Here is a 57,671-nt window from a genome sequence, read left to right as displayed (position 1 = left end):
TCTGCCGGAGTTCCTGGACGCCGTGCTCTCCTCGGGCGTGGACATCGTGCAGTTGCGCGACAAGGGCATGGAGGCCGGCGAGGAGCTGACCCACCTGGAGGTCTTCGCCGACGCCTGCAAGCGGCACGGCAAGCTGCTCGCGGTCAACGACCGCGCGGACGTCGCGCACGCCATCGGCTCCGACGTGCTCCACCTCGGCCAGGGCGACCTGCCGGTCCCGGCGGCCCGCGCCGTCCTCGGTGACGACGTGCTCATAGGCCGCTCCACGCACGCGGAGGCGGAGGTCGACGCCGCCCTGACCGCGCCGGGCGTGGACTACTTCTGCACGGGCCCCTGCTGGCCCACCCCCACCAAGCCCGGGCGGCACGCCCCGGGCCTGGACCTCGTGCGGTACACCGCCGCGCAGAGCCCCGCACGTCCCTGGTTCGCCATCGGCGGCATCGACGCGGACAACCTGGACGAGGTGCTGGCCGCAGGCGCCCGCCGCGTCGTGGTGGTGCGCGCGATCACCGAGGCGGCGGACCCCGGCGCCGCCGCGGCCGCGCTGGCGAAGCGGATCCGCGCGTACGACGTCTGACGCGCGACGCGCACCCGGAGTGACGGCGCACGCATACGGAGCGTCACGAAGTCCGGGGCAGTGAGCAGTGGTCTGACGTGAAGTGTCCGACTGGTGAACAGGAGCCCGGCAAACCGGGGCATTTCGCAAGGCGTGGTTGGGGGGCTGCCAGGCCGGTGGTTAACCTGCCGGTATGGCCCTAGGTACCCCTTCCACCAGGACTGACCGCGCGCGTACGGTGCGTGAACTGCTCGCATCGGGCAAGCGGTCCTATTCGTTCGAGTTCGCCGCCCCCAAGACCGAGAAGGGCGAGCGGACTCTGTGGAAGGCCATTCGCCGGATCGAGGCCGTCGCGCCGACCTTCGTGTCGGTGACGTACGGCGCCGGCGGCACCTCCCGTGAGGGCACCGTCCGCGCGACCGAGCGGATCGCCACGGACACCACCCTCACCCCGGTCGCCCACCTGACCGCGGTCAACCACTCCCTCGCCGACCTGCGGAACATCATCGGCCAGTACGCAGGCGCCGGGATCCGCAACATGCTCGCGCTGCGCGGCGACCCGCCCGGCGACCCGATGGGCGAGTGGGTGCGCCACCCCGAGGGCATCGAGTACGCCGCCGAGCTGGTCCGGCTGATCAAGGAGTCCGGCGACTTCTGCGTCGGCGTCGCGGCCTTCCCCGAGATGCACCCGCGCTCGACCGACTGGGACACCGACATCCGGCACTTCGTGGACAAGTGCCGTGCGGGCGCCGACTTCGCGATCACCCAGATGTTCTTCAACGCAGAGGACTATCTGCGCCTTCGTGACCGGGTGGCCGCCGCCGGTTGCGAAACGCCGATCATCCCGGAGATCATGCCCGTCACGAACGTCCGGCAGATCGAGCGGTTCGCCCAGCTCAGCAACGCGGCATTCCCGCCGGAGCTGGCGGATCGCATCCTTGCGGTCAAGGACGATCCGGCGGCGGTACGCTCCATTGGCATCGAGTACGCCACGGAGCTGTGCGCACGCTTGACCGCCGAGGACGTTCCCGGGTTGCACTTCATTACCCTGAACCACTCCACGGCGACGCTGGAAATCTACGAGAATCTGGGTCTGCACCAGCAGACCTGACCACGTGCCCGCAGCGGCGGAAACAGGGGCGTACATGGGCTGGACGATCCTCTACATCGCGTTCGGCATCGTGGCGCTCTGGCTGCTGAGCGAGGTACTGCTCCAGTACAAGGCCCGGCTGCGCTGGCGGCTCCTCGCCTTCACCGGCTTCCTCGGCGTCGTCATCGGTGTGGTCCTGCCGTCGATCGTGGTCATCGCGATCGGCGCCGCGGCCTTCGCTGTGGGCCAGACCTACGTCACGCTCTCCTTCCGCCGCGGCTTCACGATGGGCTGGGCGCTGGCCGCGGGGAGACCGAAGGTCGGCCGCCGCCGACGCGGCGGCTCCCCGGCCGCGGCCGGCACCGCCCCGGACGCCTCGGCGCCGCAGACCGGCCCGGACCCGGCCGACGGCTATGACGGCTACGACGGCCCGCGGGAGAACGCGGCGGGCCACGGCGACGACGCCGACGGGGTGCCGGGCGGGTACGACAGCCCCGCGGGCCACGCCCCCGACGCCGCCGGCCCGTACGCGGACGCCTACGACGCCCGCCCGGGCGGCTATGCCGATCCGTACGCCGACGCCACCGGGGTCACGCCGGTCTACGCCCCGGAGCCGATGCCCGACGAGACCGGCCAGTACGGCATATACAGCACCGACGCCCGGCCCGGCCACCCGCAGCACGACCCGTACGGCGGCTACTACGAGCCCGCCGCCGCCCACGACGGCTACGCCGACCCCTACGGCGGCTACGGCTACGGCGACGGCCACGGTGGCTACGCGGACCCGTACGCGCAGCAGGATCCCTACGGCGGCGGCGCCTACGACCCCTATGCGCAGGCCGGCCCGTACGCGCCCGCCGACCCCTACGGCGGGCACGACCCGTACGGCCACGGCGGCCAGGTCCCTCCGCAGTACGGCGGGGGCTACGAGGACCAGCACTACGGAGCGGGCCCCGACACCCCGCCCGGCGGCGTCTGGGTACCCCAGCAGCGCGCGGGCGCCGAGCAGCCCCCGCACCAGCCCGAATACCAGCCGGAGCACCAGGGCTACGGCTACCCGCCCCAGCAGGGGTACGACGGGCAGCAGTACCGCTACTGAGCACGGCGGGCAGCAGTACCGCTGCTGAGCACGGCGGCCCGGTCCGCATGGGCCCGCTGCATGCCGTCGGCTTCCCGAGGAACCCGGCCCGCCTGCCGCTTGCTGCTTCCCACTGTCCGGTTTGGCCCGGCTCGTGGCCGCTGTCACGCGGTGCTGCTGGTGAGACCGGTGCCCGCTGCCGCGCGTTGCCGCTGCTGAGACCAGTGTCGGCTGCTGTGCGCTGCCGTGCGTTGCCGATGGTGAGACCGGCGTCCGCTGCGGCGCCGCGCTGCTACTGCGAGCCGTGCCAGTCGTCGCCGTGCACGACGAGGCCCGCCACCAGCGCGCCGGACATGCCCGCATGGGCCAGGCCGCCGCCGGGGTGGGACCAGCCGCCCGCGGTGTACAGCCCCGGTATCCGCGTGCCGTTGGCGGGGACCAGGGCCCGGCCCTCCAGCCCGGCCAGCGCCGGACCCGGCACCGCGCCGCCCGCCGCGCCCGTGTCGGCGGCGGTGTCCGCCGGCGTCCGTATCCCGCGCCACAGGATCCGGTCCCGCAACCCGGGCACCGCGGCGCCGGCCGCCGCGATCACCCGGTCCGCGAACCCCTCGGCCACACCGTCCGCCGTCCAGTCCACCCCGCCGGCACCGCCCGCCGCGTGCGCGGGGACCGTCACCGTCAGCGTCACCGCCTCGTGGCCGTCATCGGGCCGCTGGGCCGGGTCGTCGGGGCGCAGCACCGTCACCGTGGGCGCCTGCGGCAGCCCGCCGCCCCCGAAGACGGCCGTCAGCTCCGCCTCCCGGTCCGCGGTGTGCACGACCGTACGGTGCGCCGCGTCCGCCGGCCGGCCGCCGCGCAGCGCCAGCAGCACGCTGAACCGCCCGCTCGGGGGCGCCGCCGGCGGCAGCACGTCGCCGGTCCCGCGGACCCGCCCGGCGGCGCCGGGGGAGTCGCCGGTCAGCCGCGCCAGCGTCCACGGGTCGACGCCCGCGACCACCACATCGGCGTCCTCGACGCTCCCGTCGGCCAGCTCCAGCCCGGCCGCCCGGCCGTCCTTGCACACCAGCCGCCGCACCTCGGCCCCGAAGGCGAACTCCACCTTGCGGGCCAGGCAGCGCTCGTACAGCGCGGTGGCCAGCGCGCGCATGCCGCCGCCGACGTACCACGTGCCGAAGGTCTGCTCCATGTACGGCAGGACCGTGGCGCTCGCGGGGGCTTCGCGCGGATCGAAGCCGTACGCCAGCGCGTGGCTCTCCAGCAGCGCGACCAGCCGCGGGTCCTTGAGCTCCAGGGCCGCGACCTCGGCGAGGGTGCGCGCCGGGCGCCGCTTGAGCAGGCCCTTGCGGCCGACGGCGGGATACGGCTCGCGCCCCAGCACCTGCCAGTCGGACCACAGCGGCTCCTCCAGCAGCGGCCGCCGGGTCCGGTCCCAGGCCTCCCGCGCGCGGCCGAGCAGCTCGCTCCAGCGCTCGCCGCCGCCCGCGCCCAGCGCGTGGTCCAGGGCTTCGGTGACCCCGGCCCGTGAGGCGTTCGGCAGGGCGACGTCCGTGCCGTCCGGGAAGACGTGGCGGCTCGCCGGGTCGACCTGCACCAGGTCGACTACGTCTTCCAGCGGTTCCTTGCCGGTCTTGACGAAGAGATCGCGCTGCACGGCGGGGAGGTGCAGCAGACCGGGGCCGGTGTCGAAGCCAAAACCGGCGCGCTCGAACCGCCGCAGCGAGCCCCCGTAGGTCTCGCCGCGCTCCCACACCGCCACCCGGTGGCCCGCGACGGCCAGCCGGGCGGCGGCCGCCATCGCGCCCGTCCCGGCGCCGATCACCGCAATCCGTGCCATGTCCGTGACTTTATCGGCGACCACTGACAACGCCGCCGGGCGGCCTCCCGCGCCGGGGCCCGGACACGAGAACCGGGTCACGAAAACCCGGATGCAACACCGGGGCACGAAAAAGCGCGCTGCCCTGGCACGGATCGTTCCCCCTTCGATCCGACCAGGACAGCGCGTCCCCCGTGCTTCCCCCGTTCCTCCGGGTTTCCCCGGAGCCCCCGTGCTTCCCCCGTACTCCCCGGGATTTCCCGGGGCCCCCGTGCTTCCCCCGTGCTCCCCCGTGGAGCGTGGAGCCCCGTTCCCCCGTGCCCCCCGTGGAGCCCCGTTTCCCCCGTGGCTCCCCCTGCCACGTCGGGGAGGCCGCACCGTTCCGCCGCCCCGTGTCGGCGGTGCCGGTGCCGGCTTCCCCTCCGTGGTCTCCACTCTCCCGTCCGCGCAGGTCGCGGCCCATCCGCGTACCTACTCATCTCCTCCACTGAGTACGGGTACTCAGGGCTGGGTGCTCATCCTCAGGACGGCCCCGGTGCGGCCACGGCACCTGCGCCGCCCTCGCCCTGATGACCGCTCACCCGCCCCTGGAGGAGGCGGGAGAGCGCCGCGTGCACGTCGTCGATCGACCGGTCGGGCTGGAAGGACTGCCAGTCCAGCGCGGCCACCAGCACCATCCCGAAGAGCGCTGACGCGGTCAGCGGGATGTCGATCTCCTCGCTCAGCTCGCCGGCCGCCACCGCCTCGCGGATGACCTCGGCGACCACGGAGACGGCCCGCTCCCGCACCATCATCAGCGTGGTGTTCCACGTCCGGTTCGTGCGCCACAGCTCGGCCACGTAGAGCTGGGTGAGCGCCGGGTACTGGGAGATGAAGTACAGCCCCGCGTGGATCATCGCGTCCAGCGCGTCGATCCGGGAGCCGCCGCGTTCGGCCACCTCGTCGGCGGCGTTCTGGAGCGAGCCGGCCAGCATCTCCACGCCGTGCCGCAGCAGCTCTTCGAAGAGCACGTTCTTGCTCGCGAAGTTGTAGTAGACCGTGCCCTTCGCCACGCCCGCCCGCTCGGCGATCTCGTCCACCGTGGTGGAGGAGAAACCCTGTTCGGCGATGAGTGTCACCGCGGCCTCGAAGAGCTTGCGCCGGGTCGCCTCACGACGCGTGTTGGAGCTGTCCATGGAGGCGATTGTGCCCGTTGCGGGCGGCACCGCGGCGCCCGCCCTCGCGGGACGCGCAGCGGAGGTGACCCGCCGGGCCCCGGACGTCGCCGCCCGGGACCCCGACGCCGCGGTGCGCGCGCTCACAGGCTGAGCTCCGGGTGCAGGTCCTTCATCCGTACGACCTGCCGGCCGCGCGCGGTCCACGTGGTGAGCGCGAGCGCGCCCACGGTGAAGAGCGCCAGCACGATGCTGCCCTGCCACACGGGTGTCAGGTCACCGCCCGTGATGAGGCGGCGCAGGCCCCCGACGATGTACGTCATCGGCAGGTACGGGTGGAGCGCGTTGAAGAACCCGGGGCTGGTCTGCACGGGGTACGTACCGCCCGCGGAGGTCAGCTGGAGCATCAGCAGCGCCAGGACCAGGATCCGGCCCGCCGCGCCGAACTGCGCGTTCAGCCACTGCACGATCGCCGAGAAGCAGGCCGTGGCCAGCACCAGGAAGCCGATCGTGCCCGCCGCGTGCATCATCTCCAGGCCCAGCCCGAAGTGCAGCACGGACATCAGGGCGGCGATCTGCAGCACCCCGATGGCGAACACCGGGAGCCAGCCGGACACCGCGGTCCGCCAGGCGCTCGCGCCGGCCGCCAGCGCACGCCGGTTCAGCGGCTGGATCAGCATGTAGGCGACCATCGCGCCGACCCAGAGGGACAGCGGGATGAAGTACGGCGCGAAGCCCGTGCCGTAGTTGGGCGCCTTGTGGGCCGAGTCCGAGGCGAGCTGCACCGGGTCGGACATCACGTTCGTCCGCGAGTCCCGCTGGTCCTTGTCGTAGTCCGGGATCTTCTTGACGCCGTCGTGCAGTCCGTCGGACAGCTTCGAGGAGCCGTCCGAGAGCTTGAACATGCCGCCGTTGAGGGTGTCGGCGCCGTTCTTGAGCTTGCCCATGCCCTCGTCGAGGTCGCCGGCGCCGGTCTGCAGCCTGCCCAGACCGCTGTCCAGGTCGCTGCCGCCCTTCTTGGCGGTGCCGGTGCCCTTGTGCAGGTCGCCCGCTCCGGTGGCCAGCTTGTCGGCTCCGGTGGCCACCGTGTGCGCGCCCTTGTTGAGCTGGTTGATCTGCTGGACGGCGGCATCCAGGTCCTTGCCCAGCGTGGGACCGTGATCGGCCAGGGTGACGGCCAGCTTGTGCAGCGTGCCGAGGTCCTTGTTCAGCTGGGCGAGGTTCTTCTCGTTCTTGACCAGCCCGCTGACCTCCTCGGCCTTGTCGGCCGCCGCGTCGGACCTGTCGCGCATGTCCTTGAGCGTGGTGCAGGACGGGTCGCGGTCGGTCAGAGACTTCTCGCAGCGCAGCTTGTAGAAGGTCGCCACTTGATTTGCCAGCGCACGGGAGGTCGTGGCGCCGTCGGACGCGGCCTTCGGGAGCTTGTCGAGGTTGTCCCGTACGGCCTGCGAACCGTCGGCCACGAGGCGCGCGGCCTCGCCGATCTCCTTGCCGTGCGCGCGCACGAAGGGGCCGTACTCCTTGTTCGCCGCGTTGACCTTGTCGGCGAGCTGCTGGGTGCCGTCGGCCACCCGGCCCGCGCCCGTCGAGAGCTTGCCGGCCCCCGTGTCGAGCCTGCCGGCCCCGGAGTCCAGATCCTTCAGGCCGTTCGCCAGGTCGTGGCTGCCCTTCTTGGCGGTGTCCACGCCGTCGGCCAGGTCGCCGCTGCCCTTCTTGGCGGTGCCCAGACCGTCCTTCAGGTCACCGGTGCCCTTCTTGGCCTTCCCGATGCCGCCCTTCAGCTCGGAGGCGCCGTCGGCCGCTTCCTTGGTCTTGTCGTGCAGGTCGGAGAAGGACACGAAGATCTTGTCGAGGAAGGTGCGCGAGGACTTCGCGGAGGCCGCAGCGCGCACCTCGGAGAAGACCGACCGCGAGATCTGCCCGACGATGTAGTTGTTCGCGTCGTTCGTACGGACCTTCAGCTCGCCGGTCACCGGGTCGTCGCCGGAGCTGGACGCGATCCGCTTGCTGAAGTCCTGGGGAACGGTCAGCGACAGGTAGTACGCGCCGGACTCCAGCCCCTTGGAGGCGTCGCCGGCGTTCACGGGGTGCCAGTCGAAGGTGTCGCTCTCCTTCAGCCCCTCGACCAGGTCGTCACCGGCGTTGACCTTCTGGCCCTCGGCCGAGGCGCCCCGGTCGGAGTTGACCAGCGCGACCGGGATCTTGTCCAGGCGCGAGTACGGGTCCCAGAAGGACCACAGGTAGAGCGCCCCGTAGAGCAGCGGCAGCAACAGCAGGGCCACCAGCGCCGCGCGCGGCAACTTCCCCCTGCCGAACCGCTTCAGCTCAAGCGCGGCCAGCTTCGGCGAGCGCATCCGCCGCCCCCTCCTCGTTCTTCATGTTCTTCTCGGTGCCCGTAGCGGCGTCCGGCTTCTCCGTGCCGCCCTCCGGGGCTTCGGACGCGTCCGGCCCGGCCGTCGAGTCCTCCGGGGCCTGCTCGGCCTGCTCGGGCCGCGGCTTCTCCGGGCGGCGCGCCGTGGAGACCACGACCGCGTCCTCGGGCGCCTGGCTGCACACCGCCAGTACCGTCGTGCCGGCCTCGGCCAGCCCGCGGAGCATCGCCCAGGCCTGCACCCGTTCCTCGTCCGACAGCTTCATGTCGGTGTCGTCGACGGCCAGCAGCCGCGGCGAGCCGATGAGCGCCAGCGCGACGGACAGCCGCAGCGCCTCCAGCCGTTCCAGGTCCCGTACGGAGGTCCGCACGCCCTTGGGCAGCGTCTCCGGGTCGAGGCCCGCGGCCTCCAGTGCGGTGTCGATCCGGCCCCGGGCCTCGGCCCGGCGCTCACGGCGCGGGCGCAGCAGCGCGCGTACGGGGCCGCCGAAGCGGCGCTCCAGCAGGGCGCGTTCGTGCAGGTGCTCGGCGACCGTGAAGGCCGGGTCGAGCTCGGAGACGCCGGGCACATGGGCCAGCGACGTGACCCCCCGTACGGCGGCCATCTTCTTCGGCAGTGACAGGCCGGCCACGCGGGCCTTGCCCGCCGCGGTCTTCATGCGTCCGGTGAGCGCGAGCAGCAGACACGTACGGCCCGAGCCGGACGGCCCCTCGATTGCGATCAGCGCGCCGGGCTCGGCCGTGATGTCGACGTCCTGGAACGCCCAGCCGCGAGGTCCTTTGACCCCGAGTCCTTGGGCCTTGACCGCCGCCCCGTGCGGGGTGCTGTCCACGTTCCCTCCCTCTTGAACTGACCAGTCAGTTCAAAAAGTATGCCGCACGGTGCCGGGGTGTGCGCAAGTCGGCCGGGGGTTTTCGTGGTGTTTCCGGGGCGTGATCTCGGCTACAGGGGGAAAGTCCAGGTCAGGCCGATTGTCAGTGGTGTGCCTCACGATGGTGTGAGCGGTTCCGAACCGTTATGCGACGACAGGAGGTTCGTCATGGCAACTCGTCCCCATGGGGCAGGTTCCGCTGCGTACGGTCCCCCGAGCGATGTCCATCCCGTTCTGCGCCGGACGGGCGCCCCGCCCGCCGCCCTGGAGCTGCTCACCAAGGCCCAGCGCGGCCTGGAAGAGGCCGCCTCCCTGGAAACCCCCAACGAGCGCTTCGCGACCGCCCATCTCGCCGCCCTGCGGGGCGCTGCCGCCGTCCTCGCCGTGCGGGGCCGGCCCGAGCCCACCCTCCGCCGCCGCCAACGCATCCGCAGCGCCTGGGAGGTGCTGCCCGAGGTCGCGCCCGAATTAGCCGAGTGGAGCGCCCTGTTCGAGGCCGGCGCCGAGCGCCGGGCCCGCGCGGAGGCCGGCATACCCGGCGCGGCCGGCCCCCGCGAGGCCGACGACCTCCTCCGCGCCACCGCCCACTTCCTCCGCCTCGTGGAACGCCTCCTCGCCCTCCAGCCCCTCCTCCCGCCACCGCGGTCCCGCGCGGGGTGACCGCCGGAGACCGGGGCAGTGGCGGCCGACCGTACGAACCCGAGGCCGCGCCCGGCGCGGGAAAGGCGGACCGGGGCCGGCTTCCGGGAGGCGGTTCCCGGTGAATGCCGGGCGCATTTCACGCCCACCGGAGCATGTCCACCGGAAGCGTCGGAGGCATCCGGAGCGTCAGGAGCGCATTCCGTGCCTGCGATTCTCAGTGTCCGCGTGCCCGCGGCCTTCTCCGTGCCTGCTGCCTTCCCGGTTGCCCTTGCCGCTCTCCGCCGACTCTCTTCCCTTTCCGTAATCCGCCGGGTTTCCCGTTGCGGGCTCTCATTCCCGGCCCGGGCGGAGGGCGGCTTCCGCACCCCGAACCGGACGGCGGCCCGCATTTCCGCGGCGGCGGCCGGAAGGAATTCGCTGCCCGGACACCCGGCGAATCCGGGGCCGGCCGGAGTGTCGCGGAGCTTTCCGGGGCGTGCAACCGGGGAGGGCGGCGGGTGCGCGCCGATACGTGCGGCCAGGAAGGCCGGGAGCGGGCTTCCGAGGGGCCTCCGGAGCGGTTCGGCCGTGCTCGGTCGTGGCGGAGGCGGTGCGACCCCATAGGGTGGGAGGCGCCTCATCAGTACATGTCCTCGCGAGGAGCCACCCGCCGTGTCTGACCCGCTGCGCCCGCGCGCATCCCTTCGTACCGCCGTGGTCTGGGAGGTCCTGAAGGACGCCCTGGAGCGCCGGGCCAAGGCCGCCGGGCGTGACGCCCTCGACGTCCTGGACACCGGCGGCGGCACCGGCAACTTCGCCGTGCCCGTCGCCCGCCTCGGCCACCGCGTCACCGTGGTCGACCCCAGCCCGAACGCCCTGTTCGCCCTGGAGCGCCGGGCGGCCGAGGAGGGCGTGGCCGAGCGGGTGCGTGCCGTCCAGGGGGACGCGCACGGCCTCTTCGAGGTCGTCGAGCGTGGCGGCTACGACGCGGTGCTCTGCCACGGCGTCCTGGAGTACGTCGACGACCCCGCCGAGGGCGTCCGCAACGCCGTCGAGGCGCTGCGCCCCGCCGGCACGCTGAGCCTGCTCGCCGCCGGCCTGGGCGGCGCGGTGCTGGCCCGCGCCCTCGCCGGCCACTTCACGGAGGCGCAGCGCGCCCTGAGCGACCCCGCGGGGCGCTGGGGCGACGGCGACCCGGTACCGCGCCGCTTCACCGCCGAGCAGCTCACCGAGCTGGTCACCCGTACCGGCCTGGAGGTCGGCGCCGTGCACGGCGTACGGGTCTTCGCCGACCTGGTCCCCGGCGTGCTCGTGGACACCGAGCCGGGTGCCATGGACGCCCTGCTCAAGCTGGAGGCGGCGGCCGCGGAGCTGCCCGCTTTCCACTCCGTAGCCACCCAGCTGCACGTACTGGCCGAGCGCGGCTGACGGGCCGCGGCACCCGCACCGGCCGGTCGCTCGCCCCGGAGCGGACACCGGTCGGCAGGTGCAGTCGGCCACAGGGCCCCCGATCAGCCGCTTCGCCCCGTATGATCGGAGGTACAACGTCCGGCATGGCGTGAGGGCGGTTGGGGAATGCAGGGTGCATCACCACCGGCCACCATGGTGGCGCGGACAGTGAATTGGCGTAGAGGGGCGGGTTTCACGGGGGCGATTCCCTGCCTATCCTGAAAGGGTCGCACCCGGTCGCCCCCCGCGACCGACGAGTAGGAGGACTCCGTGCCGCTCTCGGAGCACGAGCAGCGCATGCTCGAGCAAATGGAGCGAGCGCTGTACGCCGAAGATCCGAAGTTCGCGACAGCGCTTGAGGGAAGCGGGCTGCGTACGTACACCCGGCGACGGGTCTACCAAGCGGTCGTGGGCTTCCTGGTAGGTATCGCGCTCCTCATGGCCGGAATGGTCGCACAGCAGATCTGGATCAGCGTGGTGGGCTTCCTCGTGATGCTCGGCTGCGCGGTCCTGGCCGTCACCAGCTGGCGCAAGGCACCCAAGCCGGGTGAGCAGCAGCAGACCGGAGCGGGGGCCGCCCCAGGCGGTGGCGGGGGCGGACAGCCCCGCCGTACCTCCCGGTCGCGGCGCTCGATGATGGACCGCATCGAGGAACGCTGGCAGCGCCGCAGGGACGAACAGGGCCACTGAGCCCCTCCGACCCCGGTCGGCCGGTGGAGCACGCCTGCGTGCGCTTCCGGCCGCGTGCGGTTCCGCGACGCCTGCCGTCCGGCGGAGCGCCCGTCGTCCTCCCGGCGCCCGCTGCCGCCCGCCTTCGCGCCGCCGTACGTCCCCGTCCCGTCTCCCTCGCCGGCGCGCCTGCACACTGTCGCCGGCCCCGCTGAACGCCGGCCCCGCTGAACCGGGCAACGCCTCCGGCGCACGGGGCATCCGGCGCACGGGGTTCCGACGGGAGGCCGCAAGTTCTTCGAGAGTGTGGCCCGGCCCCAGGTAACCACCGGGGACCGGGCCACACCCTTGCCGTACGCCATGCCGAGGCCGTACGCCATGCCGAGCCGAGCCTCGCCCCCGATCACCGGGCTCCCGCGAGCCGGGTGGGCCCCGGCTCGCCCTCACTCCGTCGGCCCCCTGTGGTCCGGCGCGCCGGCGCCCCGCAGGGCCGCGCCTGCTGGGCTGTTCACCGGGCCGCCTACCGGGCCGCCGACCTCCCCGGTGCCGCCATGCGGAGGCGTCCCACGAGGGCGGAGGCGCGGGCGGAGGCGGACCACAGGAGGCGGGCCGCGGAGGGCGGGGCGAGGAGGGCGCGCAGGCGCTGGGCTCGGGAGGCGGCGGCGTGCAGGCCGGTGCGGACCTGGCGTACGTCATCGGCCAGCCCCGGCGTGGCCGCGGGACGCGGCGCGTAGAGGGCTTGCTCCACCGCGCCGGCGACCCGGTGGGCCGCTTCCGCCGCAGGGCCTGTCAGCTCGCCGACGCGTACGATCCGCTCGGCCGCCTTCCGCGGCGTCAGCGCGTCGTCCGGGACGATGCCGTAGTCCCAGCCCGAATCCACCAGCTCCCGCCAGGGGCCGAGCACGGCCGGGCGGGGGTCGGCGCCTCCGGGCCGGGAACCGGCGCCGGCCGACCCGGTGGTGGCCGCACCTGTCAGCGGCTCGGAGCCGCCTGCGCGGGAATCGCCAGGCAGGGACGGCCGGGACGACCGGGGGAAGCCCGCGGCGCTGTGCCCGGAGGCCGCGGGAGCGGCGCGGTTCTCGGCGAGGCGGCGGGCGCGGCTGCGGATGCGCCAGAGGAGTGGTACCGCCGGCAGCATCAGCACCAGCAGTGCGGCGAGCGCGCCGGCCGCCACGGCCCCCGGCGCCGGCCCGTCGTCGGCCGGGCCGCCGCCGGACGCCTGGGGCAGCGCCCCGCACTCGGCCACCCGGCGCTGGTCCGGCGGGCAGGTCCCGCCGTCCGTGGACGGCGCGGGCTCCGGCGCGGCGGTCCGGCCCGGCAGTGGCTCGGCGCGGCCCGGGTCCGCCTCGTCCGGGGCGTCCGCGGTGACCGTGTAGTCCGGCACGCTGCCCCGGCTGGGCGTCGGCTCGAAGCGCGTCCAGCCGACACCCTCGAAGTACACCTCGGGCCAGGCGTGCGCGTCCTTCAGGCCGACCGAGTACGAGCCGTCGGCCCGCTTGCCGCCCGGGGTGAAGCCGACCGCGACCCGCGCGGGGATGCCCAGCGTGCGGGCCATCGCCGCCATCGAGAAGGCGAAGTGGACGCAGAAGCCCTGCTTCTGTTCCAGGAAGCGCTCGATGGCCCGGGTGCCGCTGCCCGCCCGGACATCGGTGTTGTACGTGAAGCCGCCCCGCAGCGCGAACCAGTCCTGCAACCGGACCGCCTTGGCGTAGTCCGAGCGGGCGCCCCGCGTCACCTGTCGCGCCGTCCGCTCGACCACCGGGGGCAGCGAGTCGGGCACCCGTGTGTACTCGCGCCGCAGGGCGGGCCGCGGCCGCGGGGCGTCGGCCAGCTGCCGGGCCGTCGGGCGCACGATCAGGCTCTCCACCTGGTACCGGGCCCCGCGGGTGTTCTGGCCGCGGTCGCCGACCAGGGTGCGGCCCTCCGGCTCGAAGCGCCAGCGGCCGGGTATGTCGACCCGGGAGGCGGGATAGGGCATCGGGAGCCAGTTCTGCGCGTACCACCGGGCGGCGGACACCGAGGTGTTCACCGCGGTGGTGTCCACGTCAGGGGCCAGCCCCGGCGGGGCTGGCAGCCGGTCCGGTACGTCCACGACCGTGCGCTGCGACGGCTTCCAGGCCGCCCCGTCGAACTGGTCGAGGGCGACGATCCGCAGGTACAGATCGCGGGTGTCGGGCGTGGTCGTGCGGTAGTTCAGGACCTCGCGGTCCTCGGGCTGGTTGAGGCTGTCCTGGAGGGACACCAGCGGGTTCACCGCGGAGATCGTGCCGCCGGCGGAGCCGGCCCCGCCGCGGCCGCTCATGTCCAGCAGGCCCCCGCTCAGCGAGGGCAGCGCGGCCGGGACGACGAGGGCGATACCCAGGGCGAGCGCGCCGATCCGGCGGCCCGTACGGATCGGGGCGGGCGCGGCTCCACCGGGCGGCACGGGCCCGGCGGCGTACGGGCGGCCCGCGGTCGTCGGGCCGCCGCCGAACACCCGGCCCCACCTGGACAGCCGGTCGCGGCCCTCGGCGAGCAGCAGGAGGAGGTACCCGGCGGCCGCCACCAGGAACCACAGCCAGCCCGCGCCGTCCTTGGCCAGCCCGGCGGCGACGGAGTACAGCGCGAGCAGCGGGAGGCCGGCGGGCGCCGCGCTGCGGTACGTCACGGCGAGCGCGTCCACGATCAGGCCGATCACCAGCACGCCGCCGACCAGCAGCAGCCGGATGCCGGTGGTCACCGGGGCCGGTATGGCGTACCGGCCGACGTCGGACGCGCCCTCCTGGAGGAGCTGGCCGAACTCGTGGAAGGCGTCGGGGCCGGGCAGCACCCCGGCGACCGCCTGGCCGCGGGCGAACAGCAGGGTGAGCAGCAGGAGCCCGGTCAGGGCCTGGGCCGCGACGGTCAGCGGGCGGGCCAGCGGAACCCGGCGGGCCAGCGCGCCGGCCACGATCACCAGCCCGAGGAGGGCCGCCGCCTGGAACATCCAGCCGATCGGCTCCACCAGCGGCAGCAGCGCACATGCGGCGCTGAGCGTCGCCACCATCGCGCACACCGCGAGCCGCGCACGGCCGCTCATCGCCCCGCCCCCTTCCGGCCGTCGGCCCGAGGCGGCGCCCCGGGCCCGTACGCACTACCCGGCCCGTATGCCCCACCCGGTCCGTACGCACCACTCGATCCGTACGTCCCGGTCGGTCCCTGTCCGCCGACCGGCCGTCCGGGGGACCCGCCCGCCGGCCCGTGGGGCGCTGCCGTGCCGGGAGGGTTCTGCGGCGTCCGGGGGGTGCGGGCGGGGTCGGCGAGCCGCCACAGGGCGGGGAGCGTGTCCCGCGGCGTCACCGGGAGGGCCGTCCAGCCGGCGTCGCCCAGCAGGCGCAGCCGGTCGGCCAGGGGGAGCGGCGCGGGCGCCGCTTCGGGGCCGGCCGCCGCTGCACCGCTCCAGGCGTCGCCGTCCAGCACGAAGGCCACCGCCGCCCCGCTGCTCCGGCGCAGCCGCCCCGCCAGCACGGTCTGCTCCTCGTCCAGGTCACCGAGGAAGGCGATCAGCAGGCCCTCGTTGCCGCCGCGCAGCACGTCGTAGGCGCGGGACAGGCCGGGCTCCTCGGAGTGGTCGACGACGGCCAGGGTGTCCAGCAGCAGTCCCGCCGCGTCGGCCGCGCCGCCGGAGAAGCCGCCCGCGCCGTCCGTACCCGCCACGGAGCTGCCGGCGTCGGTCAGCAGGCGTACCGAGAAGCCGTGCTCCAGCAGGTGCATCCCGACCGACGCGGCGCCCGCGACCGCCCACTCGAACGGGGAGTCCGGGCCGGAGCCCCGGTGGGCCGAGCCGCGGGTGTCCAGCAGGATCGTGCAGCGGGCCTGCTGGGGCTGTTCCTCGCGGCGGACCATCAGCTCGCCGTGGCGCGCGGTGGAGCGCCAGTGCACCCGCCGCAGGTCGTCGCCGTGGCGGTAGCCACGGGGGATCACGTCGTCGTCGCCCGCCAGCGCGAGCGCACGGTGCCGCCCGTCGCCGTACCCGGAGGCCTCGCCGGCCAGCCGTACCGGGGGCAGCGGCTCGACCCGGGGGACCACCGTGAGGACGTCCTGCGCGCTGAAGGACCGGGTCAGCTCGCACATGCCGAACGGGTCGGACAGGCGCAGCTGCAGCGGCCCGAGGGGATAGCGGCCGCGCAGGTCCGAGCGGACGCGGTAGGACAGCTCCCGGTGGCCGCCCGCCTCCACCCGGTCCAGGACGAAGCGCGGCCGCGGCCCGAGGACGTACGGCACGTGGTCCTGGAGCATCAGGACGCCGGTCGGCAGCCGGGAGACGTTCTCGACGCGCAGCCGGACCCGGGTCTCGGAGGCCGCGGAGATCCGGGCGGGGGAGAGGGCGCGGCCGCCCGCCACCCGATGGCGGGTGCGGTGCAGCACGGCCACGCAGACGAGGGGGAGCGAGGCCAGCAGCAGGCCGACCCGGAGCAGGTCGGCCTGGCCCAGGACGTACGAGCAGACCGCCGCCGCGACGCCGGCCGCGAGGAACGACCGTCCGCGGGTCGTCAGCCCGCCCAGCGCGGCCCGCAGTCCACCCCCGGCCGGCAGGCCCGAGGCCGCGGAGCCGCTGTCCTCCGGCGCGCCGGGCGGCCCGTACGCCCGGCCGGCCGGCGGCCCCTCGGTCCCCCCGCTCGCGGCCGGCATCAGTAACTCCGCGAGGCCGGGGGCCACTGGGCCGCGGGGTCGGGCACCGGGGTGTGGTGCAGGATCTCCAGGACCACCTGTTCGGCGGAGCGGCGGTTCAGCTGGGCCTGCGCGGTGGGCAGCAGCCGGTGCGCGAGGACCGCGACGGCCAGCGACTGGAGGTCGTCCGGGAGGACGTACTCCCGTCCGGCGAGGGCGGCCGCGGCCTTCGCGGCGCGCAGCAGATGGAGCGTCGCCCGCGGGGAGGCGCCGAGCCGCAGGTCGGGGTGGTTGCGCGTGGCGGAGACCAGCTCGACGGCGTATCTGCGCACCGGGTCCGCGACGTGCACCGTCCGCACCGCCTCGACCATCTTCACGATCTCGTGCGCGTGCGCGACCGGCTGGATGTCGTCCAGCGGGGACCTGCCGCCGTGCACGTCCAGCATCTGCAGCTCGGCCTCGGGGCCGGGATAGCCGATGGACACACGGGCCAGGAAGCGGTCCCGCTGCGCCTCGGGGAGGGGGTAGGTGCCCTCCATCTCCAGGGGGTTCTGCGTGGCGACCACCATGAAGGGGCTCGGCAGGGCGTACGTCCGGCCGTCCATGGTGACCTGGCGCTCCTCCATCGCCTCCAGCAGCGCGGACTGGGTCTTGGGGGAGGCGCGGTTGATCTCGTCGCCGATGACGACCTGGGCGAAGACGGCGCCCGGCTTGAACTCGAAGTCGCGCTGCCGCTGGTCGAAGACGCTGACGCCGGTGATGTCCGAGGGCAGCAGGTCGGGGGTGAACTGGATGCGCCGCACCGAGCAGTCGACGGACCGGGCGAGCGCCTTGGCCAGCATGGTCTTGCCGACACCCGGTACGTCCTCGATGAGGAGGTGGCCCTCGGCGAGCAGCACGGTCAGCGCGAGGCGTACGACCTCGGGCTTGCCCTCGATCACGCCCTCCACCGACCGGCGGACACGCTCGGCTGTGGCGGTCAGATCTCTGAGGCTCGCTGGCTCGTCATAGGTCGTCACCCGGCCCTCCTCGGCCCTTTCCCGCGCTCGCGTGGAGCGGGGCTTCCCCTGTTTCCGGGCCGGCGCCTCTTTCCTGGTCCGGCCCACCCCGTGCGGCACCGTGCCCGGCGGGGCCGGACACGACGTCACCTACGCATTCTTGCCGTTGGCGCGGCTTCGCGTCATGGGCTGTGGATAACTCGGAACCGTGGGCACCGGTCACCGGCAGGGGCGATGGCCGGAAAGCATGTTCGCCGGCGCGTCGACGACGCGCCGGCGAACGAGGGACCAGCGGGCTCAGCCCTGCGGGTCCACCTCACGGAGCAGACCCGTCGTCACATCGAAGACGAAGCCGCGGATGTCGTCCGTGTGGAGCAGGAACGGCGAGGTACGGAGGCGCTGCACCGACTGGCGGACGTCGACGTCCACGTCCTTGAAGGACTCCACCGCCCAGGCCGGGCGCTGGCCGACCTCGTCGGCGAGTTCCTGGCGGAAGTCCTCGGTCAGGGTCTGCATGCCGCAGCCCGTGTGGTGGATGACCACGACGGAACGGGTGCCCAGCGCGCGCTGGCTGATGGTCAGGGAGCGGATGATGTCATCGGTGATCACACCGCCGGCGTTGCGCAGGGTGTGGAGGTCGCCGACCTCCAGCCCCAGCGCCTCGGGAAGGTTGAGCCGGGCGTCCATGCAGGTCACGACGGTGACCTTCTGGGCGGGCCGGGCGCTCAGCTCCGGGTCGGCGAACTTGTCGGCGTACCGGGCGTTGGCTTCGACGATGTGGTCGATGACCGAACCGCCCGAAGCGGCGGCGTGGTCGTCGGACGGGGACTGCGGCTGCGACGCGGATATCGACATAGCCATAAAAGTAGTCGCTGCTGCGCCGGAGCACCCCTTGTGAGGGCGGGCATAGCGGGTCAACGGGCCATTCCTGTGAGGTAACCCACAAGGATGACCGACCTTCCCCTGTACGAGTGAATCCGTGCGCTTCCCAACACCCGGACGACGGCGTTCCGCAGCCCCCTGACGGCGGCTTCAGGACGCGCCCGACCAGTTGGTTGACCGAAGGGATGAGTGGACTAAAGTGACGCGAAGTGGGAGGCGTGAGACTCTCCTTGGATCCCGAAAGTCCCGCGCGCGGGGAACCACGGCCTCCGTCGGCCAACGGCAGGTGGGCACCTTCCCCGAGGGGGCGGTATCCGCCGCCCTCCTCATCGGAAGGCGCATGAACAGCAGCAACACCCGCCACGTCCCCGTCATGCTCCAGCGCTGCCTGGACATGCTCGCCCCGGCGCTCGCCGAGCCCGGTGCGGTCGTCGTCGACTGCACGCTCGGACTGGGGGGACACAGCGAGGCGCTGCTGTCGACGTTCCCCGCGGCGCGCCTGATCGGCCTGGACCGCGACCCCTCGGCCCTGAAGCTCGCGGGGGAGCGCCTGGCCCCCTTCGGGGACCGCGCGACCCTCGTGCACGCCGTCTACGACGAGCTGCCGGAGGTGCTGGCCCGGCTGTCCGTGCCCCGCGTCCAGGGCGTCCTGTTCGACCTGGGTGTCTCCTCGATGCAGCTGGACGAGGCCGACCGCGGCTTCGCGTACGCCCAGGACGCCCCGCTGGACATGCGGATGGACCAGACGACCGGCATGAGCGCGGCCGAGGTCCTCAACAGCTACGCACCGGGCGAGCTCGTGCGGATCCTGCGGTCCTACGGCGAGGAGAAGCAGGCCAAGCGGATCGTCTCGGCGATCGTGCGGGAGCGCGAGAAGGAGCCGTTCACGAACAGCGCGCGGCTGGTCGAGCTGATCCGGGACGCACTGCCGCAGGCCGCCAAGCGCACCGGCGGCAACCCCGCCAAGCGGACGTTCCAGGCGCTGCGCATCGAGGTCAACGGCGAGCTGTCGGTACTCGAACGCGCCGTGCCGAACGCGGTGAAGGCGCTCGCCGTCGGCGGCCGGATCGCCGTCCTGTCCTACCACTCGCTCGAAGACCGGCTGGTCAAGCAGGTGTTCGCGACGGGTGCCGCCAACACGGCACCGCCCGGACTGCCGGTCGTGCCGGAGCAGTACCAGCCGCGTCTGAAGCTGCTGACCCGGGGCGCCGAGCTGCCCACGGAGGCGGAGATCGCGGAGAACCGCAGGGCGGCGCCGGCCCGGCTGCGCGGCGCCGAACGCATCCGGGAGGACAACGCGTGACCGGACCCGGGCGGCTCCGCGGTACGGGGAGCGGGCGGCTGGCCGCCCTGCTCCCCTCCGGTGCGAGCACCGCGGCGCGTACGCCGTTCGTGCTGCTGGTCGTGGTGCTGCTCGGGTCCGGCCTGATCACGTTGCTGCTGCTCAACTCCGCCCTCAACCAGGGCTCCTTCGAGCTGAGCAGGCTGGAGAAGCGCACCGCCGAGCTGACGGACGAACAGCAGGCCCTCCAGCAGGAGGTGGACGGCTACTCGGCGCCCGGCTCCCTGGAGAAGCGGGCCCGCCGGCTGGGCATGGTGCCCGGCGGCGACCCGGCCTTCCTGAACCCGGACGGCACGGTGCGCGGCGTGCCCTCCGAAGCCACGGGGCAGCCCGTGCCGATGGGGGCCAAGGAGAGCCTCCCGCCGGCCCTCTCCGGGACGCTCACGCCGTCCGGTGAGCCCTCGGGCACGCCGTCCGGCACGCCGTCGGACGAGCCGTCCGGCACCGCCTCCCCGAAGCCCGCCCCGACGACTCCCGGCGGGTGAGCCCGTGAGGCAGGACGCCGCGCCCGCATCGCCCGCTGACCGGACGGAGACGGAGGGGGAGCAGTGAGCGAACCGAGGGACCCCAGGGACCCCGAGAACCGGCGCGAGCAGCGCGCCCGCCGCGGCCCGGCCCGCCCCGCCGACGCCGGACCGCGCCGTGTCCCGCGCCCCGCACAGGGCGCGTCGGGCCGTGGCGAGCCCCGCCGGTCCGGCGGCCGCTCCGCCGACGGCCGTGCGGCCGGTGACGGCCGCGCCGTCCCCCGTCCGGCCGACCGGCGCCCGGCCGCCGCCAAGCGCCCCTCGGACGCCCGGCGCGAACCGAAGCGTGCCCCGTCCGCCGCCCGTTCCGCCGACGGCCGCCCCGCCCCGCAGAAGCGGCCCGCCGCGCAGCAGCGCCCCGCCGCCAAGAAGCGCCCCGCGACGCCGCGGCCGCCCCGTCCCCGCAGCGGGGCGCCGGCCGCCATCCGCCTCGGCAGCCCGCGTCCGCGGCTCCGCCTGGTGGCGGTGGCGCTGACGCTGGTCATGCTGGTCTTCGCGGTGCGGCTGTTCCAGGTGCAGGCGGTGAACGCCGACACGTACGCCGCCAAGGCCAACGTCAACCGGTACGTGCCGGTCACCCTCGCCGCCGAGCGCGGCGCGATCACCGACCGGGACGGCGTGGACCTGGCCACCAGCGTGGACGCGTACGACATCACCGCGGACCCCAGCCTGCTGGCGCCCGACAAGATCAAGATCGATGACGCGCCCCAGAAGGCCGCCGCACTGCTCGCGCCGATCCTCGGGGAGCCGCAGAAGGAACTGGCCGAAAAGCTCTCCAAGTCCCGCTCCCGTTACGTCCTGCTCGCGCACCGCCGGAGCCCCCAGGTCTGGAAGCAGATCAAGGACCTGCGGAACGCGCTGGACGTCAAGGCGCAGGCCGCGCCGAAGAGCCGGCCGCGGCCCAACGTCCTGCTCGGGATCTTCGCCGACGAGCACAGCAAGCGGGTCTACCCGAACAAGGAGCTGGCCTCCGGAGTGCTCGGGTTCATGAACTCCGACGGCAAGGGCGCGGGCGGCCTGGAGGCCATGCTGGACAAGAAGCTGGCGGGCAAGGACGGCAAGCTCGTGTACGCCCAGTCCGGCGGCCGGCGGGTGCCCACCGCCGACACCCAGGAGCACCCCGCGGTGCCCGGTACGGACGTCGAACTGACCCTGAACCGGGACATCCAGTGGGCCGCGCAGCAGGCCATTACCGAGCAGGTCGAGAAGTCCAGGGCCGACCGCGGCTACGTCGTCGTGCAGGACACGAAGACCGGCGAGCTGCTGGCGCTGGCCAACGCCCCCGCGTTCGACCCGAACGACATCTCCCGCTCCGACGCCGACGCGCTCGGCAACGCCGCCCTGAGCGATGCTTTCGAGCCAGGTTCGACCAGCAAGCTGATGTCGCTCGCCGCCGTACTGGAGGAGGGCGCCGCGACCCCCTCCACGCACGTCACCGTCCCGAACCGGCTGCACCGCGGCGACCGGCTCTTCGCCGACGACATCGACCATCCGACCTGGCACCTCACGCTCAACGGCGTGCTCGCCAAGTCCAGCAACATCGGCACCATCCTGTCCGTCGAGCAGCTGGGCAAGACCCAGCGCGAGGCCAATCAGGTGCTCCACTCCTACCTGCGGAAGTTCGGCATCGGGCAGCCGACCGGGCTGGGCTTCCCCGGCGAGACCGCGGGCATCCTGGCGAAGCCGCAGGACTGGAGCACCTCGCAGCAGTACACGATCCCCTTCGGGCAGGGCCTCTCGCTCAACGCGGTGCAGGCCGCCTCGGTGTACTCCACCATCGCCAACGGCGGCGAGCGGATCGCGCCCTCGCTCGTCCGCGGCACGAAGGGCCCCGACGGCCGGTACGCCGCCGGGCCCAAGCCGAAGAAGACCCGCGTGGTGAGCCCGAAGACCGCGAAGACGCTCGCCCGGATGCTCGAATCGGTGGTCGACGACCAGGAGGGCACCGGCACCGCCGCGAAGATCCCCGGCTACCGGGTCGGCGGCAAGACCGGCACCTCCAACCGGGTGGATCCGAAGACCGGCCGGTACCACGGTTACACGGCCTCCTTCGCCGGCTTCGCGCCCGCCGACAAGCCCCGCATCACCGTCTACTGCGCCGTACAGAATCCGACCAAGGGCAGCTACTTCGGCGGCCAGGTCTGCGGCCCGATCTACAAGCAGGTCATGCAGTTCGCGCTGAAGACGCTCCAGGTGCCGCCGACCGGTGCCGAGGCGCCGCGGCTGCCGGTCGCCTTCAAGCCGGGCGAATGAGGTGATTCGTGATGACCATCACTCCGGACGTGGGGAACCGCCCACGACCGCGTCCCTCACTTCGCCCCGAGGCCCATGGGCCCGGTACGCTCACCGCCGTGTCACATGCTGATCAGTCCCCCAATGCCCAGCAGGACGGCCCCGGCAAACACCCCGGCCCGCCCCGCCCCGAGCGCGTCCGCCCGATCCCGCTGGCGGACCTGGCACACCAGCTGGGCACGGCCGTGCCGGCGGCGGAGGCCGCGGTCACCGGCATCACGCACGATTCCCGCGCGGTACGCCCCGGTGACATCTACGCGGCACTGCCCGGCGCCCGCCTCCACGGTGCCGACTTCGCCGCGCAGGCCCGCGAGCTGGGCGCCGCCGCGATCCTGACCGACCCCGCCGGCACCGAACGGGCCGCCGCGACGGGCCTGCCGGTCCTCACGGTCGACAACCCGCGGGCCCGGATGGGCGCGCTGGCCGTGTCGATCTACGGCGACCCGGGCGCCGAGCTGCTGCAGATCGGCATCACGGGCACCTCGGGCAAGACCACCACCGCGTACCTGATCGACGGCGGCCTGCGGGCCGCGGCCGAGAAGTCCGGCGGCGGGCTCACGGGCCTGATCGGCACGGTCGAGTCCCGGATCGGCGACGAGCGGCTGAAGTCCGAGCGGACCACGCCCGAAGCCACCGATCTGCAGGCGCTCTTCGCGGTGATGCGCGAGCGCGGCGTCAAGTCGGTCGCCATGGAGGTCTCCAGCCACGCGCTCGTGCTCGGCCGGGTCGACGGCTGCGTGTTCGACGTGGCGGTCTTCAACAACCTCAGCCCGGAACACATGGACTTCCACACGGGCATGGAGGACTACTTCCAGGCCAAGGCGCAGCTGTTCACCAAGGCCCGCTCCCGGGCCGGCGTGGTGAACTTCGACGACGAGTTCGGGCGCCGGCTCATCGAGGGCGAGTCCGAGGTGCCGGTCACCTCGTTCTCCGCCGAGGGCCACCCGGACGCCGACTGGCGCGCCGCCGACGTCGAGGTCGGCACCCTGGGTTCGACGTTCACCGCGCACGGCCCGGACGGCGTGACCGTGCAGGCCGCCTCGCCGATCGCCGGTCCGTTCAACGTCGCCAACGCGCTGGCCGCCATCGTGGCGCTCGTGGCGGCCGGCGTGGACCCGCAGACCGCCGCCGACGGCGTGGCCGCCGTACCGGGCGTTCCCGGCCGCCTGGAGCGGGTGGACGCGGGCCAGGGCTACCTCGCGGTGGTCGACTACGCGCACAAGACGGACGCTGTCGAATCGGTCCTGCGCGCGCTGCGCAAGGTCACCGAGGGCAAGATCCACGCGGTGCTGGGCTGCGGCGGCGACCGCGACCGCACCAAGCGCATGCCGATGGGCGCCGCCATCGCCCGCCTCGCCGACACCGCCGTCCTCACCAGCGACAACCCACGCGGTGAGGACCCCCTCGCGATCCTCGCCACCATGCTCGCGGGCGCCGCCGACGTGCCGTCCCACGAGCGCGGCACGGTACTGGTCGAGGAGGACCGGGCCGCCGCCATCGCCGCCGCGGTCGCCCGCGCGGAGCCCGGCGACACCGTCATCGTCGCCGGCAAGGGCCACGAGCAGGGCCAGGACATCGCCGGAGTGGTACGCACCTTCGACGACCGCCAGGTACTGCGCGAGGCCATCGAGAGCTCACTGAAGTCGCAGCACCACGATCACCAGGGATGACACACCGCCATGCGCGCACAACCCCCATCTCGCCATCTCCTGCCCCCGGCCGGAGGTGACCTGTGATCTCCCTGTCCCTCGCCGAGGTCGCCGGCATCGTCGGCGGGCGGCCGCACGACATACCGGATGACTCGGTCGTGGTCACCGGACCCGCCGTGCTCGACTCGCGGGCCGTGACCGACGGCGCGCTGTTCGCCGCGTTCGCCGGCGAGCGGGTGGACGGGCACGACTACGCGGCCCAGGCCGTCGAGGCCGGCGCGGCGGTCGTACTGGCCGCCCGTCCCGTCGGCGTGCCCGCGATCGTCGTGGACGACGTCGTGGCGGCGCTCGGCGCGCTCGCCCGGGAGGTCGTCCGGCGGCTGGGCGTGGACGTCGTCGCCCTCACCGGGTCGGCGGGCAAGACCAGCACCAAGGACCTCATCGCGCAGCTGCTGCAGCGCAGCGGCCCGACGGTGTGGCCCGAGGGCAACCTCAACAACGAGATCGGCCTGCCGCTGACCGCGCTCCGCGCCGAGCAGGGCACCCGGCACCTCGTCCTGGAGATGGGTGCCCGCGGTGTCGGTCACATCCGCTACCTCACCGAACTGACCCCGCCGCGCATCGGTCTGGTCCTGAACGTGGGCAGCGCGCACATCGGTGAGTTCGGCGGCCGCGAGAAGATCGCCGAGGCCAAGGGCGAGCTGGTTGAGTCGCTGCCCGACGCGAGCGAGGGCGGCATCGCGATCCTCAACGCCGACGACTCGTACGTACGTGCGATGGAGTCGCGTACCAAGGCCCGTGTGGTCTTCTTCGGCGAGTCCCCCGAAGCCGACATCCGTGCCGAGAACGTCCGGCTCACCGACGACGGTCGCCCCGCCTTCACGCTTCGCACACCCTCCGGGTGCAGCGACGTGACCCTGCGGCTGTACGGTGAGCACCACGTGTCGAACGCGCTCGCCGCGGCCGCCGTCGCCCATGAGTCGGGCATGCCCGCTGACGAGATCGCGTCCGCGCTCTCCGAGGCAGGCACGCTCTCCCGCTGGCGCATGGAGGTCACCGAGCGCGCGGACGGCGTGACGGTCGTCAACGACGCCTACAACGCGAACCCCGAGTCCACCCGGGCTGCGCTGCGCGCACTCGTGGCCATGGGCAAGGGGCGGCGTACGTGGGCGGTGCTCGGTCAGATGGCCGAGCTCGGCGAGGACGCACTCGCCGAGCACGACGCTGTCGGACGGCTCGCCGTCCGGCTCAACGTCAGCAAGCTCGTGGCAGTAGGGGGCCGGGAAGCCGCCTGGCTGCGAATGGGCGCTTATAACGAGGGTTCGTGGGGTGAGGAGTCGGTGCACGTGTCCGACGCGCGGGCGGCGGTCGACCTGCTGCGCAGTGAACTGCAGCCGGGAGACGTGGTGCTGGTGAAGGCGTCCAGGTCGGAGGGGCTGGAGCGGGTCGCGTCCGCATTGCTGGACGAGGGCAACGCTGCCGAGGGCGGGGCCGTCGCCCGATGAACACGATGAAGCAGATCCTCTTCTCCGGAATGATCGGGCTCTTCCTGACCCTGATCGGCACCCCGCTGCTGATCAAGCTGCTGGCCCGCAAGGGCTACGGGCAGTTCATCCGCGACGACGGACCGCGGGACCACCACAGCAAGCGCGGTACGCCCACCATGGGTGGCATCGCCTTCATCCTCGCCACGATCATCGCGTACGCGCTGACCAAGGTGATCACGAGCAGCGACCCCACCTTCTCCGGTGTGCTGGTGCTGTTCCTGATGGCCGGCATGGGCCTGGTGGGCTTCCTCGACGACTACATCAAGATCGTCAAGCAGCGTTCGCTGGGTCTGCGGGCCAAGGCCAAGATGGCGGGCCAGCTGATCGTCGGCATCGCCTTCGCCGTGCTGTCCCTGCAGTTCGCCGACCTGCGCGGACAGACGCCGGCCTCGGACCGGCTCTCCTTCACCCAGGACTTCGGCTGGCAGATCGGCCCCGTGATCTTCGTGATCTGGGCGCTGTTCATGATCCTGGCGATGTCCAACGGCGTGAACCTCACCGACGGCCTCGACGGCCTGGCCACCGGCGCCTCGGTGATGGTCTTCGGCGCGTACACCTTCATCGGCATCTGGCAGTACCAGGAGTCCTGCGCCAACCAGATCACCGCGGGCCCCGGCTGCTACGAGGTACGCGACCCGCTGGACCTCGCGGTCGTGGCCTCGGCCCTGATGGGCGCCTGCTTCGGCTTCCTGTGGTGGAACACCTCGCCCGCGAAGATCTTCATGGGTGACACCGGCTCGCTCGCCCTGGGCGGCGCGCTCGCCGGCCTGGCGATCTGCTCCCGTACGGAGCTGCTGCTCGCCATCCTCGGCGGCCTCTTCGTCCTGATCACCATGTCGGTGGTCATCCAGGTCGGCTCCTTCCGGCTCACCGGCAAGCGGGTCTTCCGGATGGCGCCACTCCAGCACCACTTCGAACTGAAGGGGTGGTCCGAAGTCCTTGTCGTGGTCCGGTTCTGGATCATCCAGGGCATGTGCGTGATCGTCGGCCTCGGCATCTTCTACGGCGGCTGGCAGGCGGCCAAGTGACCGGGCAGGACTTCGCCGGACAGCACATCACCGTCGCCGGCCTGGGCGTGAGCGGCATCAGCGCCGCGCGCGCCCTGGCCGGGCTCGGCGCGCACGTCACCGTCGTGGACGGCGGCGACGGCGAGAAGCAGCAGGCCACCGCGGCCGAGCTGCGGACCGCCGGGATCCAGGTCCGGCTCGGCGACGGTGAGACGCTGCCCGAGGGCACCGACCTCGTCGTCACCTCCCCGGGCTGGAAGCCCACCAGCCCGCTGTTCGCGGCCGCCGCCGAGGCGGGCGTGGACGTCATCGGGGACGTGGAGGTCGCCTGGCGGCTGCGCGGCCCGGACAGCGCCCCCTGGCTCGCCGTCACGGGCACCAACGGCAAGACGACCACCACGCAGATGCTGGCGTCGATCCTGGCCGCCGAGGGGCTGCGCACCGCGGCCGTCGGCAACATCGGGACGCCCATCGTCGACGTGGTGCTCGAAGGCGAGTACGACGTGCTCGCCGTCGAGCTCTCCAGCTACCAGCTGCACTGGGCGCCCTCGCTGCGCGCCCACTCCGCCGCGGTGCTGAACCTCGCCCCCGACCACCTCGACTGGCACGGCTCCATGGAGGCGTACGCCGCCGACAAGGGCCGCATCTACGAGGGCAACACCGTCGCCTGCGTCTACAACGTCGCGGACAAGGCCACCGAGGACCTGGTCCGGGAGGCGGACGTCGAGGAGGGCTGCCGGGCGATCGGCTTCACCCTCGGCACCCCCGGCCCCGGCCAGGTGGGCGTCGTCGAGGGCATCCTCGTCGACCGCGCGTTCGTCGAGAACCGGCAGAAGCAGGCCCAGGAGCTGGCCGAGGTCTCCGATGTGAACCCGCCGGCCCCGCACAACGTCGCCAACGCCCTCGCGGCCGCCGCGCTCGCACGCGCGTTCGGCGTCCGGCCCGCCTCCGTACGCGAGGGCCTGCGCAACTTCCACCCCGACGCGCACCGCATCCAGCACGTCGCGGACGTCGACGGCGTCGCGTACGTGGACGACTCCAAGGCCACCAACACCCACGCCACAGAGGCGTCGTTGGCCGCCTACGAGCACATCGTGTGGATCGCCGGCGGGCTCGCCAAGGGCGCGACCTTCGACGAGCTGGTCCAGAAGTCGGCGGAGCGGCTCCGCGGCGCCGTCCTCATCGGCCGGGACCGTGCGCTGATCCTCGAAGCGCTGGCGCGACACGCCCCGGATGTGCCCGTCGTCGACCTCGACCGGACCGACACTGGGGCGATGTCCGAGGCGGTACGGGAGGCCCAGCGGCTGGCCCGGCCCGGCGACACGGTCCTGCTGGCGCCGGCCTGCGCCTCGATGGACATGTACCTGAACTACAACAAGCGGGGCGACGCCTTCGCCGAAGCGGTCAGCGGGCTGGCCGCGCGGGACCGGTAGAGCCGGGCGTCCCCGCCCGCGTCGTGGACGCGCGGCGCTGCGCAACTGTGGAGGGGACGAGGATGACGGCCCTACCGGGCAAGCCGAGGCCCGTCGGTCCGGCCGGGCCGCCGGCCTTCTACACGCGCCTGAAGCGGGCCTGGGACCGGCCGCTGACGGCGTACTACATCGTCCTCGGCGGCAGTCTGCTGATCACGGTGCTCGGCCTGGTCATGGTCTACTCCGCCTCGCAGATCAAGGCTCTGCAGTCCGGGCTCGCCCCGGCCTACTTCTTCCGTAAGCAGCTGCTGGCGGCGGTGCTGGGCGGCGGGCTGATGGTGGTGGCGACCAAGCTGCCCGTCCGCGCGCACCGGGCCCTGGCGTACCCGCTGCTGGCCGGCTCCGTGTTCCTGATGTGCCTGGTCCAGGTGCCGGGGATAGGCGTTGCGGTCAACGGCAACCAGAACTGGATCTCGCTGGGCGGCCCCTTCCAGCTGCAGCCCAGCGAGTTCGGCAAGCTGGCCCTGGTCCTGTGGGGCGCCGACCTGCTCGCCCGCAAGCAGGAGCGGCGGCTGCTGACGCAGTGGAAGCATCTGCTCGTCCCGCTGATTCCGGCCGCCTTCCTGCTGCTCGGGCTCATCATGCTCGGCGGCGACATGGGCACCGCGATCATTCTCACGGCCATTCTTTTCGGCCTGCTGTGGCTGGCGGGGGCGCCCACCCGGCTTTTCGTCGGCGTGCTGGCGGCGGCCGGCGCCATCGGGGCGCTGCTCATCAAGACCAGCGCCAACCGGATGTCCCGGCTCGCGTGCATCGGCGCGACCGACCCGGGCCCCGGCGACCAGTGCTGGCAGGCCGTGCACGGGATATACGCTCTCGCGTCCGGCGGATTCTTCGGATCCGGTCTCGGCGCGAGTATGGAAAAATGGGGTGAACTCCCTGAACCGCACACCGACTTCATCTTCGCCATCACCGGGGAGGAACTGGGACTGGCGGGGACGCTGTCGGTGCTCGCCCTGTTCGCGGCTCTAGGCTATGCGGGTATCCGCGTGGCCGGACGCACGGAGGACCCCTTCGTACGGTACGCCGCGGGTGGCGTGACCACCTGGATCACGGCCCAGGCCGTGGTCAACATCGGTGCGGTGCTCGGCCTGCTGCCGATCGCCGGTGTCCCGCTCCCGCTGTTCTCCTACGGAGGCTCCGCCCTGCTGCCGACAATGTTCGCCGTCGGACTTCTGATCGCCTTCGCGCGTGACGAGCCCGCGGCGCGGGCGGCGCTGGCCATGCGGCAGCCAGTATTCGCGAGAATGCCGGCTGGGGTGAGACGGAAGACGATGAGACGGCGCGTCAAGAAGCGGCCGTCCGGAGAGCGGTGAATTTCGGTGCATGTCGTACTCGCCGGTGGGGGGACCGCCGGCCACATCGAGCCCGCGCTCGCCCTCGCGGACGCCCTGCGGAGGCAGGACCCGACCGTGGGGATCACGGCACTGGGCACGGAGCGCGGACTTGAGACCCGGCTGGTACCGGAACGCGGTTACGAACTGGGGCTGATCCCGGCCGTTCCGCTGCCGCGCAAGCCCACCCCCGAGCTGATCACCGTCCCCGGGCGGCTGCGCGGCACGATCAAGGCCGCCGAGCAGATCCTGGAGCGCACGAAGGCGGACTGCGTCGTCGGCTTCGGCGGTTACGTGGCGCTGCCCGGCTACCTGGCCGCCAAGCGGCTCGGCGTGCCGATCGTCGTGCACGAGGCCAATGCACGGCCGGGCCTGGCCAACAAGATCGGCTCGCGGTACGCCAAGTTCGTCGCCGTCAGCACCCCGGAGAGCAAGCTGCGGGACGCCCGTTACGTCGGCATCCCGCTGCGCCGCACGATCGCGACGCTGGACCGGGCCGCGGTCCGCCCCGAGGCGCGTGCCGCCTTCGGCCTGGACCCGAACCTCCCCACGCTGCTGGTCTCCGGCGGCTCGCAGGGCGCCCGCCGGCTGAACGAGGTCATCCAGGCCGCGGTGCCGGCCTTCCAGCGCGCCGGCATCCAGGTGCTGCACGCGGTCGGCCCGAAGAACGAACTGCCGCAGGTCGACAACATGCCCGGGATGCCGCCGTACGTCCCGGTACCGTACGTGGACCGGATGGACCTCGCGTACGCCGCTGCCGACATGATGCTCTGCCGCGCGGGCGCGATGACCGTCGCCGAGCTGTCCGCCGTCGGGCTGCCCGCCGCGTACGTCCCGCTGCCCATCGGCAACGGCGAGCAGCGGCTGAACGCCCAGCCGGTGGTCAACGCCGGCGGCGGCCTGCTGGTCGACGACGCGCAGCTGTCCCCCGAGTGGGTGCAGGGCAACGTCCTGCCGGTGCTCTCGGACCCGCACCGGCTGTACGAGATGTCCCGCGCGGCCGCCGAATTCGGCCGCAGAGACGCCGACGAACTGCTCGTCGGCATGGTCTACGAAGCGATCGCCTCCCGCCGCGGCTGAGGCGGCCTGAAGGAGTGGGAGCGCAGCGTGGCCGGACCGACTACCGCCCGTCGTGGTGAGCAGCACCGAGCGCCGGCCGGCCCGCGCGACTACTCGGAAGAGGCGGACGAGCGGCACGGCTCCCGGTTCCGGCGGCTGCGGCTGCCGCGGCCGGGGGCGGGCCGCTCCGGCCGCCCCCGCCGCCGCACCCTCATCGCGGGCACGGTCCTCATAGCGCTGCTGGGCGGCTTCGGTACCTGGGCGCTGTACGGCTCGGACTGGCTCCGGGCCGAGCACGTGCAGGTGCACGGGACCGACGTCCTGACGGAGCGTGAGGTGCGGGCCGCGGCCGAGGTGCCCCTGGGCGCGCCCCTCGCCTCCGTGGACACGGACGGCATCCACGCCCGGCTGGCGGACCGGCTCGGCCGTATCAAGTCGGTCGATGTGGCGCGCTCCTGGCCGGACACGGTCTCCCTGACCGTGACGGAACGGCAGCCCGTCCTCCTCGTCCAAAAGGGCGGAAAGTTCATTGAAGTGGACGACCGAGGCGTACGGTTCGCCACGGTCGGTACCGCGCCCCGCGAGGTACCCCGGCTGGAAATGGACGCGGCGGATTCGCCGAGCCTGCGCCGTTTCGGTATCCCTGCACTGAACCGCGCGGCGGTGAAGGTCGCCACCGCGCTTCCCGATACCGTCAGCAAGGACGTGCGCGTCATCCGCGTACGTTCGTACGACTCGATCACCCTGGAGCTGACCGGCGGACGCCGGGTCGAGTGGGGCAGCGAGGAACACGGCACAGAAAAGGCCAAGGTACTCGGCGCGCTGCTGAAAGCGGCGCGTGATGCGCGCCACTTCGATGTGAGCGTCCCCAGTGCGCCCGCCGCGTCCGGTAGTTGACGTACGTACGCGCAGGCCAGCACCCTGGATGGCTACCACTACGGGTGATCACATAGGGTGAAAAGAAAAACGGGAGGTTCGGCGTGTTCGTTGAACGTGCGCCGCTTGTCGACTTAGTGTCTCGTTCCAAAGAACCCAGGGAACACAGGCACTGGTAACCCTAAACTTCAACGTTAGGGTTCGGGTCGGCAATACGGACCGTCCCATCGGCATCAGTCGTTGCCCGCCGCACAAGTGAGGCACCGACACGTAACTCGAGGCGAGAGGCCTTCGACGTGGCAGCACCGCAGAACTACCTCGCAGTCATCAAGGTCGTCGGCATCGGCGGCGGTGGCGTGAACGCCATCAACCGGATGATCGAGGTCGGGCTCAAGGGCGTCGAGTTCATCGCGATCAACACCGATGCGCAGGCGTTGCTGATGAGCGACGCCGACGTCAAGCTCGACGTCGGCCGTGAGATGACGCGTGGCCTCGGCGCCGGCGCCAACCCGGACGTGGGCCGCAAGGCGGCCGAGGATCACCGCGAGGAGATCGAGGAGGTCCTCAAGGGGGCCGACATGGTCTTCGTGACCGCGGGCGAGGGCGGCGGCACCGGCACGGGCGGCGCGCCCGTGGTCGCCAACATCGCGCGCTCCCTGGGCGCCCTGACGATCGGTGTGGTCACCCGGCCGTTCACCTTCGAGGGCCGCCGTCGCGCCAACCAGGCCGAGGACGGCATCGCGCAGCTGCGCGAAGAGGTCGACACGCTCATCGTCATCCCGAACGACCGACTGCTGTCCATCTCGGACCGCCAGGTGAGCGTTCTTGACGCGTTCAAGTCCGCCGACCAGGTACTGCTGTCCGGTGTCCAGGGCATCACCGACCTGATCACCACCCCGGGCCTGATCAACCTCGACTTCGCCGACGTGAAGTCCGTGATGTCCGAGGCCGGCTCGGCCCTCATGGGCATCGGCTCCGCGCGCGGCGACGATCGTGCGGTGGCCGCGGCCGAGATGGCGATCTCCTCGCCGCTGCTGGAGGCGTCCATCGACGGCGCCCGCGGCGTACTGCTGTCCATCTCCGGCGGCTCCGACCTCGGCCTCTTCGAGATCAACGAGGCGGCCCAGCTGGTCAGCGAGGCGGCACACCCGGAAGCCAACATCATCTTCGGCGCGGTCATCGACGACGCGCTGGGCGACGAGGTCCGCGTGACGGTCATCGCCGCGGGCTTCGACGGCGGTCAGCCGCCGGCCCGCCGCGAGAACGTGATCAGCTCCTCCTCCGGCAAGCGCGAGGAGCCGGCAGCGCCGGCGAGCCGTCCGGCCGCGCCCCCGGAGCCCCGACCGGCCTTCGGCGGTCTCGGCTCCGTCCCGGTGCGCGACGAGGAGCCGGCCCCGGCCGAGCCCGCGCCGGTCAGCGAGGCCCCGGCGCCCCCGGTCACCCCGCAGGTCCCCCCGGCCCGTCCGTACACGGACACCACGGCCGAGGAGCTGGACGTCCCGGACTTCCTGAAGTAGCCGAAGACCCAGCAGTGATAGGACAGCAGCACTCTGTGCTGACGGACGACGCGAGCGGCGCGCACTTCGCCTTCACCGACCGGTGGGGCGGGGTGAGCGCCGCTCCGTATGCCGAGCTCAACCTCGGCGGCGCCGTGGGCGACGACCCGCAGGCGGTACGGACCAATCGTGAGCTGGCGGCGAAGGCCCTGGGGCTGGATCCGGCCGATGTGGTCTGGATGAACCAGGTGCACGGGCGCGACGTGGCAGTCGTGGACGGACCGTGGCGGGACGGGGCCGACGTGCCCTGTGTGGACGCGGTCGTGACCGCCCGCCGGGGCCTCGCCCTCGCGGTCCTCACCGCCGACTGCACCCCCGTCCTCCTCGCCGACCCGGTCGCCGGGGTGGTGGGAGCCGCGCACGCCGGGCGGCCGGGGCTGGTCGCCGGCGTCGTTCCGGCCACCGTCGAGGCGATGACCGCTCTGGGCGCCGATCCCGCGCGGATCACCGCCCGTACCGGCCCCGCGGTCTGCGGCGGTTGCTACGAAGTGCCCGAGGCGATGCGCGCCGACGTGGCCGCCGTGGTTCCCGAGGCGTACGCGACCACCACGTGGGGGACCCCTGCGGTCGACGTGGGGGCCGGGGTGGCCGCCCAACTCGCCCGGTGCGGTGTGCGGATGCGTGAACATTCCCACATCTGCACGCTGGAGTCGGCGGATCATTTCTCCTATCGGCGCGACCGCACGACGGGGCGGCTCGCGAGCTATGTATGGCTGGACGGCTGAGCTGTGACGGACCGTAGAACGGAACTGGCCGAGAACCTGGCCCGGGTGGAGGACCGTATCTCCGCCGCTTGTGCCGAAGCCGGTCGTAATCGTGACGATGTCACCCTGATTGTGGTCACAAAGACATACCCGGCCAACGATGTCCGTATCCTTTCGGAATTGGGCATCCGGCACGTAGCGGAGAACCGGGACCAGGACGCTGCGCCCAAGGCGGAGGCCTGCTCCGATTTGCCCCTTACTTGGCATTTCGTCGGTCAATTGCAGACAAATAAGGTCCGGTCCGTAACTGGTTATGCGGATATCGTGCAGTCCGTGGACCGGGCCAAGCTCGTCACCGCGCTCTCCAAGGAAGCGGTGCGCTCCGGACGCGAGCTGGAGTGCCTGATCCAGGTGGCGCTCGACGCCGAGTCGGACGCGCGCGGCGACCGTGGCGGCGTGGGCCCGGGCGGGGTCGCGGCGCTGGCCGACGCGGTGGCGGCGGCCGAGGGGCTGCGGCTGGGGGGCCTGATGACGGTCGCCCCGCTGGCCGGGCCGTTCGCGGGCCGCCAACGTGCGGCTTTCGACCGGCTGATGGAAATCTCATCCGGCCTGCGCGCGAGTCATCCTGCTGCGAAAATGGTCTCAGCGGGAATGAGTTCGGATCTCGAGGACGCGGTGGCCGCCGGTGCGACACATGTACGCGTCGGCACTGCGGTACTCGGAGTCCGACCACGGCTCGGGTAACGTCGCGAAGCAAGTCGGACCACAGCACAAAATATGGTCATTACCGTCAAAAGACGGGCAGGCCGAGTGGATCCAAGGCGACCGGTGACGGAGCCGATCCACCACAGAGCGGAGGACGCAGAGAATGGCCGGCGCGATGCGCAAGATGGCGGTCTACCTCGGCCTCGTGGAGGACGATGGGTACGACGGCCGGGGCTTCGACCCCGACGACGACTTCGAGCCCGAACTCGACCCGGAGCCCGAGCCGGAGAGGCGGCAGCAGCACCAGCCGCCCACCGAGGCACGCCCCGAACGGGACGAACCGGTACGAGTCGTCCAGCCACCGGCGCAGCGCGAGTCCCCGCCGCCGGCCACGGAAAACGGACGACCCGCCCGAATCGCCCCCGTGGCGTCCATCACACCCGAACGCCCAAATCTGGAGAAGAACGCACCGGTGATCATGCCCAAGGTTGTGTCCGAGCGGGAGCCCTACCGCATCACTACGCTGCACCCGCGGACCTACAACGAGGCCCGTACCATCGGGGAACACTTCCGTGAGGGCACTCCGGTGATCATGAATCTCACGGAGATGGACGACACGGACGCGAAGCGACTTGTCGACTTTGCGGCCGGGTTGGTGTTTGGTTTGCACGGCAGCATCGAGCGGGTGACACAGAAGGTGTTCCTGCTGTCTCCTGCTAACGTCGATGTCACGGCGGAGGACAAGGCCCGTATCGCAGAGGGCGGGTTCTTCAACCAGAGCTGAGACGCAACACCGGGCACACCGGTCCGTAGGGCCACACAAGCAAGGGGAGAGGGAAGCGCGAGATGGGCATCGCACTGCAGGTGATCTATATCGCGCTGTACTGCTTCCTCATTGTGCTGATCTTCCGGCTGGTGATGGACTATGTCTTCCAGTTCGCCCGTTCATGGCAACCCGGCAAGGCGATGGTGGTCGTACTGGAGGCCACTTACACTGTCACTGATCCGCCACTCAAGCTTCTGCGGCGTGTCATACCGCCGCTGCGTCTCGGGGGCGTGGCGCTCGATCTGTCCTTCTTCGTACTGATGATCATCGTCTACATCCTGATCACCGTCGTGAGCAACGTCGTGAGCAAGTTGTGAACGATACGGTCTTGCCGATTGCCGACGACTACGTTGAGGTGAAGAAGAGATGCCGTTGACCCCCGAGGACGTGCGGAACAAGCAGTTCACGACCGTCCGCCTCCGAGAAGGCTATGACGAGGACGAGGTCGATGCCTTCCTCGATGAGGTCGAAGCAGAACTGACCCGTCTGCTCCGGGAGAACGAGGACCTGCGCGCCAAGCTGGCCGCGGCGACCCGTGCTGCCGCGCAGAACCAGCAGCAGCAGGGCATGCGCAAGCAGCAGCAGGAACAGGACGGCCCGCCGCAGCAGCAGCGACCCGGTGCCCCTGTGCCCGCCGCCATATCCGGTCCGCAGCCGGTCCCGCCCGGCCAGCAGCAGGGGATGGGTGGACCTCCCCAGCTGCCCGGCGGTGCACCTCAGCTGCCCGCAGGTCCCGGTGGCCACGGCCCCGGTCCGCAGGGTCCGCACGGCGGTCAGATGGGCCCCGGCGGTCCCATGGGTGGCCCGATGGGCGGCCCCGGCGGTGGCCCGCAGCTGCCGCAGCCGGGCCAGGGCGGCCCCGGCGGTGACAGCGCCGCTCGCGTGCTGTCGCTGGCGCAGCAGACCGCCGACCAGGCGATCGCGGAGGCCCGTTCCGAGGCCAACAAGATCGTCGGCGAGGCGCGCAGCCGCGCCGAGGGCCTGGAGCGGGACGCCCGCGCCAAGGCCGACGCGCTGGAGCGGGACGCGCAGGAGAAGCACCGCGTCGCGATGGGCTCCCTGGAGTCCGCCCGCGCCACGCTGGAGCGCAAGGTCGAGGACCTGCGCGGCTTCGAGCGCGAGTACCGCACGCGTCTGAAGTCGTACCTGGAGAGCCAGCTGCGTCAGCTGGAGAACCAGTCCGACGACTCGCTCGCCCCGCCGCGGACCCCGGCTGCCGCTTCGCTGCCGGCGTCCCCGTCGATGGCGTCGGCCGGTGCCGGCTCCATGGGCGGCTCCAGCCACACCATGGGCGGCAACCAGTCCATGGGCGGTCACGGCGGCTCCAACGGCAGCAACGCCCCGTCGTACGGCAGCCAGCAGCAGATGTCGCCGGCCATGACGCAGCCGATGGCGCCGGTGCGTCCGCAGGGTCAGCAGCAGATGCAGCAGGCCCCCTCGCCGATGCGCGGCTTCCTCATCGACGAGGACGACAACTAGGCGCTGTCGCGCCGGGTGGGCGACCCCTCGCGGGTGGCGCGCCGGCGTGACGGATGTCAGCGGCAATCAGGGCCGGGCCCCTGGGGATCTCCCCGGGGGCCCGGCCCTTTTCGCCGTTCGGCGTGGGCCGACGTTTTCGCCTTCGGCGTGGGCCCGATGCTCGCCGTGGGCGGGGCGGTCGACGGCGGGGTGCACCGGCGTGGTGGTTGCTCGCGCCCACGCGGCGGAGCCGCAGATCGACACTCCCCGCGCCCCTTGCGGGGCGCGCCCAATCCACCGCGGTCGACGGCGGGAGAGACAGGTACGCCGAGGCCCCCGGTTCGCTCGAACCGGGGGCCTCGGCATTTCGTACGTACGGGGCCGGGTCGGCCTGTGGGGTTACGCCTTGCGCAGGCGGAACGTCAGGGACAGCGCCTCGTCCGTGAACGGCTCGCCGTACGCCTCGTCCGCGTCGCCCTGCGCGAAGTCCACGGCCAGCACCTCGTCGGAGATCAGGGCCGCGTGGTCGGCCAGGGCCGTACGGACCTCCTCGTCCTCCGACCGCCAGCGCAGCGTGATCCGGTCCGCGACGTCCAGGCCGCTGTTCTTGCGGGCCTCCTGGATCAGGCGGATGGCGTCCCGGGCCAGGCCCGCGCGGCGCAGCTCCGGGGTGATCTCCAGGTCCAGGGCGACCGTGGCGCCGGAGTCGGACGCCACCGACCAGCCCTCGCGCGGGGTTTCCGTGATGATGACCTCGTCCGGCGCCAGGGCGACCGTCTCGCCGTCGACCTCGACCGAGGCCGTGCCCTCGCGGAGGGCCTGCGAGAGGGCGGCGGCGTCCGCGTTCGCGATGGCCTTGGCGACCGCCTGGACGCCCTTGCCGAACCGCTTGCCCAGGGCGCGGAAGTTGGCCTTGGCCGTCGTGTCGACCAGCGAGCCGCCCACCTCGGAGAGCGACGCCAGGGAGCTGACGTTCAGCTCCTCGGTGATCTGCGCGCGCAGGTCGTCGGAGAGCGTCTCGAAGCCGGCCGCGGCGACCAGGGCGCGGGACAGCGGCTGCCGGGTCTTCACGCCGGACTCGGCACGGGTGGCGCGGCCCAGCTCGACCAGCCGGCGGACCAGGACCATCTGCGCGGAGAGCGTCGGGTCGATCGCGGAGGCGTCCGCCACCGGCCAGGACGAGAGGTGCACGGAGTCCGGCGCGTCCGGGGTGACCGGCACGACCAGGTCCTGCCAGACCCGCTCGGTGATGAACGGGGTGAGCGGCGCCATCAGGCGGGTGACCGTCTCGACGACCTCGTGCAGGGTGCGCAGCGCGGCCGCGTCGCCCTGCCAGAAGCGGCGGCGCGAGCGGCGCACGTACCAGTTGGAGAGGTCGTCGACGAAGGCGGACAGCAGCTTGCCGGCGCGCTGGGTGTCGTACGCCTCCAGCGCCTCCGTGACGCCTTCGACCAGCGAGTTCAGCTCGCCGAGCAGCCAGCGGTCCAGGATCGGGCGGTCACCGGGGGCCGGGTCGGACGCGGTGGGCGCCCAGCCGGTCGTACGGGCGTACAGCGCCTGGAAGGCGACGGTGTTCCAGTACGTCAGGAGCGTCTTGCGGACGACCTCCTGGATCGTGCCGTGACCGACCCGGCGCGCGGCCCACGGGGAGCCGCCGGCGGCCATGAACCACCGGACCGCGTCCGCGCCGTGCTGGTCCATCAGCGGGATCGGCTGGAGGATGTTGCCCAGGTGCTTGGACATCTTCCGGCCGTCCTCGGCCAGGATGTGGCCCAGGCAGACGACGTTCTCGTAGGACGACTTGTCGAAGACGAGCGTGCCGACGGCCATCAGCGTGTAGAACCAGCCGCGGGTCTGGTCGATGGCCTCGGAGATGAACTGCGCCGGGTACCGCTTCTCGAAGATCTCCTTGTTGCGGTACGGGTAGCCCCACTGCGCGAAGGGCATCGAACCCGAGTCGTACCAGGCGTCGATGACCTCGGGGACGCGCGTCGCGGTGCCCCGGCACTCGGGGCAGGCGAAGGTCACGTCATCGATGTACGGGCGGTGCGGGTCCAGGCCCGTCTGGTCGGTGCCGGTCAGCTCCGACAGCTCGGCGAGCGAGCCGACGACGGTGAGGTGGTCCTCCTCGCAGCGCCAGATGGGCAGCGGCGTGCCCCAGTAGCGGTTCCGGGAGAGCGCCCAGTCGATGTTGTTGTTCAGCCAGTCCCCGAACCGGCCGTGCTTGACCGACTCCGGGTACCAGTTGGTCTTCTCGTTCTCCCGCAGCAGGGCGTCCTTGACCGCGGTCGTGCGGATGTACCAGGACGGCTGGGCGTAGTACAGCAGCGCGGTGTGGCAGCGCCAGCAGTGCGGGTAGCTGTGCTCGTAGGCGACGTGGCGGAAGAGCAGGCCGCGCGCGTCGAGGTCGGCGACCAGCGCCTCGTCGGCCTTCTTGAAGAACTGCCCGCCGACCAGGGCGAGGTCCTCCTCGAAGGTGCCGTCGGGACGGACCGGGTTGACCACCGGGAGGCCGTAGCCCTTGCAGGTCTTGAGGTCGTCCTCACCGAAGGCGGGCGCCTGGTGGACCAGGCCCGTGCCGTCCTCGGTGGTGACGTACTCGGCGTTGACGACGAAGTTGGCGCCTTCGAGCTCGACCAGGCCGAACGGGCGCTCGTACGCCCAGCGCTCCATCTCGCGGCCGGTGAAGGTCTGCCCCGTGGTCGTCCAGTCCTCGCCCAGCGCCTTCTCGACGAGCTGCTCGGCGACGAGCAGCTTCTCGTTGCCGTCGGTGGCGACGACGTAGGTGACGTCGGGGTGCGCGGCGACCGCGGTGTTGGAGACCAGCGTCCACGGCGTGGTCGTCCAGATCAGCAGTGCCGCCTCGCCGGCCAGCGGGCCGGAGGTGAGGGGCAGGCGGACGTAGACCGAGGGGTCGACGACCGTCTCGTACCCCTGGGCCAGCTCGTGGTCCGAGAGGCCGGTGCCGCAGCGGGGGCACCAGGGGGCGACGCGGTGGTCCTGGACCAGCAGGCCCTTGTTGAAGATTTCCTTCAGCGACCACCACACCGACTCGATGTACTCGGGGTTCATCGTGCGGTACGCGTCGTCGAGGTCGACCCAGTAGCCCATCCGGGTGGTCAGCTCGGCGAAGGCGTCGGTGTGGCGGGTCACCGACTCACGGCACTTGGCGTTGAACTCGGCGATGCCGTACGCCTCGATGTCCTTCTTGCCGTTGAAGCCCAGCTCCTTCTCCACGGCGAGCTCCACGGGCAGGCCGTGGCAGTCCCAGCCGGCCTTCCGGCCGACGTGGTAGCCCTGCATGGTGCGGAAGCGCGGGAAGACGTCCTTGAAGACGCGGGCCTCGATGTGGTGGGCGCCCGGCATGCCGTTCGCCGTGGGCGGGCCCTCGTAGAACACCCACTCCGGGCGCCCCTCGGACTGGTCGAGGGTGCGCGCGAAGACCTTCTGCTCCTGCCAGAAGTCGAGCACGGCGTGCTCAAGGGCTGGCAGGTCCACCTGCGCGGGCACCTGGTTGTACTGGGGTGTGGAACTCATCGGGGGCTTCCTCCGGCGGACACCGCTTGCGTTCTCCGACCGGAGGGACGAGAGCCGGCTGCTCCCGCGGTACCACCCTCCTTGGCCGAGGCGGAACTCCTCGGCCCCCTCATTGGGGTCGCGATGCCGGGTCTACTGGCGCCCAGGGGACCTGGGGCGTTCTTCCGGCGGCTCCGGGGTGATCTTCACGTCGCGCACACCCCCGGGCTCCCACCGTCCCCGGGTCGCTCTTGGCTGCGTGCGGCGCTACTCGTCCCATCCACGCTTTTCGCTCAGGCCAGTGTACGGGGCGCCGGCCGCGGCGGCCGACCGCTTTTCGCGCTGCGCCGACCGAGGTACGGGCGCCGGGAAGCTTGACCCGAATGCCGATACGCAACGCGGCGGAATGCGGCAGGCGTACGACGGTGCCGCGACACCCCCTGTCGGGCGTCCGATGACGCCGGATTACGGGCCGGGGGGCGGGGCACAACGGATGCAGACCGGGCTCCCGGGGCGGGAGCCGGACGGTGGAGGGCGGTGCGTCCCGTTGCCGCATGCTGTGAGTCGATTTATCGTTCCGGTCACGATTCGCGAGCATGATCACATACGTGAAGGGATCGCGGCCATGGTGGCGAAAGAGACCGCCGCGCACGACGGCACGGCGGGGACCGGGCGGGGCGTGCCGGACGGCGGTACGTCCGCCGAGGGGGCCGCGGCGGAGCGGACGGCGACCGGTAATCCGCCGGCCGGTGAGGGCGCGGCGGCGGAGCCGGGTACGGGGCCGCCCGTGAGAGAAACCGGGACGAAGAAGACCGCGACCGGGAACCCTCCGCCGGAGGAGACCGTTTCCGGTGCGGCGCCCGCGAAGCGGACGGCGTCGAAGAAGACAACGGCGAAGAAGACCGCCGCCAAGAAGACGGCGGCGGGGAAGACGACGGCGAAGAAGGCCGCCGCGAAGAAGACCGCGGCGGGACGGACAGCGGCAGCGGAGGCCGCGGCGGAGGGCGCCGCGGCCGACACGTCCGCCGGCACGAGCACGGCCAGGAAGGCTGCACCGCCAGAGGGGGCGGTGCCCGCGAAGAAGACGGGAGCCAAGACGGTGGTGGCGAAGAAGACTCCGGGCGGGGCCCCGGCCGCTGCGCTGGACGACAGCGAGCAGACGGCCGGCGGGACGGCCCTGCCCAAGGCGCGTACCGGCCCGGCGTCCGCCGCCGAGCTGCCCGTACGGCCGGGCGAGGATCCGTGGTCGGAGGCCGAGGCCGAGGAGGCCCGGTCGATGCTGCGGGCGGAGCAGGACCGGCTGCGCAACGAGATCCGGTCCTCCGAGGACGCCATCGCGGGGCTGATGCGGGACTCCAGCGACAGCACGGGCGACGAGGCCGACACCGGTTCGAAGAACATCACCCGTGAGCACGAGATGGCGCTGGCCTCGAACGCCCGCGAGATGCTGCTGCAGACGGAGCGGGCGCTGGAGCGGCTGGACGCCGGCACGTACGGCCTCTGCGAGAACTGCGGCAAGGCGATCGGCAAGGCCCGTATGCAGGCGTTCCCGCGGGCCACGCTCTGTGTGGAGTGCAAGCAGAAGACCGAGCGTCGCTAGCGGCCGGGCCGGGGCACTCGTGCCCCGGCCCCGCGTCCGTACCGCCCCGGGGACCCGTACTCACCTACGGCCGGCCCCCGTGCCGTACCCTCGAACCTCAGCCAGGCGCGGCCTGGCCGGGGAAACGACGGGCCGAGGGACTCACACGTGGCAGAGGCGGAGCGCATCACCGGTACGCCGGATTCCGGGCCGGAGCCCGGGCAGGGGGACGGCGGAGAGACCGAGCGGGGTGCGGCGGAGACGGGCGCCACGGCGACGCCGCGCAAGCGGCGGCGGATCACCGCGCTGCTGGTCGTCGCGCTGATCGTGTACCTGCTGGACCTCGGCAGCAAGCTGCTGGTGGTGGCGAAGCTGGAGCACCACGCGCCGGTCCAGGTGATCGGGACGCTGCTGCAGTTCGAGGTGATCCGCAACCGCGGGGCCGCGTTCAGCATGGGCGAGGCGCTGACGATCTTCCTGACCCTGATCGCCGTCGCGGTGATCGTGGTGATCTTCCGGGTGGCCCGCAAGCTCTACAGCCTGCCCTGGGCGATCGCGCTCGGCCTGCTGCTCGGCGGCGCCTTCGGCAACCTCACCGACCGGCTCTTCCGCTCGCCGGGCGTCTTCCAGGGCGCGGTGGTCGACTTCATCGCCCCGGCGCACTTCGCGGTCTTCAACCTCGCCGACTCCGGGATCGTGTGCGGCGGCATCCTGATCGTGCTGCTCTCCTTCCGCGGCCTGGACCCGGACGGGACGCTCCACAAGGACTGACACCGGGCCCGGCCGCGAGGACCGACTCCTCGGCCACCAGGACCGACGCCGCGGCCGGGCAGGTTTTCCACAGGCGGGGGCGGGGCCGACGGGAGCGCCCTGCGGGACTGCCATACTCGTGGGGTGAGCACGATTCCCGAGATCCGCACCCTGCCCGTACCGGACGGCCTGGAGGGCGAGCGCGTCGACGCCGCGCTGGCCCGGATGTTCGGCTTTTCCCGTACGAAGGCGGCCGAGCTGGCCGCCGCCGGCAAGGTCCGGGTGGACGGGGCCGAGGTGATGAAGTCCGAGCGGGTGCACGGCGGCGCCTGGCTCGAAGTCGAGATGCCGCAGGCCGCGGCGCCGGTGGAGATCGTCGCCGAGCCCGTGGAGGGCATGGAGATCGTCCATGACGACGACGACATCGTCGTGATCATGAAGCCGGTCGGCGTCGCCGCGCACCCCAGCCCCGGATGGAACGGCACGACCGTCATCGGCGGCCTGGCCGCCGCCGGTTACCGCATCTCGACCTCCGGCGCCGCCGAGCGCCAGGGCATCGTGCACCGCTTGGACGTCGGCACCTCGGGCCTGATGGTCGTGGCGAAGTCGGAGCGGGCCTACACCTCCCTGAAGCGGCAGTTCAAGGAGCGCGTCCCCGAGAAGCGGTACAACGCGCTCGTCCAGGGCCACCCGGACCCGCTCAGCGGCACGATCGACGCCCCGATCGGCCGCCACCCGCAGCACGACTACAAGTGGGCGGTCACCGCCGACGGCAAGCCGTCCGTCACGCACTACGACCTGGTCGAGGCGTTCCGCGCGGCCAGCCTGCTGGACATCAAGCTGGAGACGGGGCGTACGCACCAGATCCGGGTGCACATGTCCGCGCACCGCCACCCCTGCGTCGGCGACCTGACCTACGGCGCCGACCCCACCCTCGCCAAGCGCCTGGGCATCTCCCGGCAGTGGCTGCACGCCGTGCGGCTGGGCTTCGAGCACCCCGGGGACGGCCGCTGGGTGGAGTTCGAGAGCGAGTACCCCGAGGACCTGCAGCGGGCCCTGGACCGGGTGCGGGCCGAGAGCGCCTGAGGCCGGCGGCCGGTCGCGGCCGCTCCCCACGGGTCCGTCGACGGGCGTTTCCCGGAGTTCATGGCAGGCTTGATCAGTGATCGACTGATTTCGAAGCTCCGGAGCGTGCCTGCCGTGGACCAGCTGGCCCTGATGTTCGTCCTGCTGCTGGGGGCCGTGCTCATGGTCCCCCTCGGCGACCGGCTGGGACTCCCGTCACCGGTGCTGATGACCCTGGCGGGCGCCGTGCTGGCCCTGCTGCCGTTCGTCCCGAACGTCCAGGTGCCGCCGGAGTTCATCCTCCCGCTGCTGCTGCCGCCCCTGTTGTACGCGGCGGTGCAGCGCACGTCCTGGCGCCAGTTCACCGCCAATATCAGGCCGATCTTCCTGCTCGCGGTGGCGCTGGTCTTCGCGACCACCGCCGCCGTGGCCGCCGTGGCGCACAGCGTCGTCCCCGGGCTGCCGGTGGCCGCCGCCGTGGCGCTCGGCGCGCTGGTGGCCCCGCCGGACCCGGTCGCCGCGACCGCCGTCGCCGGCAAGCTCGGGCTGCCCCGCCGTCTGGTGTCGATCCTGGAGGGCGAGGGCCTCTTCAACGACGTCACCGCGATCGTGCTGTACCACGTGGCGCTGGCCGCCGCGGTCTCCGGCGAGTTCTCCGCACCGTCCGCCGTCGGCCAGCTGCTGCTCTCGGCCGTGGTGGCCATAGCGGTCGGCGTGGTCCTCGGCTGGCTGGCCAACAAGCTGATGGAAGTGGTCGACGACGCGACGCTCCAGGTCGGGCTGACGCTGCTGGTGCCGTTCGTCGCGTACGTGCTCGCCGAGGAGCTGCACGGCTCGGGCGTGCTCGCGGTGCTCACCGCCGCGCTCTTCCTCGCGCACTACGCCGCCGACGCCGACGATGTGATGGGCCGGCTCGCCGGGCACACCTTCTGGGAGGTCGTCGACACCCTCGTCACCGGCGTCGCCTTCGGCCTGATCGGCCTGGAGCTGCACAACATCTTCGGCACCGCGGCCGGCAACTGGCAGCAGCTGCTCGGCGCCTGCGGCGCGGTCATCGGCGTCGTGGTGGGCCTGCGGCTGCTGTGGCTGCTGCCCGCCGCGTGGCTGGCGCAGCGGTGGCACCAGCACCGGATCGCGGAGGAGATCCCCACCAGCTGGCGGGAGACCATCGTCATGTGGTGGTCGGGGATGCGCGGGGTGGCGTCGGTGGCGCTGGCGCTGGCCATCCCGTTCGAGGTCGACGGCGGCGGGCCGTTCCCGGCCCGCGACGAGATCCTCTTCATCGCCTTCGCGGTGGTGCTGGCCACCCTCGTGGTGCAGGGCCTGACGCTGCCCTTCCTGGTCAAGCGGCTGGGGGTGCGGGCCGACACGGACGCCGAGGACGCGCTGGAGCGCGAGCTCGCGGTCCGTGTGGTCAAGGCCTCCAAGCGGCGGCTGAAGGAGATCGTGTCGGAGGAGGAGCTGTCCGACGAGGTCGTCGAGCGGCTGTCCCGGAGCACGTACGAGATGGGCGCCCGCATCTCGCCGGACATCGTGGACGACGAGCGGCGCGAGGGCTACGACAAGCGCATCGCCCGCGTGAAGAAGGTCCATCGCATCCAGAGCGAGCTGCTGTCGGCCGCGCGCCACGAGGTGCTCGCGGCCCGGAGCGAGCCCGGTTCGGACCCGGAGGTCGTCGACCGGGTGCTGCGCCATCTCGACGTCCGCAGCCTGCGCACGCCTTCCTGAGCGGCCCTGGCGAAACGCTACTTCTCCAGCGTGGGGCCGGTCCGCCCCTCGGCGGGCTCCTCCGGAACGGGCGCCGCAGCGGTCGAGATGCGCGGCAGCGCGTACGGGTGCGCGTCCCGCAGCCAGGTGATCATCTGCTCGCGCACCTCGCAGCGGACCGTCCAGATCGCGTCCGCGTCCCGGGCGGTCACCAGCGCCCGCACCTCGATCGTGCTGGGGGTGGTGTCGGTGACCACCAGGGTCTGCGCCCGGCCGTCCCAGGAGTCGGAGTTCTTCAGGATCTCCTGGAGCTTCTCGCGCATCTCCTCGACGGGCGCGCGGTGGTCGAGCTGGAAGAAGACGGTGCCGGTCATCTGCGCGCCGCCGCGCGACCAGTTCTCGAACGGGCTGCTGGTGAAGTAGGAGACCGGCATGGTGATCCGGCGCTCGTCCCAGGTCCGTACGGTCAGGAAGGTGAGGGTGATCTCCTCGACCGTGCCCCACTCGCCTTCCACCACGACGGTGTCGCCGATCCGCACCATGTCACCGAAGGCGATCTGCAGGCCCGCGAAGAGGTTGCCGAGCGTGGACTGTGCCGCGACACCGGCGACGATGCCCAGTACACCGGCCGAGGCCAGCATCGAGGTGCCGACCGCCCGCATCGCCGGGAAGGTCAGCAGCATCGCGGCGACGGCGACCACCGCGACCACCGCGGTGACCACCCGCTGGATCAGCGTGACCTGCGTACGGACCCGGCGGACCCGGGCGGCGTCCCGGGCACCTGCCGCGTACCGGGAGTACGAGGACTCCACGATCGCCGCCGAGACGCGGATCGCCAGCCAGGCGGTGGCGGCGATCAGGACCAGGGACAGCAGTTGGCCGATTCCGGCGCTGTGCTCATCGATGATCTTGAGCTTGGTGCGGTCGAAGGTGCCGCGCAGCAGCGCCGTCAGGAGCACCACCTGGAGCGGGATCCGGCAGCGCCGCAGCAGGCCCCACAACGGGGTGTCCGGGCGCGCGGCATCGGCCCGGCGCATCGCCAGATCGGCCGCCCACCCCAGGGCGAACGTGAGGGCGACGGAGCCGCCCACGACGATCAGCGGACGCAGTACGTCCTCCATGGACACGTGATCCCTCCTGGTCGGGGTCCGCTTCCTGTCGACCGTAACTGGCACGATGGGAGGAGTGCGATCCATCGACAGGGAAGTGAAACCAGTGACCGGCTCCGCGGCGACTCAAACCGTCATTCTGTTCCATTCTGTGTACGGGCTGCGGCCGGCCGTACAGGCGGGTGCCGAGCGACTGCGTGCCGCCGGCCACGAAGTGATCGTTCCCGACCTGTTCGACGGGCGCACCGCCGACACCATCGAGGACGGCATCGAGATCAAGGACGAGATCGGCAAGGACGAGCTGCTGCGGCGCGCGGTGGTGGCCGCGGCCCCGTACTCCGACCGCGGCCTGGTCTACGCGGGCCTGTCCTTCGGCGGTTCCGTCGCGCAGAACCTGGCGCTGGCCGACGCCAAGGCGCGCGGCCTGCTGCTGCTCCACGGCACCTCCGACATCGCCGACGAAGCGGCCGTGGACGACCTGCCGGTGCAGCTGCACGTGGCCGACCCGGACCCCTTCGAGCCGCACGACTGGCTGAACGCCTGGTACCTCCGCATGCAGCGGGCCGGCGCCGACGTGGAGGTCTACCGCTACCCGGGGGCCGGGCACCTCTTCACGGACGACGGGCTGCCGGACCACGACAAGGAGGCCGCCGAGGGCGCCTGGAAGGTCGGGCTGGGCTTCCTCACGAGCCTCTGAGCCCCGGGGCGCCGCCGGCGGCCGTGCACGGGCTCCCGCTCAGGCCACCGGCCCGTCGGCCCGCTCCATGCGCTGGGTGCCGCTGAGCGTGCGGTACGAGCGCGCCAGTGACGTCGTGGCGTTCCGGTCCGCCTTGTCGGAGACGACGTAGTAGTCCATCTGCGTGCGCTCGGCCGTGACGTCGAGGACGCCGTAGCCGTGGCCGTCCATGTCCACCCACTTCACGTGGCGGTTGGCGGCCCGGACCGCCGCGGCGGCGGGCAGCGACAGCGTGTGCGGCGCGACGTGCAGGGTGTCGTCGAGGTTGTCGGAGGTGACCGAGGTGACGACGAACTCGGTGGCGACCGGCGCGTGGCTCGGATACGTCGCGGCCTGGAGCGGCACATCGTTGGCCCAGGACATGTGGATGTCGCCGGTGAGGAAGACGGTGTTGCCGATGGACCGGTCGCCGAGGTGCGTCAGCAGCCCGCGCCGGTCGTCGGTGTAGCCGTCCCACTGGTCGGTGTTGATGGCCAGCCCCTCCTTGGGCAGGCCCAGCACCTCGGCGAGCGGCTCCAGCAGATGGGCCGGTACGGAGCCGAACGCCACCTGCGAGATCATCACGGAGGTGCCGACCAGCCGCCAGGCCGTGGCCGACCGTTCCAGCCCGGCCTTCAGCCAGTCCAGCTGGGCCCGGCCGGTGAGCGTGCGGTTCGGGTCGTCGGCCTGGCCGCTGCCGATCGGCGACTGCTCGTCGCGGAAGCTGCGCAGGTCCAGCAGGTGCAGATCGGCGAGCGTGCCGAACTGGAGGCGGCGGTAGGTGGTGCCGGCGGTGGACGGGCGTACCGGCATCCACTCGAAGTACGCCTGCTTGGCCGCGGCCATCCGCGCCGCCCAGTCGCCCTCGGTGTCCGGCGTGTGGTTCTCCGCGCCGCCCTTCCAGGCGTTGTCGGCGAACTCGTGGTCGTCCCACATCGCGATCACCGGGTGCGCGGCGTGCATCGCCAGCGCGTCCGGGTCGGTCTTGTGGACGCCGTGCCGGATCCGGTAGTCGGCGAGCGTGAGGAGCTCGTGGCCGGGGGAGTGCGGCCGGACCACGTACTTCAGGGCCGGGTACTCGCCGGTCTTGTACTCGTAGAGGTAGTCCCCGAGGTGCAGCACCGCGTCCAGGTCGGTGCGGGCCGCGAGGTGCCGGTACGGCGAGAAGTACCCGGACTCCCAGTTGGCGCAGGAGACCACGCCGAAGCGGACGTTGCGGACCGCGGACCCGGCGGCGGGCGCGGTGCGGGTGCGGCCCACGGGGGAGTGGACGCCGAGCGCGGTGAAGCGGAACCAGTAGGTGGTGGCGGGCGAGAGGCCCCGTACGTCCGCCTTGACGGTGTGGTCGGTGGTCGCCGAGGCGGTCGCGGTGCCCCGTGCGACCACCTCGGTGAAGCCCTTGTCGGCGGCCACCTGCCAGCCCACCTCGGCGGCCGGGCCCTGGCCCGAACCGGGCAGGGCGTCGGCGGCGGGGGTGACGCGGGTCCACAGCAGGATGCCGTCGGGCAGCGGGTCGCCGGAGGCGACGCCGTGCTGGAAGGGGGCCACCGCGGCGGCCTTGGCGGTCCGGTCGGCGGCGCGCGCGGTGGCGGCGGTGCCGAGGGGCAGCAGGGCGGCGGTGGCGGCTACGGCCGTGACGGCAGTACGGCGCGAGATCTGGTCATGATCGGTCACGGCCGATCACCCTACTGGCTGGTAAGTGACTTCAGGGGTACGGATTCCATCGAATTCATGAACCCGCGCCCCTGGTCACCACGGGCGGCGTGTCACTTCTCCGCCGGGCCGAACTCCTTGTCGATCATCTTCTTGAAGTTGGCCTGCGCGAGCTTGTTGTACTGCGCCTGCGTCATCTGCTGCTGGGGGATCGGCGCCATCGTCAGCTTCTTGTCCCCGTGCATGAAGGTCGGGGTGCCCTTGACGCCCTTGCGGCCGAACAGCCCGGCCATCTCCATCGCCCAGCGGTCGTACGTGCCGTCCTTGACCGCCCGCTCGAACTTCGCGTCGCCCTTGAGCTCGGGCACCTGGCCGGCGACCTTCAGCAGCGCGGAGTCCTTGGCGTAGGTGTCCACGCTCTCTTCGGGGTGGTTCTTCAGCGAGTACAGCGCCTCCTTGTAGTGGAGGAACGCCTGGGGGCTCTTGTCCAGCGCGGCGCCCAGCGCGCTCAGCGCGTTCTTGGAGCCCTCGCCGCCGCCCATGTCGTCGATGAAGGCGTACATCGTGAAGCGGGCCTTGTAGCGGCCGTCGTCGATGTCCTTCAGGAGGACCTTGCCGGTGGACTGCTCGAAGGCGGCGCACGCCGGGCAGCGGATGTCCTCGAACACCTCCAGGGTGTCCTTCGCGCTCTTGTCGCCGATGACGATCTCGGTGCCGTTCTTGCCCTGGGTGTGCGCGGGCCGCACCAGCTTCGCTTCCTTGGCGGCTTCCCAGCCGGTCGGCTCGTTGGCCTTCATCACGGCGTAGCCGATGCCGCCGGCGATCACCAGGACGCCGAGCACACCGCCCGCCACGACGAGCTGACGGCGGAGCCTCGCGCGCTTCTTCTCCCGCTCCCGTTCCGCGCGTATGCGCTCCCGGGCTGCGGACTTGGCGGCCTGGCTGTTGCGGTTGCTCATGCGGTCCCCTCCATGGCGGGGAGTCTGCCACGGGGGCCGGCCGGCGCGAGGTCAAGATTCGGCAACGGCCGGCGGACGCACGGGGCGTATGCCACCCGTACCTCCGCCGGCCGTCACCGGTGCGTCCGCTACTTCTTCAGGCTCTTCTCCACAAGGGAGTTGAAGACGCCGGCCGTGGACGGCGCGCTCTGTCCGTCGGCGGAGAGCAGCTTGTCGTTGAGCTTGATCGTGGGCGTGCTCCGGACGTCCTTCGCGTTGTTGAACGCGTCCGACATCGTCAGCGCCCAGCGGTCGTACGTGCCGTCCTTCAGGGCCTTCTGGAACGCCTTGTCACCCTTGAGCTCGGGAACCGTGTCCGCGACCTTGATCAGGTACGCGTCGTCGGCGAACTTGTCGGGGCCGGTCTCCTCGGGGTGGTACTTCTTCGAGTACAGCGCGTACTTGTACTCGAGGAACGCCTCGGGGCTCTTGTTCAGCGCGGCGCCCAGGGCGCTCACCGCGTTCTTGGAGCCGGTGCCCTGGAGGTTGTCGTCCAGGAACGTGCCCAGGTGGAAGGTGGCCTTGTACTTGCCGTCGGCGATGTCCTTCTCGACCGTCCCGCCGACGTTCTGCTCGAAGTTGGCGCAGCCGGGGCAGCGTGGGTCCTCGTACAGCGAGAGGGTGTTCTTCGCGCCCTTCTCACCGATGGTGATCGTCGTGCCGTCGCTGCCGGAGGTGTGGGCCGGCTTGACCAGCTTGGCGTCCTTGGCCTTGGCCCAGGTGTCCTCCGGGCTGCCGCCGTCGCCGCCGCCGGAGTTGGCGACGGCCAGGCCGATGCCGCCGGCGATGGCCAGCACCACGACGATCGCGCCGCCGACCGTCAGCTGACGGCGCACCTTGTCCTTCTTGGCCTGCCGCTCGCGCTCGGCGCGCAGCCGCTCACGGGCTGCCTGCTTGTTGGCCTGGCTGTTGCGGTTGCTCATGATCGGGTTGCTCCTGGGGTCTGCTGTGCCGGGGCGGCGCCGGAGACGGCGTGCCGCGTCCCGTACGGAAGGGGAAGGGACCGGTGGCTCGCGGCTTCAGGCCGCGAGGACGCAGGCCGGAGGTCCCCGGCGGACGACGCAGTGCACGAGCAGGGGGAGGGAGCGCGGGGGCGCTGCGGCCGTCACGGGCGGTACGGCCCGGCGGCGCGGGGCGCGGGCGGCGCCGAGCACCGCGACCGCGACCAGCAGCGGCCGCAGTGCGAAGACGGCCAGCGAGCCCAGCAGCCGCTCCAGCGCGGCCTCGCCGCGCCGCAGCCAGGCGGCGGCCAGCAGCCCGACCGCGACGTGCGCGGCGAGCAGCAGCAGCCAGGTGGCGGCGGGGGCCGGGTGGTGGCCGGTGGCCCGGGCCAGCGGGGTGCCGACGTCGCCGCCGCGGCAGAGCAGGTCGACGCCCAGCGAGCGGAGCGGGCCGGCGACGGGGCCGCCGGCCATGCCGTAGCAGGCGTGCTGGCCGACGCTGAAGACCGTGTCGGCGGCCAGCTCCAGCGGTACCAGCAGGGCCGCGATCGGCCCGAAGCGCCGCTCCCGGCCCGCCAGCGCGTACGCGAGCACGAACACGACGGCGGCGAGCGCGGCCACCGTCGTCAGCGGCAGCGGCATCCGGGAGAGCAGCACATGGGAGGCGGTGGACAGCGTGACGCACAGCGCCGTGAAGAGCGCCGCACGCAGTGCCCTCAGGTGTGCCGCCGAAATGTCCATCGAAATCGAGTCTGCCATGGGGCGGAGTAAGCGCCGCTTAAGGGGGTTCTGTGAATCGGGGCCCGGGGCGGCCGGGCCCCGTGGATCACAGCCCCGGGATGCGGCCGTTGCGGAAGAGGTCGACGAAGATCTGGTGGTCGCGGCGGGCCCGGGCGCCGTACCCGTGCGCGAAGTCCACCAGCAGCTCGGCGAAGCCGGCCTCGTCGGCGGCGATGGCCGCGTCGATCGCGCGCTCCGTGGAGAACGGCACGAGCGAGTGGCCGCTCTCGTCGTCCGCCGCCGCGTGCATCGCGGCCGTCGCCCGGCCCAGGTCGGCGACGACCGCCGCGATCTCGTCGATCTCGTCGATGTCGGACCAGTCCAGGTCCACGGCGTACGGCGAGACCTCGGCGACCAGCTGGCCGCTGCCGTCCAGCTCGGTCCAGCCGAGCCAAGGGTCGGCGTGCGCCTGCAGGGCGCGCTGGGAGATCACCGTGCGGTGCCCCTCGTGCTGGAAGTAGCCGCGCACCTCGGGGTCGGTGACGTGCCGCGAGACCGCCGGGGTCTGCGCCTGCTTCATGTAGATCACGACGTCGTTCTCCAGGGCGTCGCTGTTGCCCTCCAGCAGGATGTTGTACGAGGGCAGCCCCGCCGAGCCGATGCCGATGCCGCGCCGCCCCACGACGTCCTTGACGCGGTAGGAGTCCGGGCGGGCGAGGCTGGACTCCGGCAGCGTCTCCAGATAGCCGTCGAACGCCGCGAGGACCTTGTAGCGGGTCGCCGCGTCCAGCTCGATGGCACCGCCACCGGGGGAGAAGCGCCGCTCGAACTCGCGGATCTCCGTCATCGAGTCCAGCAGCGCGAAGCGGGTGAGCGAGCGGGCGTCGCGCAGCGCGTCCAGCAGCGGGCCCTGGGCGGTGTCCAGGGTGAAGGGCTGAACCTCGTCGTCCTTGGCGCCGGCGGCCAGGGCGTGGATGCGCTCCCGGTAGGCGGCGGCGTAGGTGCGCACCAGGTCGGTGATCTGCTCGTCACTGAGCGCCTTGGCGTACCCGATGAGCGCCACGGAGGCGGCGAAGCGCTTGAGGTCCCAGGTGAAGGGGCCGACGTAGGCCTCGTCGAAGTCGTTGACGTTGAAGATCAGCCGGCCGGTGGCGTCCATGTACGTGCCGAAGTTCTCCGCGTGCAGATCGCCGTGGATCCACACCCGGGAGGTCCGCTCGTCCAGGTACGGGCCGGTGTCCTTGCCCTGCTCCAGGTCCTTGTAGAACAGGCAGGCCGTGCCGCGGTAGAAGGCGAAGGCGGAGGCGGCCATCTTGCGGAACTTCACACGGAAGGCCGCGGGGTCGGCGGCCAGCAGCTCCCCGAAAGCGGTGTCGAAGACGGCGAGTATCTCCTCGCCGCGCCGGTCGGCGTCCTGCGCCGGGACGTGCTGGGTCGACATCGCTTGCTGCCTCCTGGGGCCCGTGCGGGGGCCATCTGTTTTCGGACGGATGTTCCGTGACTGACAACGCGCGAGGCTACCTGCGCGTGCCCGGGGGCGGCCTCGATTGTCGGTCCGGAGTCGTAGACTTCCAGACCGTCCACTTACTCCCGCCCACAGCTTTCGGAGGTCCTCCGCCGTGGCCAAGCCGCCGTTCACGCACCTGCACGTCCACACCCAGTACTCGCTGCTGGACGGTGCCGCGCGGCTCAAGGACATGTTCAAGGCCGCCAATGAAATGGGCATGACGCACGTCGCCATGTCCGACCACGGCAACCTCCACGGCGCCTACGACTTCTTCCATTCCGCGCAGAAGGCGGACGTGACGCCGATCATCGGCATCGAGGCATACGTCGCGCCCGAGTCCCGGCGGCTCAAGCGCAAGGTCCAGTGGGGCCAGCCGCACCAGAAGCGCGACGACGTCTCCGGTTCCGGTGGTTACACCCACAAGACGATCTGGGCGGCGAACAAGACCGGCCTGCACAACCTCTTCAAGCTCACCTCCGACGCCTACGCCGAGGGCTGGCTGCAGAAGTGGCCGCGGATGGACAAGGAGACCATCTCCCAGTGGTCCGAGGGACTGATCGCGTCCACCGGCTGCCCCTCCGGTGAGCTGCAGACCCGGCTCCGCCTCGGTCAGTACGAGGAGGCCAAGAAGGCGGCCGCCGAGTACCAGGACATCTTCGGCAAGGACCGGTACTTCCTGGAGCTGATGGACCACGGCATCGAGATCGAGCGCCGGGTGCGCGAGGACCTGCTGAAGATCGGCAAGGAGCTCGGCATCCCCCCGCTGGTCACGAACGACTCGCACTACACCTACTCGCACGAGGCGACCGCGCACGACGCGCTGCTGTGCATCCAGACCGGCAAGAACCTCTCGGACCCGGACCGCTTCCGCTTCGACGGCACCGGCTACTACCTGAAGTCGACGGAGGAGATGTACGCCATCGACTCCTCCGAGGCGTGGCAGCAGGGCTGCGACAACACCCGGCTGATCGCCGACATGATCGACACCACCGGGATGTTCGAGAAGCGCGACCTGATGCCGAAGTTCGACATCCCCGAGGGCTTCACCGAGGTCACCTGGTTCAAGGAGGAGGTCCGGCGGGGCATGGCCCGCCGCTTCCCCGGCGGCGTCCCCGACGACCGTCAGCGGCAGGCCGAGTACGAGATGGACATCATCCTGCAGATGGGGTTCCCGGGATACTTCCTGGTCGTCGCGGACTTCATCATGTGGGCGAAGAACAACGGCATCGCGGTGGGCCCGGGGCGAGGATCGGCGGCCGGCTCGATCGTCGCGTACGCCATGGGCATCACCGACCTCGACCCGATCGAGCACGGGCTGATCTTCGAGCGGTTCCTCAACCCCGAGCGCGTGTCCATGCCCGATGTCGACATCGACTTCGACGAGCGTCGGCGCGTCGAGGTGATCCGGTACGTCACCGAGAAGTACGGCGCCGACAAGGTCGCCATGATCGGTACGTACGGCAAGATCAAGGCGAAGAACGCGATCAAGGACTCGGCCCGTGTGCTGGGCTACCCGTACGCGATGGGTGACCGCCTCACCAAGGCCATGCCCGCCGACGTCCTCGGCAAGGGCATCGACCTGGACGGCATCACCAACCCCGAGCACCCCCGCTACAGCGAGGCGGGCGAGATCCGGGGGATGTACGAGAACGAGCCGGACGTGAAGAAGGTCATCGACACCGCCAAGGGCGTCGAGGGCCTGGTCCGGCAGATGGGCGTGCACGCGGCCGGCGTGATCATGTCCAGCGAGCCGATCGTCGACCACGCCCCGCTGTGGACGCGGCACACCGACGGCGTGACGATCACGCAGTGGGACTACCCGCAGTGCGAGTCGCTCGGCCTGCTGAAGATGGACTTCCTGGGCCTGCGCAACCTCACCATCATGGACGACGCCCGGAAGATGGTGGAGGCCAACAAGGGCGTCTCGCTGGACCTCCTGGAGATCCCGCTCGACGACCCGAAGACGTATGAGCTGCTCTGCCGCGGTGACACGCTCGGCGTCTTCCAGTTCGACGGTGGCCCGATGCGTTCGCTGCTGCGCCAGATGCAGCCCGACAACTTCGAGGACATTTCCGCCGTCTCGGCCCTGTACCGGCCGGGCCCGATGGGCATGAACTCCCACACCAACTACGCGGAGCGGAAGAACGGCCGCCAGGAGATCACGCCGATCCACCCGGAGCTGGAGGAGCCGCTCAAGGAGGTCCTGGGCCTCACCTACGGCCTGATCGTCTACCAGGAGCAGGTCCAGAAGGCCGCCCAGATCGTCGCCGGGTATTCGCTGGGCGAGGCGGACGTCCTCCGCCGCGTGATGGGCAAGAAGAAGCCCGAGGAGCTGGAGAAGAACTTCGTCCTCTTCCAGGCGGGCGCCCGGAAGAACGGCTTCTCCGACCAGGCGATCCAGGCGCTGTGGGACGTGCTGGTCCCGTTCGCCGGCTACGCGTTCAACAAGGCGCACTCCTCCGCGTACGGCCTGGTCACGTACTGGACCGCCTACCTCAAGGCGAACTACCCGGCCGAGTACATGTCCGCGCTGCTCACCTCGGTGCGCGACGACAAGGACAAGTCGGCGGTCTACCTGAACGAGTGCCGCAAGATGGGCATCAAGGTCCTGCCGCCGAACGTCAACGAGTCCGAGGCGAACTTCGCCGCGCAGGGCGACGACGTGATCCTCTTCGGCCTCTCCGCCGTCCGCAACGTCGGCACGAACGTCGTCGAGGCGATCATCCGCAGCCGCAAGGCCAAGGGGAAGTTCTCCTCCTTCCCCGACTACCTCGACAAGGTCGAGGCCGTGGTCTGCAACAAGCGCACCACCGAGTCGCTGATCAAGGCCGGCGCCTTCGACGAGATGGGCCACACCCGCAAGGGCCTCACCGCGCACTACGAGACGATGATCGACAACGTCGTGCAGGTGAAGCGCAAGGAGGCCGAGGGGCAGTTCGACCTCTTCGGCGGGATGGGCGACGAGGCGGACGACGGCGGCCCCGGCTTCGGTCTGGACGTGGAGTTCTCCGACGTGGAGTGGGACAAGACCTACCTGCTCGCGCAGGAGCGCGAAATGCTGGGTCTGTACGTCTCCGACCACCCGCTGTTCGGCCTGGAGCACGTACTGTCCGACAAGGCGGACGCGGCGATCGCGCAGCTGACCGGCGGCGACTACTCCGACGGCTCGATCGTCACCATCGGCGGCATCATCTCGGGCCTCCAGCGCAAGATGACCAAGCAGGGCAACGCCTGGGCCATCGCCACGGTCGAGGACCTGGCCGGCTCCATCGACTGCATGTTCTTCCCGGCCACCTACCAGCTGGTCTCCACCCAGCTCGTCGAGGACGCGATCGTCTTCGTCAAGGGCCGTCTGGACAAGCGCGAGGACGTCCCGCGCCTGGTCGCGATGGAGATGATGATCCCCGACCTCACGGATGCCGGGACGAACGCGCCGCTGACGATCACCATCCCGACGCTCAAGGTCACCCCGCCGCTGGTCGAGAAGCTCGGTGACGTGCTGAACCAGCACCGCGGCTCCACGGAGGTGCGGATCAGGCTCCAGGGCACGCAGAAGACGACCGTGCTGCGCCTGGACAAGCACCGCGTCACCGCCGACCCCTCGCTCTTCGGCGATCTGAAGGTGCTGCTCGGCGCCTCCTGCCTCACCGGCTGAGCGGCCGGCGGACCGTACGTACGGGGGCGCGCCCGGGATCTTTCCCGGGCGCGCCCCTTTCTGTCGCGCTACCGCCGCACCGCGGCCGCGTCAGTTGTGCCCGAAGCGGCGCTCCCGGTGCTTGCGGGCGACGTCGCCCGGGTTCGCCTGGGCGGACGACTTCGACTGCGCCTCCATGGACGTCTGCTGGGCCTGCTGCTGCCCGCGCTCGGCCTGTTCGGCGGCCTTCTGATTGCGGTCACGGTTCTTGTTCTTGGCCATGATCGTCCTCCTGGGGGGATCCTGGGATCGGGGCCGAAGCCAGAGTTACACGCCGGGCAAAAGGCTGCATTTCGGGCAATTCTCTTGGGTGAGGCGGAGTGTCGGCGGCGGAATCCTGGTGCCGACGGCGTAAAGCGCCACGCCGATGATCGAGTTCCGGCAGATAACCCCCGCCCGGTCGGGCAGACTCGAAGAAAGCCGAAGACACCTCAGCCATCAGGCCGAGCCGGGGGGCGACCGGACTGCAGGACCTCAAGGGAAGAGGGTGCAACGTGGATCGCTGCGTCGTCCTGGTGGACGCCGGATACTTGCTCGGCGCCGCCGCGAGCCTGCTGGCCGGCGAGCCCGCCCGGTCCCGGATCACCGTCGACCACGCCGCCCTCATCCAGGGCCTGCGGGAGCGCGCGGAGGCCGACACCGAGCGGCAGCTGCTGCGCATCTACTGGTTCGACGGCGCCCCCGACCGGGTGCCGCAGCCCGAGCACCGCAGGCTGCGGGTGATGCCCCGGGTCACGGTACGGCTGGGCGCCCTGACCCGCAGCGACGGCCGCTGGGCGCAGAAGGGCGTGGACGCCGCCATGCACGCCGAGCTGACCGAGCTGGCCCGTAACCGCGCCTGTTCCGACATCGTCCTGGTCACCGGCGACGGCGATCTGCTGCCCGGCCTGATGTCCGCCAAGGAGCACGGCGTCGCCGTGCACCTCTGGGCCGTCCAGGCCGCCGACGGCGACTACAACCAGTCCGAGGACCTGGTCGCCGAGGCCGACGAACGCCGGGTACTGGACCGCGCCTGGATCACCCGCGCGGTCCGCGCCAAGGACATCAGCGGCGTCTGCCCGCCGGCGTCCGTGCCGCGCACCGAGATCGCCGCGATCCTCTCCGCGCCGCTCCCGGAGTCCGCCGTCGCCGCGGCCGCGGCCGCCTCCGCCGCCGACCGGGACCCCGGCGACCGCCCCGAACGC

The 57,671-nt window shown here is 71.9% G+C and carries 46 protein-coding genes (2 of these 46 running past the window's edge); 30 read left to right on the top strand and 16 right to left on the bottom strand.

Features of this window, described 5'->3' with window-relative positions; all coding sequences use genetic code 11:
• The 3 genes from thiE to ACZ6WH_RS10810 form a co-directional block, all read left to right on the top strand.
• On the top strand, positions 1-577 hold the 3' portion of the coding sequence (gene thiE, locus ACZ6WH_RS10820; protein WP_469727552.1) for a thiamine phosphate synthase. Its footprint begins 74 nt before the window's first position; the window shows 577 of its 651 coding nt (coding positions 75-651); its start codon lies beyond the left edge, outside the window; it ends in the stop codon at positions 575-577.
• A gap of 172 nt (positions 578-749) precedes the next feature.
• Positions 750-1,667: a methylenetetrahydrofolate reductase [NAD(P)H] gene (metF, locus tag ACZ6WH_RS10815; RefSeq protein WP_361560743.1), complete on the top strand. Its 918-nt coding sequence runs from the start codon at positions 750-752 to the stop codon at positions 1,665-1,667.
• Positions 1,668-1,701: 34 nt separating this feature from the next.
• The gene (locus ACZ6WH_RS10810) at positions 1,702-2,745 is read left to right on the top strand and encodes a hypothetical protein (protein ID WP_469727550.1); all 1,044 of its coding nucleotides are present in this window, start codon (positions 1,702-1,704) and stop codon (positions 2,743-2,745) included.
• Between the two features lie 271 nt (positions 2,746-3,016).
• On the opposite strand, the gene ACZ6WH_RS10805 is transcribed toward ACZ6WH_RS10810, so the two are convergent.
• Both ACZ6WH_RS10805 and ACZ6WH_RS10800 read right to left on the bottom strand, forming a co-directional pair.
• Positions 3,017-4,558: a phytoene desaturase family protein gene (locus ACZ6WH_RS10805; protein WP_469727548.1), complete on the bottom strand. Its 1,542-nt coding sequence runs from the start codon at positions 4,556-4,558 to the stop codon at positions 3,017-3,019.
• Between the two features lie 500 nt (positions 4,559-5,058).
• Positions 5,059-5,712 carry a TetR/AcrR family transcriptional regulator gene (locus ACZ6WH_RS10800; protein WP_432853179.1) on the bottom strand — a complete coding sequence of 218 codons (654 nt, stop codon included), beginning with the start codon at positions 5,710-5,712 and terminating at the stop codon, positions 5,059-5,061.
• On the opposite strand from ACZ6WH_RS10800, the gene ACZ6WH_RS10795 reads away from it, so the two are divergent.
• A complete protein-coding gene (locus ACZ6WH_RS10795) occupies positions 5,711-5,845 on the top strand; it encodes a hypothetical protein (RefSeq protein WP_469727546.1) in 135 nt (44 codons plus the stop codon). The genes ACZ6WH_RS10800 and ACZ6WH_RS10795 overlap by 2 nt on opposite strands.
• Here the strand turns inward: ACZ6WH_RS10795 and ACZ6WH_RS10790 are convergent.
• Together ACZ6WH_RS10790 and ACZ6WH_RS10785 are read right to left on the bottom strand one after the other, a co-directional pair.
• Positions 5,835-8,045, bottom strand: a complete 2,211-nt coding sequence (locus tag ACZ6WH_RS10790; RefSeq protein ID WP_432853174.1) for a YhgE/Pip family protein — start codon at positions 8,043-8,045, stop codon at positions 5,835-5,837. The two genes, ACZ6WH_RS10795 and ACZ6WH_RS10790, sit on opposite strands and share 11 nt — an antisense overlap.
• On the bottom strand, positions 8,017-8,895 hold the full coding sequence (locus tag ACZ6WH_RS10785) for an ATP-binding cassette domain-containing protein (protein ID WP_469727544.1): 879 nt from the start codon (positions 8,893-8,895) through the stop codon (positions 8,017-8,019). Before ACZ6WH_RS10785 ends, ACZ6WH_RS10790 begins: the two co-directional genes overlap by 29 nt.
• A gap of 207 nt (positions 8,896-9,102) precedes the next feature.
• On the opposite strand from ACZ6WH_RS10785, the gene ACZ6WH_RS10780 reads away from it, so the two are divergent.
• The 3 genes from ACZ6WH_RS10780 (at position 9,103) to ACZ6WH_RS10770 (ending at position 11,694) form a co-directional block, all read left to right on the top strand.
• Positions 9,103-9,594, top strand: a complete 492-nt coding sequence (locus tag ACZ6WH_RS10780; RefSeq protein ID WP_469727542.1) for an SAV_6107 family HEPN domain-containing protein — start codon at positions 9,103-9,105, stop codon at positions 9,592-9,594.
• A gap of 633 nt (positions 9,595-10,227) precedes the next feature.
• Positions 10,228-10,983, top strand: coding sequence for a methyltransferase (locus ACZ6WH_RS10775; RefSeq protein WP_432853165.1), 756 nt, complete (start codon positions 10,228-10,230; stop codon positions 10,981-10,983).
• A 291-nt stretch (positions 10,984-11,274) separates the two neighbouring features.
• Complete coding sequence (locus tag ACZ6WH_RS10770; protein ID WP_469727541.1) at positions 11,275-11,694, top strand: DUF3040 domain-containing protein; 420 nt, start codon at positions 11,275-11,277, stop codon at positions 11,692-11,694.
• 499 nt (positions 11,695-12,193) lie between these two features.
• Here ACZ6WH_RS10770 and ACZ6WH_RS10765 read toward each other — a convergent pair whose 3' ends face one another.
• The 4 genes from ACZ6WH_RS10765 to ACZ6WH_RS10750 form a co-directional block, all read right to left on the bottom strand.
• On the bottom strand, positions 12,194-14,731 hold the full coding sequence (locus ACZ6WH_RS10765; protein WP_469727539.1) for a transglutaminase TgpA family protein: 2,538 nt from the start codon (positions 14,729-14,731) through the stop codon (positions 12,194-12,196).
• Positions 14,728-16,323, bottom strand: coding sequence for a DUF58 domain-containing protein (locus tag ACZ6WH_RS10760; RefSeq protein ID WP_469727538.1), 1,596 nt, complete (start codon positions 16,321-16,323; stop codon positions 14,728-14,730). Before ACZ6WH_RS10760 ends, ACZ6WH_RS10765 begins: the two co-directional genes overlap by 4 nt.
• Entirely contained in the window at positions 16,323-17,321 is a 999-nt protein-coding gene (locus ACZ6WH_RS10755) for an AAA family ATPase (protein WP_361560708.1), read from the bottom strand. The genes ACZ6WH_RS10760 and ACZ6WH_RS10755 overlap by 1 nt, the downstream gene beginning before the upstream one ends.
• 276 nt (positions 17,322-17,597) lie before the next feature.
• Positions 17,598-18,155 carry a beta-class carbonic anhydrase gene (locus tag ACZ6WH_RS10750; RefSeq protein WP_432853155.1) on the bottom strand — a complete coding sequence of 186 codons (558 nt, stop codon included), beginning with the start codon at positions 18,153-18,155 and terminating at the stop codon, positions 17,598-17,600.
• 367 nt (positions 18,156-18,522) lie between these two features.
• On the opposite strand from ACZ6WH_RS10750, the gene rsmH reads away from it, so the two are divergent.
• The 16 genes from rsmH to ACZ6WH_RS10670 all read left to right on the top strand — a co-directional run bounded on the left by rsmH (position 18,523) and on the right by ACZ6WH_RS10670 (position 36,554).
• Positions 18,523-19,485, top strand: a complete 963-nt coding sequence (gene rsmH / locus ACZ6WH_RS10745; RefSeq protein WP_361560702.1) for a 16S rRNA (cytosine(1402)-N(4))-methyltransferase RsmH — start codon at positions 18,523-18,525, stop codon at positions 19,483-19,485.
• Complete coding sequence (gene ftsL / locus ACZ6WH_RS10740) at positions 19,482-20,009, top strand: cell division protein FtsL (RefSeq protein WP_469727536.1); 528 nt, start codon at positions 19,482-19,484, stop codon at positions 20,007-20,009. The genes rsmH and ftsL overlap by 4 nt, the downstream gene beginning before the upstream one ends.
• A gap of 63 nt (positions 20,010-20,072) precedes the next feature.
• On the top strand, positions 20,073-22,301 hold the full coding sequence (locus ACZ6WH_RS10735) for a peptidoglycan D,D-transpeptidase FtsI family protein (RefSeq protein WP_469727535.1): 2,229 nt from the start codon (positions 20,073-20,075) through the stop codon (positions 22,299-22,301).
• A gap of 11 nt (positions 22,302-22,312) precedes the next feature.
• Positions 22,313-24,010 carry a UDP-N-acetylmuramoyl-L-alanyl-D-glutamate--2,6-diaminopimelate ligase gene (locus ACZ6WH_RS10730; RefSeq protein ID WP_469727534.1) on the top strand — a complete coding sequence of 566 codons (1,698 nt, stop codon included), beginning with the start codon at positions 22,313-22,315 and terminating at the stop codon, positions 24,008-24,010.
• 62 nt (positions 24,011-24,072) lie between these two features.
• Positions 24,073-25,494 (top strand): UDP-N-acetylmuramoyl-tripeptide--D-alanyl-D-alanine ligase, encoded by a 1,422-nt coding sequence (locus tag ACZ6WH_RS10725; protein WP_432853140.1) that lies wholly within the window; start codon positions 24,073-24,075, stop codon positions 25,492-25,494.
• A 5-nt stretch (positions 25,495-25,499) separates the two neighbouring features.
• Complete coding sequence (gene mraY / locus ACZ6WH_RS10720) at positions 25,500-26,564, top strand: phospho-N-acetylmuramoyl-pentapeptide-transferase (protein WP_030616760.1); 1,065 nt, start codon at positions 25,500-25,502, stop codon at positions 26,562-26,564.
• Positions 26,561-27,976: a UDP-N-acetylmuramoyl-L-alanine--D-glutamate ligase gene (gene murD / locus ACZ6WH_RS10715; protein ID WP_469727533.1), complete on the top strand. Its 1,416-nt coding sequence runs from the start codon at positions 26,561-26,563 to the stop codon at positions 27,974-27,976. The genes mraY and murD overlap by 4 nt, the downstream gene beginning before the upstream one ends.
• A gap of 62 nt (positions 27,977-28,038) precedes the next feature.
• On the top strand, positions 28,039-29,331 hold the full coding sequence (ftsW, locus tag ACZ6WH_RS10710) for a putative lipid II flippase FtsW (protein ID WP_399708110.1): 1,293 nt from the start codon (positions 28,039-28,041) through the stop codon (positions 29,329-29,331).
• Between the two features lie 6 nt (positions 29,332-29,337).
• Positions 29,338-30,429: an undecaprenyldiphospho-muramoylpentapeptide beta-N-acetylglucosaminyltransferase gene (gene murG / locus ACZ6WH_RS10705; protein ID WP_361560684.1), complete on the top strand. Its 1,092-nt coding sequence runs from the start codon at positions 29,338-29,340 to the stop codon at positions 30,427-30,429.
• 27 nt (positions 30,430-30,456) lie between these two features.
• Positions 30,457-31,305 carry a cell division protein FtsQ/DivIB gene (locus tag ACZ6WH_RS10700; RefSeq protein ID WP_469727531.1) on the top strand — a complete coding sequence of 283 codons (849 nt, stop codon included), beginning with the start codon at positions 30,457-30,459 and terminating at the stop codon, positions 31,303-31,305.
• Between the two features lie 275 nt (positions 31,306-31,580).
• Positions 31,581-32,801 carry a cell division protein FtsZ gene (gene ftsZ / locus ACZ6WH_RS10695; protein WP_399708104.1) on the top strand — a complete coding sequence of 407 codons (1,221 nt, stop codon included), beginning with the start codon at positions 31,581-31,583 and terminating at the stop codon, positions 32,799-32,801.
• Positions 32,802-32,815: 14 nt separating this feature from the next.
• On the top strand, positions 32,816-33,565 hold the full coding sequence (gene pgeF / locus ACZ6WH_RS10690; protein ID WP_469727529.1) for a peptidoglycan editing factor PgeF: 750 nt from the start codon (positions 32,816-32,818) through the stop codon (positions 33,563-33,565).
• Positions 33,566-33,568: 3 nt separating this feature from the next.
• Positions 33,569-34,288 carry a YggS family pyridoxal phosphate-dependent enzyme gene (locus ACZ6WH_RS10685; RefSeq protein WP_469727528.1) on the top strand — a complete coding sequence of 240 codons (720 nt, stop codon included), beginning with the start codon at positions 33,569-33,571 and terminating at the stop codon, positions 34,286-34,288.
• Positions 34,289-34,412: 124 nt separating this feature from the next.
• Positions 34,413-35,033, top strand: coding sequence for a cell division protein SepF (locus ACZ6WH_RS10680; protein ID WP_432853124.1), 621 nt, complete (start codon positions 34,413-34,415; stop codon positions 35,031-35,033).
• Between the two features lie 62 nt (positions 35,034-35,095).
• On the top strand, positions 35,096-35,392 hold the full coding sequence (locus tag ACZ6WH_RS10675; RefSeq protein WP_052865840.1) for a YggT family protein: 297 nt from the start codon (positions 35,096-35,098) through the stop codon (positions 35,390-35,392).
• A gap of 49 nt (positions 35,393-35,441) precedes the next feature.
• Positions 35,442-36,554 (top strand): DivIVA domain-containing protein, encoded by a 1,113-nt coding sequence (locus ACZ6WH_RS10670; RefSeq protein WP_469727526.1) that lies wholly within the window; start codon positions 35,442-35,444, stop codon positions 36,552-36,554.
• Positions 36,555-36,932: 378 nt separating this feature from the next.
• Here ACZ6WH_RS10670 and ileS read toward each other — a convergent pair whose 3' ends face one another.
• Positions 36,933-40,070, bottom strand: coding sequence for an isoleucine--tRNA ligase (gene ileS, locus ACZ6WH_RS10665; RefSeq protein WP_469727525.1), 3,138 nt, complete (start codon positions 40,068-40,070; stop codon positions 36,933-36,935).
• 604 nt (positions 40,071-40,674) lie between these two features.
• Here ileS and ACZ6WH_RS10660 point away from each other — a divergent pair.
• The 4 genes from ACZ6WH_RS10660 (at position 40,675) to ACZ6WH_RS10645 (ending at position 45,171) form a co-directional block, all read left to right on the top strand.
• Positions 40,675-41,649, top strand: coding sequence for a TraR/DksA family transcriptional regulator (locus ACZ6WH_RS10660; RefSeq protein ID WP_469727523.1), 975 nt, complete (start codon positions 40,675-40,677; stop codon positions 41,647-41,649).
• Positions 41,650-41,796: 147 nt separating this feature from the next.
• Entirely contained in the window at positions 41,797-42,399 is a 603-nt protein-coding gene (gene lspA / locus ACZ6WH_RS10655; protein ID WP_469727522.1) for a signal peptidase II, read from the top strand.
• A 123-nt stretch (positions 42,400-42,522) separates the two neighbouring features.
• Positions 42,523-43,464, top strand: a complete 942-nt coding sequence (locus ACZ6WH_RS10650; protein WP_399708090.1) for an RluA family pseudouridine synthase — start codon at positions 42,523-42,525, stop codon at positions 43,462-43,464.
• Positions 43,465-43,596: 132 nt separating this feature from the next.
• On the top strand, positions 43,597-45,171 hold the full coding sequence (locus ACZ6WH_RS10645) for a Na+/H+ antiporter (RefSeq protein ID WP_469727999.1): 1,575 nt from the start codon (positions 43,597-43,599) through the stop codon (positions 45,169-45,171).
• A 17-nt stretch (positions 45,172-45,188) separates the two neighbouring features.
• Here the strand turns inward: ACZ6WH_RS10645 and ACZ6WH_RS10640 are convergent, their stop codons facing one another.
• Positions 45,189-46,271: a mechanosensitive ion channel family protein gene (locus ACZ6WH_RS10640; protein ID WP_469727998.1), complete on the bottom strand. Its 1,083-nt coding sequence runs from the start codon at positions 46,269-46,271 to the stop codon at positions 45,189-45,191.
• A 94-nt stretch (positions 46,272-46,365) separates the two neighbouring features.
• Between ACZ6WH_RS10640 and ACZ6WH_RS10635 the strand changes: the two genes are divergently transcribed.
• Positions 46,366-46,956, top strand: coding sequence for a dienelactone hydrolase family protein (locus ACZ6WH_RS10635; protein WP_432853103.1), 591 nt, complete (start codon positions 46,366-46,368; stop codon positions 46,954-46,956).
• 39 nt (positions 46,957-46,995) lie between these two features.
• Here the strand turns inward: ACZ6WH_RS10635 and ACZ6WH_RS10630 are convergent, their stop codons facing one another.
• The 5 genes from ACZ6WH_RS10630 to ACZ6WH_RS10610 form a co-directional block, all read right to left on the bottom strand.
• Positions 46,996-48,648, bottom strand: coding sequence for an alkaline phosphatase D family protein (locus tag ACZ6WH_RS10630; protein ID WP_469727519.1), 1,653 nt, complete (start codon positions 48,646-48,648; stop codon positions 46,996-46,998).
• Positions 48,649-48,740: 92 nt separating this feature from the next.
• On the bottom strand, positions 48,741-49,586 hold the full coding sequence (locus tag ACZ6WH_RS10625; RefSeq protein WP_469727518.1) for a thioredoxin domain-containing protein: 846 nt from the start codon (positions 49,584-49,586) through the stop codon (positions 48,741-48,743).
• 128 nt (positions 49,587-49,714) lie between these two features.
• Positions 49,715-50,548, bottom strand: a complete 834-nt coding sequence (locus ACZ6WH_RS10620; protein ID WP_469727517.1) for a thioredoxin domain-containing protein — start codon at positions 50,546-50,548, stop codon at positions 49,715-49,717.
• Between the two features lie 96 nt (positions 50,549-50,644).
• Positions 50,645-51,307, bottom strand: a complete 663-nt coding sequence (locus ACZ6WH_RS10615; protein ID WP_469727997.1) for a hypothetical protein — start codon at positions 51,305-51,307, stop codon at positions 50,645-50,647.
• A gap of 85 nt (positions 51,308-51,392) precedes the next feature.
• On the bottom strand, positions 51,393-52,727 hold the full coding sequence (locus ACZ6WH_RS10610) for a DUF2252 domain-containing protein (protein WP_469727515.1): 1,335 nt from the start codon (positions 52,725-52,727) through the stop codon (positions 51,393-51,395).
• A gap of 178 nt (positions 52,728-52,905) precedes the next feature.
• Here ACZ6WH_RS10610 and dnaE point away from each other — a divergent pair, with 178 nt between their 5' ends.
• Complete coding sequence (gene dnaE, locus ACZ6WH_RS10605) at positions 52,906-56,448, top strand: DNA polymerase III subunit alpha (RefSeq protein ID WP_469727513.1); 3,543 nt, start codon at positions 52,906-52,908, stop codon at positions 56,446-56,448.
• 90 nt (positions 56,449-56,538) lie between these two features.
• On the opposite strand, the gene ACZ6WH_RS10600 is transcribed toward dnaE, so the two are convergent.
• Positions 56,539-56,709, bottom strand: a complete 171-nt coding sequence (locus tag ACZ6WH_RS10600; RefSeq protein ID WP_469727512.1) for a hypothetical protein — start codon at positions 56,707-56,709, stop codon at positions 56,539-56,541.
• 272 nt (positions 56,710-56,981) lie between these two features.
• Between ACZ6WH_RS10600 and ACZ6WH_RS10595 the strand changes: the two genes are divergently transcribed.
• Positions 56,982-57,671 carry the 5' portion of an NYN domain-containing protein gene (locus tag ACZ6WH_RS10595; RefSeq protein WP_432853083.1) on the top strand. It continues 642 nt past the right edge of the window, so only the first 690 of its 1,332 coding nucleotides appear in the window; it begins with the start codon at positions 56,982-56,984; its stop codon lies beyond the right edge, outside the window.

It is taken from the genome of Streptomyces sp. NPDC050806, from assembly GCF_055586425.1.
The sequence above is the reverse complement of the archived record's forward strand: the minus strand, read 5'-3'. Positions and strand labels throughout refer to the sequence as shown.

Bases quoted from the DNA above. Each gene is read 5' to 3' on its own strand.
- rsmH (WP_361560702.1), top strand. From the start codon at position 18,523: ATGAACAGCAGCAACACCCGCCACGTCCCCGTCATGCTCCAGCGCTGC.
- ACZ6WH_RS10765 (WP_469727539.1), bottom strand. From the start codon at position 14,731: ATGAGCGGCCGTGCGCGGCTCGCGGTGTGCGCGATGGTGGCGACGCTC.
- ACZ6WH_RS10795 (WP_469727546.1), top strand. From the start codon at position 5,711: ATGGAGGCGATTGTGCCCGTTGCGGGCGGCACCGCGGCGCCCGCCCTC.
- ACZ6WH_RS10750 (WP_432853155.1), bottom strand. From the start codon at position 18,155: ATGTCGATATCCGCGTCGCAGCCGCAGTCCCCGTCCGACGACCACGCC.
- ACZ6WH_RS10780 (WP_469727542.1), top strand. From the start codon at position 9,103: ATGGCAACTCGTCCCCATGGGGCAGGTTCCGCTGCGTACGGTCCCCCG.
- ACZ6WH_RS10810 (WP_469727550.1), top strand. From the start codon at position 1,702: ATGGGCTGGACGATCCTCTACATCGCGTTCGGCATCGTGGCGCTCTGG.
- ACZ6WH_RS10760 (WP_469727538.1), bottom strand. From the start codon at position 16,323: ATGCCGGCCGCGAGCGGGGGGACCGAGGGGCCGCCGGCCGGCCGGGCG.
- ACZ6WH_RS10645 (WP_469727999.1), top strand. From the start codon at position 43,597: ATGTTCGTCCTGCTGCTGGGGGCCGTGCTCATGGTCCCCCTCGGCGAC.
- ACZ6WH_RS10680 (WP_432853124.1), top strand. From the start codon at position 34,413: ATGGCCGGCGCGATGCGCAAGATGGCGGTCTACCTCGGCCTCGTGGAG.
- ileS (WP_469727525.1), bottom strand. From the start codon at position 40,070: ATGAGTTCCACACCCCAGTACAACCAGGTGCCCGCGCAGGTGGACCTG.
- ACZ6WH_RS10670 (WP_469727526.1), top strand. From the start codon at position 35,442: ATGCCGTTGACCCCCGAGGACGTGCGGAACAAGCAGTTCACGACCGTC.
- ACZ6WH_RS10675 (WP_052865840.1), top strand. From the start codon at position 35,096: ATGGGCATCGCACTGCAGGTGATCTATATCGCGCTGTACTGCTTCCTC.
- ACZ6WH_RS10620 (WP_469727517.1), bottom strand. From the start codon at position 50,548: ATGAGCAACCGCAACAGCCAGGCCAACAAGCAGGCAGCCCGTGAGCGG.
- ACZ6WH_RS10800 (WP_432853179.1), bottom strand. From the start codon at position 5,712: ATGGACAGCTCCAACACGCGTCGTGAGGCGACCCGGCGCAAGCTCTTC.
- ACZ6WH_RS10640 (WP_469727998.1), bottom strand. From the start codon at position 46,271: ATGGAGGACGTACTGCGTCCGCTGATCGTCGTGGGCGGCTCCGTCGCC.
- ftsW (WP_399708110.1), top strand. From the start codon at position 28,039: ATGACGGCCCTACCGGGCAAGCCGAGGCCCGTCGGTCCGGCCGGGCCG.
- mraY (WP_030616760.1), top strand. From the start codon at position 25,500: ATGAAGCAGATCCTCTTCTCCGGAATGATCGGGCTCTTCCTGACCCTG.
- ACZ6WH_RS10790 (WP_432853174.1), bottom strand. From the start codon at position 8,045: ATGCGCTCGCCGAAGCTGGCCGCGCTTGAGCTGAAGCGGTTCGGCAGG.
- ACZ6WH_RS10730 (WP_469727534.1), top strand. From the start codon at position 22,313: ATGACCATCACTCCGGACGTGGGGAACCGCCCACGACCGCGTCCCTCA.
- metF (WP_361560743.1), top strand. From the start codon at position 750: ATGGCCCTAGGTACCCCTTCCACCAGGACTGACCGCGCGCGTACGGTG.
- ACZ6WH_RS10600 (WP_469727512.1), bottom strand. From the start codon at position 56,709: ATGGCCAAGAACAAGAACCGTGACCGCAATCAGAAGGCCGCCGAACAG.
- ACZ6WH_RS10610 (WP_469727515.1), bottom strand. From the start codon at position 52,727: ATGTCGACCCAGCACGTCCCGGCGCAGGACGCCGACCGGCGCGGCGAG.
- ACZ6WH_RS10660 (WP_469727523.1), top strand. From the start codon at position 40,675: ATGGTGGCGAAAGAGACCGCCGCGCACGACGGCACGGCGGGGACCGGG.
- ACZ6WH_RS10615 (WP_469727997.1), bottom strand. From the start codon at position 51,307: ATGGACATTTCGGCGGCACACCTGAGGGCACTGCGTGCGGCGCTCTTC.
- ACZ6WH_RS10805 (WP_469727548.1), bottom strand. From the start codon at position 4,558: ATGGCACGGATTGCGGTGATCGGCGCCGGGACGGGCGCGATGGCGGCC.
- ACZ6WH_RS10625 (WP_469727518.1), bottom strand. From the start codon at position 49,586: ATGAGCAACCGCAACAGCCAGGCCGCCAAGTCCGCAGCCCGGGAGCGC.